Here is a 53,133-nt window from a genome sequence, read left to right on the forward strand (position 1 = left end):
GAGTGCGAGCTCGCGGTGGTGATCGGCCGCACCGCCAGGCGCGTGCGCCGCAGCGACGCGCCCGACTTCATCGCGGGCTACACCGTGGCCAACGACTACGCGATCCGCGACTACCTCGAGAACTGGTACCGCCCCAACCTGCGCGTGAAGAACCGCGACACCTGCACGCCCCTGGGCCCCTGGCTGGTCGACGCGGCCGACGTGCCCGACCCGATGAACCTCGCGCTGAGCACCACCGTGAACGGCCGCGTGACGCAAAGCGGGAACACGCGCGACATGGTGTTCGACGTGGCCACGCTGATCGAGTACTTCACGTCCTTCATGACCCTGCACCCGGGCGACCTGATCCTCACCGGCACGCCCGACGGCGTGGTCGACTGCCAGCCCGGCGACGTCGTGGTCACCGCGATCGAGGGCATCGGCGAACTGCACAACACCATCACCACACCCGCATGACCATCCAGCACCTCATCAACGGCAAAGCCGTGGACAGCGCCGCGCGCTTCGAAACCCTCAACCCCGCCACGCAAGCCGTGCTCGCCGAGGTCGCCGCCGGCGGCGAGGCCGAGGTGAACGCTGCGGTGCAGGCCGCCAAGGACGCCTTCCCCGCCTGGGCCGGCCGGCCCGCCACCGAGCGCGCGGCCATCGTGCGCCGGCTCGGCGAGCTGATTGCCAAACACGTGCCCGAGATCGCGCGCACCGAAACCGACGACACCGGCCAGACCATTTCGCAAACCGGCAAACAGCTGGTGCCGCGCGCGGCCGACAACTTCAGCTACTTCGCCGAGATGTGCGTGCGCGTGGACGGCCACACCTACCCCACGCCCACCCACCTCAACTACACGCTGTTCCACCCGGTGGGCGTGTGCGCGCTCATCAGCCCCTGGAACGTGCCCTTCATGACGGCCACCTGGAAGGTCGCGCCCTGCCTGGCCTTCGGCAACACCGCGGTGCTCAAGATGAGCGAACTCAGCCCGCTCACGGCCGCGCGCCTGGGCGAGCTCGCGCTCGAGGCCGGGGTGCCCGCGGGCGTGCTCAACATCGTGCACGGCTTCGGCAAGGACGCGGGCGAGCCGCTGTGCGCCCACCCCGACGTGCGCGCCATCAGCTTCACCGGCTCCACCGCCACCGGCAACCGCATCGTCAAGACCGCGGGCCTCAAGAAGTTCAGCATGGAGCTGGGCGGCAAGAGCCCCTTCGTCATCTTCGACGACGCCGACCTCGACCGCGCGCTCGACGCCGCGGTGTTCATGATCTTCAGCAACAACGGCGAGCGCTGCACCGCGGGCAGCCGCATCCTGGTGCAGCAGAGCATCTACGCCGACTTCGCGCAGAAGTTCGCCGAGCGCGCGAAGAAGATCGTGGTGGGCGACCCGCAGGACGAAAAAACCATCATCGGCCCCATGATCAGCCCGGCCCACCTGGCCAAGGTGCGCAGCTACATCGAGCTCGGCCCGAAGGAAGGCGCCACGCTGCTGTGTGGCGGACTGGACCGGCCGGGCTATGCGCCCGAGCTGCCCGTGCACGTGCGCCGGGGCAACTACGTGTGGCCCACGGTGTTCGCCGACGTGGACAACCGCATGAAGATCGCGCAGGACGAGATCTTCGGCCCCGTGGCCTGCCTGATCCCGTTCAAGGACGAGGCCCACGCGATCGCGCTCGCCAACGACATCGCCTACGGCCTGTCGAGCTATGTGTGGACCGAGAACATCGGCCGCGCGCACCGCGTGGCCGCGGCGATCGAGGCGGGCATGTGCTTCGTGAACTCGCAGAACGTGCGCGACCTGCGGCAACCTTTTGGCGGCACCAAGGCCTCGGGCACGGGCCGCGAAGGCGGCACCTGGAGCTACGAGGTCTTCCTCGAGCCCAAGAACGTGGCGGTGTCGCTGGGCTCGCACCACATTCCGCACTGGGGCGTCTGACCCCCGCACAGGAGACACCCATGGGCAAGCTCGCACTGGTCGCCAAGATCACCCACGTCCCGTCCATCGTGCTCAGCGAGTTCGATGGCCCGCGCAAGGGCTCGCGGCAAGACGCCATCGACGGCCTCAAGGCCATCGGCCAGCGCTGCCGCGATCTCGGCGTGGACACCCTCGTCGTGTTCGACACGCACTGGCTGGTGAACGCCAGCTACCACCTCAACTGCACGCGCCACTGGGAAGGCCGCTACACCAGCAACGAGCTGCCGCACTTCATCAGCAACATGCCCTACGCCATCCCGGGCAACCCCGAGCTCGGGCACCTGCTGGCGCGCGTGGCCAACCGCATGGGCGTGGACACGCTGGCGCACGAAGGCACCACGCTCGCGCCCGAGTACGGCACCCTGGTGCCCATGCGCTACATGAACCCCGACCAGCACTTCAAGGCGGTGTCGGTGTCGGCGCTGTGCATGGCGCACTACCTCAACGACAGCGCGCGCCTGGGCTGGGCGTTCCGCCGCGCGATCGAAGACGAGTACGACGGCACCGTGGCCCTCCTGGCCAGCGGCTCGCTGAGCCACCGCTTCGCGCAGAACGGCCTCGCGCCCGAATACGCGTTCAAGCTCTGGAGCCCCTTCCTCGAAACCCTGGACCGCGAGGTGGTGCGCCTGTGGCAGGCCGGCGAATGGCAGGCCTTCTGCGAGATGCTGCCCGAGTACGCGGTGAAGGGCCACGGCGAGGGCTTCATGCACGACACCGCCATGATGCTGGGCGCGCTCGGCTGGAGCGAGTACCGCGGCCAGGCCGAGGTGATCACGCCGTACTTCGGCGCCTCGGGCACGGGCCAGATCAACGTGGTGTTCCCGGTCACGCCCGTCACGGGCAGCGCCATTCCGGCCGCCCAGGCCTCGTCGGCCCAGGGCTTCCAGGCCGTCTCGCGGCTGTAGTCGGAGCGCGCCATGCCCCACCTCGTGCTCCTCTACAGCGGCAACCTCGACCGCCCCGCCGCACAGGGCGGCACCGACATGGGCGTGCTGTGCCGCGCGCTCTGCGACGCCCTGCTCACCGTGCGCGACGAACAGGACCGCCAGGTCTTTCCCACCGGCGGCACGCGCGTGCTGGCGTTCCCGGCCGCGCACTGGGCCATCGCCGACGGCGGTGCGGCCGGCGAGGCCGCGGGCCGCGGCGGCGACTACGCCTTCGTGTACCTGAACCTGCGCATGGCCCAGGGCCGCAGCGCCGCGGTGCACCAGCGCACCGGGCAGACCATCGAGGCCGTGGCCAAGGCGCACTTCGCGGCGCACCTGGCCGGGCGCGCCATCGGCATCACCGTGCAGGTGGACGAAGGCCACGAGGTCTTCGACGCCAAGAACAGCTCCATCCACCCCTTGTTCGCCCCGCGCAAGACCTGACATGCTCGACGACGCCACCATCGAACAACTCGCGGCCGAACTCGACCGCTCGGCGCAAACGCGCGAACCGCTGCGCCACTTCTCGCAGCGCTTTCCCACCATGACCATCGACGACGGCTACCGCGTGGGCCGCGCCTGGGTCGCGCTGCAGCGCGGCCGCGGCGATCCGGTGATCGGCCACAAGATCGGCCTCACGAGCCGCGCCATGCAGCTCTCGAGCCAGATCGACGAGCCCGACTTCGGCACGCTGCTGGGCTCGATGAAGCTCGTGGCGCGCGCGGGCGAAGAGCTCGAGATCCCCGTGAGCCGTTTCCTCGCGCCGCGCGTGGAGGTCGAACTCGCCTTCGTGCTCAAGGCCCCGTTGAGCGGCCGCGTGACCGTGGGCGAGGTGCTCGCCGCCACCGAATACGTGACGCCCGCCATCGAGATCATCGACGCTCGCATCGAGCAGTTCGACCGCGACACGAAAAAGCCGCGCAAGGTCTTCGACACCATCAGCGACAACGCGGCCAACGCCGCCATCGTGATCGGCGAGGGCGATGCGCGCTACCGCGTGAACCCGCTCACCACCGACCTGCCCTGGTGCGGCGCGGTGCTGCGCCAGAACGGCGTGGTCGAGGAAACCGGCCTGGCCGCGGGCGTGCAGGGCCACCCGGCCATCGGCATCGCCTGGCTGGCCGAAAAACTCGCCCCCTGGGGCGACCGCCTGCTGCCCGGGCAGATCGTGCTCGCAGGCTCGTTCACCCGCCCCGTGGCCGCCCGGGCCGGCGACCGCTTCGAGGCCGACTACGGCCCGCTCGGCGTGCTGCGTTTCCGATTCGTCTGACCTTCCTTCACCGCCCATGCAGACCCCCGTCAACCCCTTCAAGCAGGCCCTGGCCGCCGGCCAGTCGCAGATCGGCCTGTGGGCCGCGCTTGCCAGCCCCTACAGCACCGAACTCATCGCCGGCACCGGCTTCGACTGGCTGCTCATCGACGGCGAGCACGCCCCCAACGACGTGCGCAGCACGCTCGCGCAGCTGCAGGCCGTGGCCAGCTCACAGAACGCCTTTCGCGACGCGCGCTCGCACCCCGTGGTGCGGGTGCCCGTGGGCACCGGCGAGGTCGGCACCGCGCTCATCAAGCAGTACCTGGACATCGGCGCGCAGACGCTGCTCGTGCCCATGATCGACACCGCCGAGCAGGCCGCGCAGGTGGTGGCCGCCGCGCGCTACGCGCCGCTGGGCGTGCGCGGCATGGGCAGCGCGCTCGCGCGCGCTTCGCGCTGGCAGGCCCATGCGCGCTACGTGCACGAGGCCGACGAGCAGGTGTGCGTGCTGGTGCAGGCCGAGACCGCCACCGCCATGAAACACCTCGACGCGATCGCGGCCACGCCCGGCGTCGACGGCGTGTTCATCGGCCCCGCCGACCTGAGCGCGAGCATGGGCCACCGCGGCAACCCCGGCCATCCCGAGGTGCAGGCCGCCATCGCCGACGGCATCCGCCGCATCCGCGCCGCGGGCAAGGCCCCGGGCATACTGGCCACCACCGAGGCCGGCGCGCGCCAGTGGCTCGAGGCCGGCGCCCTGTTCGTGGCCGTGGGCGCCGACACCATGCTGCTCGCGGCCGGGGCCGCGCAGCTGCTCGGCCAATTCAAGGGCCGCGTGGCCCCCGGACCCAACGGCTATTGAAGCCCACACCAGGAGACGCCCGATGAACGCCGCCCTGCAAACCAGCACCGTGCTGCCGCCCGGCATGCACCCCGACGAGTGGGCCGCGCGCCTGGAGCTTGCGGCCTGCTATCGCGTGTTCGCCATGCTCGGCTGGACCGAGATGATCTACAACCACATCACGCTGCGCCTGCCCGACAGCGTGACGCGGGGCCAGAAGCAATTCCTCATCAACCCCTTCGGCCTGCACTACAGCGAGGTCACCGCGAGCAACCTGGTGAAGATCGACCTCGAGGGCCATGTGCTCGACGGCTCGGCCCACCGCGTGAACCCCGCGGGCTTCGTGGTGCACGCCGCCATCCACGACGGCATCGAGGGCGCGCACTGCGTGATGCACACGCACACCACCGCGGGCGTGTCGGTGGCCTGCCTGAAGGACGGCCTGCAACAGACCAACTTCTACACCGCGCAACTGCACGGCATGGTGGCGTACCACGACTTCGAGGGCATCACCATCCACGCCGACGAAGGCCCGCGCCTGCTGCAGAGCATCGGTGACAGGCCCGCGGTGATCCTGCGCAACCACGGCCTGCTGGCCTGGGGCAGCACGCTGCCGCAGACCTTCGCGATCCTGTGGACCTTGCAGCGCGCCTGCGAAATCCAGCTCGCCACCTTCAGCATGGGCGGGCCGCAGGCCGCGCTGCCCGTGCCCGAGGCGATCGCCGCGAAATGCACGCGCGACGCGCTGCAGTTCAACCCGAACCACGGCGCCGGCCGCGATGTGTTCGACGCCCTGGTGCGCCAGGTCGACCGCATCGACAGCAGCTACCGCTCATGAGCGCCGCCGCCATTCGGAACGTCGCCATCGTCGGCGCCGGCGCCATCGGCGGCTGGCTCGGCACGCGGCTCGGGCTCGCGGGCTGCCAGGTGAGCGCGCTCGCGCGCGGCGAAACGCTCGCCGCGCTGCGCAGCCACGGCCTGCGGCTGCAGCAGGGCGGCGAGCTGCTGCACTGCGCCGTCAACGCCTCGGACCGCGCGGCCGACCTCGGCGTGGCCGACCTGGTCATCGTCGCCGTGAAAGCGCCCGCGCTGCCCGGCATCGCGCCCGCCATCGGCCCGCTGATCGGCCGCCACACCGTGGTGCTCACCGCCATGAACGGCGTGCCCTGGTGGTTCTTCGAAGGCTTCGGCGGGGCGTTGAAAGGCACGCCGCTGCCGGTGGTGGACCCGGGGGGCGCCATGGCCGCCGCCGTGCCCGCGCGCCACCTGCTCGGCGGCGTGGTGCACGCGAGCTGCTCGCTCGACGCGCCCGGCCTGGTGCGCCACCACTTCGGCAACGGCCTCATCGTGGGTGAGCCCTCGGGCGCGCCGAGCGAACGCGCGCAGGCCGTGGTGGCCCTGCTGGCCAGCGCCGGCGTCAACGCCACGCTGTCGGCGCAGATCCAGAAAGACATCTGGTACAAGCTCTGGGGCAACATGACGGTCAACCCCGTGAGCGCGCTCACCGGCGCCACCACCGACCGCATCCTGGGCGATCCGCAGGTGCGCGGGTTCATCAGCGCCGTGATGCTCGAGGCCAAGGCCATCGGCGAGCGCATCGGCATCCCCATCGACCAGCAGCCCGAGGACCGCCACGCGGTCACGCTCAAGCTCGGCGCCTTCAAGACCTCGATGCTGCAGGACGTGGAGGCGCGCCGTCCGGTGGAACTCGACGCGCTGGTGGCCGTGGTGGCCGAGCTGGGCCGCCTCACGGGCGTGCCCACGCCCTTCACCGACGCGCTGTTGGGCCTGGCCCGGCTGCAGGCGCAGACGCTGGGGCTGTATCCGCAGGCGGTGCAGCAGGGTTAGTCCGCTGGTGCGTGCGGCGGCCGGCTTTCGAGAATCAGGCCATGCCCGCCATCTGGTCCTTCGATTCGCCCGCCGACGCGGCGCCCGGCCTGGGCGCGGCCGCGGTGTCGGCCCTGCTCGACTGCGCCAGCGCCCCGCCGAGCGCTGCCCGGTTGCTCGGCGCGGTGCGCGCGGTGGTGCCGGTGGAGTACCTCTCCCTGGTGGGCTTTCGGCGCGACACGCCCGAGCTGGTGGAAGGCAGTTCGCGCCACACCCACGAGCGCGACGTGGTCGCCGAGTGTTTCGCCATCTACCGCCGCAGCTACTGGCGCAGCGACGCGCTGGTGCGCTTGGCCGACCGCGTGGCCCGGCGGCCCGCGCGCGAGGTGGCGGTGCTGCATTGCCGCGCCGACGAACTGCCCGTGGCCGGCTGGCGCAACGAGATCTACCGGCGCGAGCGCCTGACCGACCGCTTCACCCTGCTGCACGCGCCCGCCCCGGGGGCGGTGCAGGCCATCCACCTGTACCGCGACGAGCGTCAGGGGCTGTTCCAGCCCGATGAGATCCAGCGCCTGCTCGGGCTGGCGCCCCTGCTGCGCCAGGCCCATCAGGCATCGCTGGCTGCCGGGGCGGTCGCGGCCGACCGGCAGGCCCAGGTGGCGCAGGCCCGGGACCGGCTGCAGCGCCTGGGGCCCGCGCTGTCGCCGCGCGAGGCCGAGGTGGTGGCCCGCATCGCCTGCGGGCTGGGTGCCGAGGGCATCGCCGCCGAGCTCGACGTGGCGCCGTCGACGGTGGTCACCCTGCGCAAGCGCGCCTACGCCAAGCTGGCGGAAGCCGGGCTGCCGGCCGACCGGCTGCGGCTGGCCCGCTGGCTGGCCTGATCCCCTGTCCATCCCCCCCGAAGGGGACGGGCCGCCCCGGCGCGCGGCCTAGCATGGCCGCCACACCCAAGCCGAGGAGACACCGCATGTGGCTGCGCAATTGCTGGTACGTGATCGCCTGGGACCACGAGATCCCGCCCGCCGACTCGCCGCAACTCTTCACCCGCACCGTGCTCGGCGAACCCGTGCTGGTCTACCGCACGCAGGCCGGTGAGCTCATTGCACTGGAAGACCGCTGCTGCCACCGCCACGCGCCGCTGTCGGTGGGCAAGCGCGAGGGCGACTGCGTGCGCTGCGGCTACCACGGCCTCAAGTTCGACCACCGCGGCCAGTGCGTGGAGGCGCCGGGCATCGAGATCGTGCCCGCCAAGGCGCGCGTGCGGCGCTACCCGCTGGTGCTCAAGAACCGCTGGGTCTTCGTGTGGATGGGCGATCCCGCGCTGGCCGACGACGCGCTGCTGCCCGACAACTTCAGCTGCGATTCGCCCGACTGGCAGCACAAGCCCGGCTACCTGCACTACGACACGCCCTACCTGCTCATTTGCGACAACCTGCTCGACTTTTCGCACCTGAGCTTCGTGCACGAAAAGACCCTGGGCGGCTCCACCCGCATCGCGCAGGCCCGCCCCACCATCGAACCCGTGCCCGGTCCCAACGCCGGCTGGCCGCAGATCGGCATCAAGGTGTCGCGCCACGTGCACGACGTGCCCGCGCCGCCGTTCTACCAGCGCTTCCGCCGCTTCGACACGAACCTTGACCGCTGGTTCGTCTACGACTTCCTGTTGCCCGGCACGCTGCTCATGCACTCGGGCGGGCGGCCCACCGGTACCGGGCCCGACCAGACCGGCCCGTCGGTGCGGCTGCATTCGTGCCAGACGCTCACGCCCGAGACCGCCACCACCACGCACTACTTCTTCCAGCAGTCGCACCCGGTGGGCGAGGGCGATGCCACGGTGACGCAGAGCATCTACGACAGCCTGGTGGCCGCGTTCAACGAAGACCGCGACATGATCACCGCGCAGCACCGCAACCTGCAGCACAACCCCACGCTGCCCATGATGCCGCTGGCCATGGACGCGGCGCTGATCCAGTTCCGCCGCCTGCTCGAGGCCCGCGTGCAGGCCGAGCAGCAGACGCCGAGTCCCTGGCCGCACGCCCCCGTGGCCGCCTGAGCCTTGCCCTTTCCCCCCACGACAACCACGGAGACTTCCCATGAACCGCAAGACCTTCACCCTGGCCACCCTGCTGGCCCTGAGCGGCGCCGCGAGCGCGCAAACGGTGCTCAACGTGTCCACCTGGCTGCCGCCCACGCACGGCGCCAGCATGGCGCAGGTGCAGTGGTGCGAGGCGGTGGAAAAAGAAACCCGCGGCAGTGTGAAGTGCAACCACCTGCCCAAGGCGGTGTCGGCCCCGCCCGGCACCTTCGACGCGGTGCGCGATGGCCTGGCCGACGTGTCCTTCACCGTCGACGGCTACACGCCCGGCCGCTTCGTGTTCACCCAGCTCGCCGAATTCCCGTTCCTGGGCGACAGCTCGACCGCCACCAGCGTGGCCTACCAGCGCATCTACGAGAAGTACTTCGCGCCGCTGGGCGAGCACCGCGGCGTGAAGACGCTGGCGGTGTTCACCCACGGGCCCGGCATCATCTTCACCGTCAAGCAGCCGGTCACCAGCGCGGCCGACGCCGCCAGGCTCAAGTTCCGCATCGGCGGCGGCAACATCAACGAACTCTCCAGGCTCATGGGCTGGAACACCACCCTGAAGCCGGCCACCGATTCGTTCGAGCTGCTGTCCACCGGCGTCATGGACGGCACCTTTTTCCCCGACGAATCGCTGCAGTCCATGAAGCTCTCGATGGTGAAGCACGCCACCACCTTTCCTGGTGGCCTCTACAACACCAGCTTCGTGTTCATGATGAACCCGGCCAGGTACAACGCGCTCAAGCCCGAGGAGCGCGCCGCGATCGACAAGGTGTCGGGCGAGGCCGCCACGCGCCTGTTCGCCGCTGGTTGGGACCGCACCGACGCGGCCTCGCGCGAGATCCAGAAGACCACCGGCGTGCAGCGCCAGATGGCCAGCGAGGCCTTCGTCAACGAGGTCAAGGCCAAGCAGGCTCAGCTCGAGGACAAGTGGGTGGCCGCGGCCGAAGCCCGCGGCCTCAAGAACGCGCGCGCCGTGCTGGCCGAGTTCCGCGCCGAGACGCAGAAGCTCAAGTGAGGCTCAGCCCGCCAGCGCCGGAAAGATCTTGGTAAGCCCCGCGGCCATCACCTCCACCGACAGCGCCGCGAGGATCAGGCCCATGAGCCGGGTCATCACGTTGATGCCGGTCTGGCCGAGGAAGCGCGCGATCGGCTCGGCCAGCGTGAAGCACACCGCGGTGGCCAGCGCGATCACCACGCCATAGCCCACCAGCATGGCGTGCTGGAAGAAGGTGCGCGCCTGGTCGGCGTAGATCACCACGGTGGACATGGTGGCCGGGCCGGTGAGCAGCGGGATGGTGAGCGGCACCACCGCGATGCTGGTGCGCGCCGAGGTTTCGCTCAGGTCCTGGTCGTTCACCTTGGCCTCGGCCGGCCGCGCGTTGAGCATGGACAGCGCCGAGGTCAGCAGCAGCATGCCGCCGCCCACCTGGAAGCTCGCGAGCGAGATCGAGAAGAACTCGAGGATCTGCAGGCCCACCAGCGCGCAGGTGGCGATGACCGCGAACGCGCTGAAGGCCGAGATCATCACCGTGCGCTGGCGCTGCTGGCGGCTGAAGCCCTGCGTGTAGTGGATGAAGAAGGGCACGATCGCCAGCGGGTTGACGATGGCGAGCAGGGTGATGAGGGGCTTGAAGTCCATGGCGGCGGCGGGTGAACGCGCCGCATTGTGCTTCGCTTCAGGCCGGCTGTGCCGGCTGCCTCAGCCGAAACATGCCATAGCCTTCCATGCGCAGCACCGCGTCGCCGTGCTGGTTGAACATCTCCCAGGTGGTGCGCACCAGGCCCACGTCGGGGCGCTTGGCCATCACGCGCTTTTCGGTGATGGTGTGGCGCAGCGAGAGCGTGTCGCCCGGGTAGACCGGCTTGAGCCACTTCAGGCTGTCCAGCCCCGGCGAGCCCAGGCTCGAGGTCTCGTGCAAAAAGTTCGTGACCATGAGCCGCATGGCCATGGCGCAGGTGTGCCAGCCGCTCGCGCAGAGCGCGCCGAACACCGAGTCCTTCGCGGCCTCGGGGTCGAGGTGGAAGGGCTGCGGGTCGAACTGGCTCGCAAAGGCCACGATCTCTTCGGCGGTGGGCGTGATGCTGCCGAGGTCGCGCACCTCGTCGACCGCGAGGTCTTCCCAGAAATACTTGGGGGTCTGCTTCATCACCGGCCTCCGGAGACGTCGATCAGCGCGCCCGTGGTGTAGCTGGCCGCATCCGAGAGCAGCCAGGCGATCAGGCCGGCCACCTCGTCGGCCTTGCCCGCGCGCTGCATGGGGATCATGGGCGCGAGCTCCTTCGGCCGCTCGGGCCGGCCGCCGCTGGCGTGGATCTCGGTCTCGATCAGGCCCGGCCGCACCGCGTTCACGCGCACGCCTTCGGTGGCGAGTTCGCGCGCCAGGCCGATGGTGAAGCTGTCGATCGCGCCCTTGCTCGCCGCGTAGTCCACGTACTCGGTGGCCGAGCCCAGGCGCGCGGCCACGCTCGAGAGGTTCACGATGGAGCCGCCGCTGCCGCCGTGCCTGGTGCTCATGCGCCGCACCGCCTCGCGCGCGCACAGAAAGCTGCCGATCACGTTGATGTCGAACATGCGCTTCCAGCGCGCCACGCTCATTTCGTCGAGCCGGGCGCGCTGGTCGACCACGCCCGCGTTGTTCACCAGACCGGTGAGGCGGCCGAACTTGGCGTCGACCTGCTCGAACATGCGCAGCACCTGCGCCTCGTCGGCCACGTCGGCCTGCACCGCCATGGCCCGCCCGCCCGCGGCGCGGATCGCGCGCACCACCTCGTCGGCCGCGAGCGAGTTCGCGGCGTAGTTGACCGCCACCGCCCAGCCCGCCTGCGCGGCCAGCTGGCAGGTCCGCGCGCCGATGCCGCGCGAGCCGCCCGTGACCAGCAACACCTTGTCCGTCATACCCTGTCTCCTGCAACGTTCACGCGCATGGCGTACAAGATCGCCTGCGCCGCCCACCCCCCTGGCGGGCGTTGCCGATGATTACAACAGCCAACGGAGACCGCCATGCGTCGCCAGGTCGACTACTTCTTCGCCACCATGAGCCCCTGGGCTTACCTGGGCCATGCGCGCTTCGTGCGCCTGGCCGCCAACGCCGGCGCCGAGGTGCGCGTGCGCCCCATGGACCTGGGCAAGATCTTCCCGCTCTCGGGCGGGCTGCCGCTGGCCAAGCGCGCGCCGCAGCGCCAGGCCTACCGGCTGGTGGAGCTGCGCCGCTTCAGCGAATGGCTGCAGCTGCCGCTCAACCTGCAACCGCGGTACTTTCCGGTGGCGGGCGACCCCTCGGCCCGCCTCATCAGCGTGGTGGCCGAGCGCGACGGCAGCGCGGCCGCGCTGCACCTGAGCGGCGCGGTGCTGGCCGCGGTGTGGGCGCACGAGCAGGACATCGCCGACCCGGCCACGCTGGCCGCGCTGCTGCAGCAGACCGGGCTGAGCGCCGAGCGCCTGGCCGAGTCGCAGACCGACGCGGCCCAGGCGCTGGCCGACGCCCACACCCAGGCCGCGATCGACGCCGGCGTGTTCGGTGCGCCGAGCTACGTGATCGAGGGCGAGCTGTTCTGGGGCCAGGACCGGCTCGACTTCGTGGAGCGCCGCTTGCTGGCCTGAGCCCTTTCCCTTTTTCGTTCAACGCACAGGAGCACAAGACCATGGGCAAGACCCTCACCCTCCAGGCCGCCGACGGCCACCGCTTCCCCGCCTACGTGGCCGAGCCCGCGGGCCAGCCCAAAGGCGGCATCGTGGTGCTGCAGGAGATCTTCGGCGTCAACGCGCACATCCGCGCCGTGGCCGACGGCTACGCCGCCGCGGGCTACTTCGTGGTGGCGCCCGCCACCTTCTCGCGCATCGGCAAGGGCGAGGTGGAGCTGGGCTACACCGAGGCCGACATGAAGGAGGGCATGGGCCTGAAGGCCGCTGTCGAGGCGCTGCCCGCACCCGGCGTGATCGCCGACATCCAGGCCGCGGTGGACCACGCGGCCCAGGCCGGCAAGGTCGGCATCGTGGGCTATTGCTGGGGCGGCCTGCTCACCTGGCGCGCGGCCGCGCTGGTCAAGGGCCTGAGCGCCGCGGTGCCGTATTACGGCGGCGGCGTGACCACGCCCGAGGAGGCCGCGCGCCAGCCGCAGGTGCCGGTGCTCGCGCACTTCGGCGAACAGGACCACTGGATCCCGCTCGACACGGTGGCGGCCTTCAAGCAGGCGCAGCCCGCGGTCGAGGTGCAGGTGTACGCGGCCAACCACGGCTTCAACTGCGACCACCGCGGCTCCTACGACAAGACCTCGGCCGATCTCGCTCGCGAGCGCACCCTCGCGTTCTTCGCCAAGCACGTGGGCTGAGCATGAAGCGGGCCGCGCTGGCGCTGCTGCTCGGGCTGGGCGCGATGGGCATGGCCGCGGCGCAGTACCGCGGCCCGCTGTTCGACGCCCACCTGCACTACAACACCGAGGCCTGCCCGCACGAGGCAACGCCCGTGCCGGCCTGCCCGCACCCGCTGGCCGACGTGCTCGATCGCATGCAGCGCAATGGCGTGCGTGCGGTGCTGGCGAACTCGCGGCCCAACGACGGCACGCTCGCGCTGGCCAAGGCGCAGGACGCCACGCGCGCGGCCGGCGTCACGGTGGTGCCCTTCGTGCGGCTCTACCGCAACCGCGACGACTACAACAACTGGTTCCGCGACCCGAGCATCGTGGCGATGGTGAACACCGAGCTCGCGCGCGGCACACCGGCCGGCCCCTACCGCGGCCTGGGTGAGTTCCACCTCTACGACAGCGCCAACGCCGACGGCCCGGTGGCCCGGGAGCTCATGGCGCTGGCCGATGAAAAAGGCCTCGCGGTGCTGGCGCACGTGGACGACGTGGCGGTGGAAAAGCTCATGGCGCACACGCCGTCGAAGGGCCGCCAGCTGCGCCTGATCTGGGCCCACACGGGCATCGGCGGCACGTCGGCGGCGCGGGTGGACGCGCTGTTCGCGCGCTTTCCCGGCCTGCACGGCGAGCTCTCGTACCGCCCGGGGCTGACCTGCGGCGAGGGCACGCTGTGCCCCGAGTGGCGCGCGCTGCTGCTCAAGTACCCCGACCGCTTCCTGATCGGCTCGGACACCTGGGTGAACCAGCGCTGGCAGGCCTACGACGGCCTGATGCAGGGCTACCGCGCCTGGCTGGGCACGCTGCCGCCCGAGGTGGCGAAGAAGATCGCCTGGGACAACGGCGCAGCGCTTTTCGGCCTGCCCGAGCCCGCGCCGCGCTGAGCCCGGGCCGCCCGGCTAGCGGCCCGACGACGAGCGCAGGTAGCGCTTGCGCCAGAAGTACACGCTGAGTCCCACCGCCACGAACACCATCGAGCCCATCGCCCACCAGAAGCCACCGCGCTCGTGGATGAAGGGGATGAACTCGAAGTTCATGCCGAAGATGCCCGCGATCAGGTTGAGCGGCAGGAACACGGCGGTGAGCGCCGTGAGCGTGCGCATGATGTCGTTGGTGCGGTTGCTCTGCGCCGAGAAGTGCATCTGCACCGCGGTCTCGGCGTTCTGTTCGAGCCGGCGCACGTGGTGCACCACGCGTTCGATGTGTTCGAGCACGTCGCGGCTGCGCACCTTGAGCAGTTCCAGCCCGCGCTGGCCGCCGATGGCCTCGCCGGCTTCCCAGTCTTCGAGCGCCTCGGTCCAGTCCTGGATGGCGCTGCGCTGGTCTTCGCAGATCTCGTCGAGCTGGTGCAGCGAGATGCGCGCGTCCAGCAGCGAGTTCCAGTTGGTGAAGCGCGTGCGCGGGCTCAGCAGCTCGGCCTGCCAGTGATCGAGCTGGCGCGTGAGCTCGCGCCGCAGGTCGAGGTAGCCGTCGACCATGTGGTTCACGATGCGCAGCATCTGGTCGGCGGGGCTCGTGGGCAGGCCCGCGCCCGCGTTGCGCGAGGGCAGGCCGGCGCTCGCGAGCAGGCGCGCCGCGTACTGGTCGAGCACGCCGCAGCCCGCGGGGTGCACGGTCACGAGCACGCGGTCGAACACCGCGAAGCCCACCGGACTGGTGTCGATGCGTCGCAGCACCGGCGGGCCGCCGCGGCGCACCGGCTCGGTGAGCACCGCGCCGGGCTGGGCCATGTCGGTTTCGGACTGGCCCGCGGCGAGGCGGCGAAACACCAGGATGTCGTACTGCGAGGTGTAGTCGTAGTGCGAGGGCAGCTGGTTGTTGAGCAGGTCGGACACGTGCAGGTCGACCAGCGTGGTCCCGCACATCACCTGCAGCGCGGCCTGCACGTGGCCGTGTTCGAGCTCGAACTCGCGCCGTCCGCAGGCCACCCAGACGAAGCCGCGCGGCGGCAGCACCAGGGGCAGGGTGTGCGTCTCGGTGACCGCGCCGGGCTGGACGTGGAAGACCCGCATGCGTGGGGCCGCGGTGTCAGCCGCGCAGCAGGCGCGCGGCGTCGCGCGCGAAGTAGGTGAGCACGCCGTCGGCGCCCGCGCGCTTGAAGGCCAGCAGGCTTTCCATCATCACGGCGTCGTGGTCGAGCCAGCCGTTCTGCGCCGCGGCCTTGAGCATCGCGTACTCGCCGCTCACCTGGTAGGCGAAGGTCGGCATGGCGAATTCGTCTTTCACGCGGCGCACGATGTCCAGGTAGGGCATGCCGGGCTTGACCATCACCATGTCGGCGCCTTCGGCGATGTCGATGGCGACTTCGCGCAGGGCCTCGTCGGTGTTGCCCGGGTCCATCTGGTAGACCTTCTTGTCGGCCTTGCCCAGGTTGGCGGCCGAGCCCACGGCATCGCGGAAGGGGCCGTAGAAGGCGCTCGCGTACTTGGCGCTGTAGGCCATGATGCGCGTGTGCACGTGGCCCGCGGCCTCGAGCGCGTTGCGGATGGCGCCGATGCGGCCGTCCATCATGTCGCTGGGCGCCACGATGTCCACGCCCGCCGCGGCCTGCGCGAGCGCCTGCTTCACGAGGATCGCGACCGTGGGGTCGTTGAGGATGTAGTTGTGCTCGTCGAGCACGCCGTCCTGGCCGTGGCTGGTGTAGGGGTCGAGCGCCACGTCGGTCATCACACCGAGCTGGGGGAAGCTGGCTTTCAGCGCGCGCACCACGCGCGGCACCAGGCCGTCGGGGTTCATGGCCTCCTGGCCATCGGGCGTCTTGAGCGCGGGGTCGATCACCGGGAACAGCGCCATCACGGGAATGCCCAGCTTCACGCAGTCCTCGGCCACGGGCAGCAGCAGGTCCAGGCTCAGGCGCTCCACGCCGGGCATGGAGGCCACGGCCTCGCGGCGGCCTTCGCCCTCGAGCACGAACACCGGGTAGATCAGGTCCGAGGGGTGCAGCCGGTGCTCGCGCACCAGATCGCGGGTGAAGGCATCGCGGCGCAGGCGGCGCGGGCGGGCGGCGGGGAAGGGGGCTGGTGTGTGCATGGGCCCATTGTGGCAAATGCGGCGGCGGGCAATGAGCCCGGGTTTGCGTGCGGCAATCCACGAAAACTAAAACTTCCCGCTACGTGCACCTGCCGTTGGCGGCATTTCAGGTGCAAATTTCGTTTCATCGACAAACCCGGTCCGCCCCGTCAGAACTTTTCTCTGCCCGGCGGCCCACATGGATTCACGGAACACAGCCTTGAAACGTCCTATGGCCACGCCCAAAAAAGACCAGCCAGGCGCCGCCGGAGCGGCGGGCTCGTTGCGCAGCAACGAGACCTGGTCGTTGTCGGAGCACGCGCCTGCCCTGCTGGCTTCGGCGGCGGAGCAGATCGGTGAAGCCCTGCAGGTGCTGCAGGGCGGCATCGACCAGTTGCAGGCCCAGAGCCGGCTGGGCCCGCAGGCCCAGTGGGCGCTGAGCGTGCCCATGCACCGCATCAAGCGCCTCACGGTGGTGATGCAGCAATTGCAGCGCTTCCACTCGGGCCGCATCCGCCAGTCGCACGAGAAGGTCGACCTGGCGCGCGTGGCCGAAGACTGCCTGCAGGACCGCCGCAAGGAGTTCGCGCTGCTCGGCGTCGAGATGCGCCGCAAGCTCAAGCCGGTCGACGTGCTGATCGACCCCACCGTGGCGCATGCCTTCCTCAGTGCATTGGTCGACTGGGCCCTGCCGCTGGGCCGTCGCATCGACGTGCGCGTGGACGTGAACCACTGGCCGCCGCACGCGCGCCTGCAGGTGCGCATCCACAACGACGGTGCGCCGCCCTCGTCGGCCGCGCCGGTGCTCGACAACCTCGACTGGGCGCTGGCGCGCCAGATCGGGGCCACGGCGGGCGGCATCGACCTGCAGCGCGAGGTGACGGCTGAAGGCATCACCGCGATCGCCCTGTTCCATCGCACCGCGCAGTCGGTCGACGGCATCTCGGCCATCGACCTCACCGCCGACGACCCCACCTCGGCCTTCAAGTCGCTGCAGGGCATCTACGCGCTGGTGATCTCGCCCGCGCTGCAGGTGCGCGCCGACGTGCGCGACGCGCTGCGCGAGATCGGCGTGGCCGCCGACAGCGTGGTGGACCTGCAGCAGGCCGCCGACGCGGTGCGCCACCGCATGCCCAGCATCGTGGTGATCGACGCCGACCTGCGCGGCCCCGCGTTCGACCGCTTCCGCAGCCAGTTGCTGCGCGAGGCCATGGACATGCCCTTCGTGGAGATTTCGGGCGACGACAGCGCGTTCGCGATGTCCGGCTTCAGCGAGACCTCGATGGCCAGCGTGGGCCGCGGCAGCATCCGCGAATCGCTGGGCACGGCGGTGATGTTCGAGCTCGCGAAGTCGATCTGACCCGCAACCGGTTTTGAGGCGCGGCCGGGACGGCCGCAACAGAGAAGGGCGCCACTGGCGCCCTTCTCGCTTCTCTGGGGGCAGGCGATCAGCCGGCGTCGAGGGATGCCACCAGCGCTTCGCCCCAGGCCCAGGGGCCGGTGAGCGTCACGGTCACGGCCAGCCAGTCGCCGTCGCGCTGCTCGTGCACGTCGGCGTCCCAGACGCCACCCTCGTCGAGCGGCCCGCGCGGGCCCGGGCTCAGGCGCTCGGCGCGCGCGAGCACCGCCTGCACCTCGGCCATCAGCGCGGCGCGCTCGGCCTCGCGCACGCTGGCCATGGCCTCCCAGGTGCCTGTGCCCTCGCCGTCGTCGCTGGCGTCGAAGATCAGGTAGTGCAGGGTCGGGGGGTGTGGCTTCATGGGGGTGGGGGTGTTCGTGGCAGGGGCATCACCATAATGCCGCGGCACATGTCCATGCCCAGGATCATCATCATCGCGGGCCCCAACGGCGCCGGCAAAACCACTTTCGCACGCGAGTATCTGCCGCAGGAAGCGGGGTGCACCACCTTCGTGAATGCCGACCTGATCGCGGCGGGCCTTTCGCCCTTTGCACCCGAACAGGCGGCGCTGCAGGCGGGCCGCCTGATGCTCGCGGCCATCGCGCGCCATGTGGCTTCCCTGACCCCCTTTGCCTTCGAGACCACCCTGTCAGGCCGGGCCTACGCGCAGCAGATACCCAGTTGGCAGCGCGCGGGCTTCGTCGTTGAGCTGCTGTACCTGGGGCTACCCAGCGCGGACATGGCGGTGGCGCGGGTGGTAGAGCGCGTGCGACAGGGCGGGCATGCCATTCCAGAGGCCACCATCCGACGACGGTTCGAGACCGGGCGCCGTCTGCTGGTGTCGCTGTACCAGCCGCTGGTGGATCGATGGGCCGTCTATGACAGCGCCGGGGAGGTCCCCGTGCTGCTGGAGTGGAGCGGCCGCGGCACACCGCAGTCCACCGAACCCACACCTGTGTATGGCCGTCGGCCGGACACCGGCCCCGCAGACTTCAGCGGCGCGACCGCCGCGCTGCGGCGCGCGGCCGCACGCGCCCGTGAGCTGGCCGAGCAGACCGGCACCGATCTGGTGGTGGTCCGCGCCGGGCGCCTGGTGCGGTTGACCCCCGGCCGCAAAGGCCGGGGTTGAAGCGGACCGGCCTCAGCCCGCCTTCACCTTCAGGCGCCAGGCGTGCAGCAGCGGCTCGGTGTAGCCGCTGGGCTGTTCCTTGCCCTTGAACACCAGGTCGAGCGCGGCCTGGTAGGCCTTGCTCGTCTTGGCGTTGCCGGCCAGCGGGCGGTAGAGCTTGTCGCCGGCGTTCTGCTTGTCCACCTTGGCGGCCATGCGCTCGAAGGTCTCGCGCACCTGCGCTTCGGTGACCACGCCGTGGTGCAGCCAGTTGGCGATGTGCTGGCTGCTGATGCGCAGCGTGGCGCGGTCTTCCATCAGGCCCACGTCGTTGATGTCGGGCACCTTGGAGCAGCCCACGCCCTGGTCGACCCAGCGCACCACGTAGCCCAGGATGCCCTGCACGTTGTTGTCGAGCTCGGCCTGTTTCTCGGCCGCGCTCCAGTTCGGGCTGGTGCTCACCGGCACGGTGAGCAGGCCGGTGAGCAGGTTGTCGCGTTCCTGGTCGGCGTTGGTCTTCTCGAGTTCCTTCTGCACGTCGCGCACCAGCACCTGGTGGTAGTGCATGGCGTGCAGCGTGGCGCCCGTGGGGCTGGGCACCCAGGCGGTGTTGGCGCCGGCCTTGGGGTGGGCGATCTTCTGCTTGAGCATCTCGGCCATCAGGTCGGGCATGGCCCACATGCCCTTGCCGATCTGCGCCTTGCCGCGCAGGCCGCACGACAGGCCCACCAGCACGTTGTTGCGCTCATAGGCCTGAATCCAGGCGCTGCTCTTCATGTCGCCCTTGCGCACCATGGGGCCGGCCAGCATGGCGGTGTGCATCTCGTCGCCCGTGCGGTCGAGGAAGCCGGTGTTGATGAAGGCCACGCGGTCTGCCGCGGCGGCGATGCAGGCCTTGAGGTTGACCGAGGTGCGGCGCTCCTCGTCCATGATGCCCAGCTTCACCGTGGCCTGCGGCAGGCCCAGCAGCTGCTCGACGCGGCCGAACAGCTCGGCCGCGAAAGCCACTTCGCGCGGGCCGTGCATCTTGGGCTTGACGATGTAGACCGAGCCCTTGCGCGAGTTGCGCAGCGGGTGCTTCTTGTCCTTCTTCAGGTCGTGGATCGCGATCGCGGTGGTGATGACCGCGTCCATGATGCCCTCGGGGATCTCCTGCGCGTCGGGGCCCCAGAGGATCGCGGGGTTGGTCATGAGGTGGCCCACGTTGCGCACGAACAGCAGCGAGCGGCCGTGCAGGCGCACCGCCTTCTTGCCGTTGGGGGCGGTGTACTCGCGGTCGCCATTGAGGCCGCGCGTCATCACCCGGCCGCCCTTCTCGAACGACTCGGTCAGCGTGCCCTTGAGGATGCCCAGCCAGTTGCGGTAGGCCAGCAGCTTGTCTTCGGCGTCCACCGCGGCCACCGAGTCCTCGAGGTCGAGGATGGTGGACAGCGCGGCCTCGACCACCAGGTCGCTCACGCCCGCCGGGTCGGTCTTGCCGATCGGGGTGTCGGGGCGGATCTGGATCTCCAGGTGCAGGCCGTTGTGCTGCAGCAGCACCGCGCTCGGGGCCTTGGCCTCGCCCTGGTAGCCGATGAATTGCGAAGCGTCTTCGAGTTTGCTGGTCTTGCCGTCGGCCAGCGTGACCACGAGCTCGCCGTCTTTCACGCGGTAGCCGCGCGAGCCCACGTGCGAGCCCTTCTTGAGCGGCGCGGTGCGGTCGAGCACATGGCGCGCGTACTCGATGACCTTGGCGCCCCGCTTGGGGTTGTAGCCGCCCTTGGGGCCGACCTTCTCGGTGCCTTTTTCTTCGGCGATCGCGTCGGTGCCGTAGAGCGCGTCGTAGAGCGATCCCCAGCGTGCATTGGCCGCATTGAGCGCGTAGCGCGCGTTCAGGATCGGCACCACCAGCTGCGGGCCGGCCTGCACCGCGAGCTCGTCGTCCACGTTCTTCGTGGTGGCCTTGACCTTGCCCGGGTCGGGCACGAGGTAGCCGATGGTTTCGAGGAACTTGCGGTAGGCCGCCATGTCGCGCACCGGGCCGGGGTTGGCGCTGTGCCAGGTGTCGAGCTCGGCCTGAAGGCGGTCGCGTTCGGACAGCAGCGCGGCGTTCTTGGGCGCCAGTGCGCGCACCAGCGTGTCGAAGCCCTGCCAGAACGCGGCGGGCGCGACGCCGGTGCCGGGCAGCACCTCGGCGTTGATGAAGTCGTGCAGCGCGGTGTCGACCTGCAGGCTGTGGATCGTGGTGCGGTTCGTCATGCAAAGGCTCCGGAGGCGATGAAGAAAAAGGGATCAGAAGAAATCGAGCACTGCGCGCAGGTTGGTCCCGATCGCGGTGGGCTGGGTGTCGAGCTGTTCGAAAGGCAGGTTGGCGCGGTTGACCCACAAGGTCTGGTAGCCGAACCAGGTGGCGCCAAGCACGTCCCAGGCGTTCGCGCTCACGAACAGGATCTGCGAGCGCGGCAGGCCCGTGGCCTGCTCGCCCAGCGCATACAGCTGCGGCGAGACCTTGTAGGCGCGTGCGTCCTCGGCGCTGATCACGGGGTCGAGCAGGCCATCGAGCCCGGCGCTGCGCAAGGCGATGCCCAGCATCTCGGGGTCGCCGTTCGAGAGGATGCCGGTGGTCACGCCCTGCAGCCGCAGCGCCTGGATCACCTCGCGGTTCTCGGGAAAGGCCGAGAGGTGGCGGTACTGGTTCATGAGGCTGGCCGCGGCCGGTTCGTAAGCGGCCCAGTCGTCCACGGCCTGCGGCACCAGGGCCTGGATGGCGTAGCGCAGCGCGCGCTCGGTGAGCTCCCAGAACGGGCGGTGGCGCGCGGGGTCGCCGCACATGGTCACCAGGCGCGAGTAGTCGATCTGGCGCTCGCGCCAGAGCACGGCGAGCCGCGCGCCGCGGCCGGGAAACAGCTGTTCCGCGCGCAGGCCCACGCTGTACACGTCGAACAGCGTGCCGTAGGCGTCGAAGAGCACGGCCTGGGGTTTGGGCATGGGGCGTACTCTATTGCTGACCTCGGAAATCATTGATGGCGCATCGCGCCATTTATCCATGACTTTTTTGGGTGTAATCTGCGCCACCCGACGCCATGGACAAACTCAAACAGCTCGAAACCTTCGTCTCCGTGGCCAGCCGCGGCAGCCTCACGGCGGCGGCGCGCGCCGAATCGGTGGCGCCGGCCATCATCGGCCGCCGGCTCGACGCGCTCGAGGCGCGGCTGGGGGTGAAGCTGCTGGTGCGCACCACGCGGCGCATCTCGCTCACGCACGAGGGCAGCGCCTTCCTCGAAGACTGCCAGCGGTTGCTGACCGACCTCGCCAACGCCGAAGCCAGCGTGAGCGCGGGCGGCGTGAAGGCCAGCGGCCACCTGCGCATCACCGCGCCCGCGGGCTTCGGCCGGCGCCACGTGGCGCCGCTGGTGCCGCGCTTTCGCGAACTGCATCCCGAGGTCACGGTCTCGCTCAACCTGTCCGACCGCGTGGTGGACGTGGCCGGTGAAGGCTACGACTGCGCGGTGCGCGTGGGCGACCTGCCCGACTCCTCGCTGGTGAGCCTGCGCCTGGCCGACAACCGCCGGCTCTGCGTGGCCGCGCCGGCCTACCTGCAGCGCCGCGGCACGCCCGCGCTGCCCGCCGAGCTGGCCCGGCACGACTGCCTCACGCTCTCCAGCGACGCCTCGCAGACCCGCGGCTGGGCGTTCTCATTGCCGGTGGAGGGCGGCGAAGCGGGCCAGCGCGAGGTGCACTACCTGCGCCCCTCGGGCCCGATGGACTGCAGCGACGGCCAGGTGCTGCACGAGTGGTGCCTGGCCGGCCTGGGCCTGGCCTGGCGCAGCACCTGGGAGGTGGAGGCCGACATCCGGGCCGGCCGCCTGGTGAGCGTGCTCGACGCCTTCGCAGCGCCGCCCAACGGCATCTACGCGCTGTTTCCGCAGCGCAAGCACCTGGCGCTGCGGGTGCGCCTGTGGATCGATTTCCTCAAGCACGAGTACGGCCGCAGCGACTACTGGCGCGGCTGAAGCGGCCGCGCGCGGGGTTCAGAACAGGCTGGCGAGCAGCCAGGCCGCGGTGCCCCACATCATCAGCGCCACCAGGCCGTCGAGCAGGCGCCACAGGTGCAGCGAGTTGAGCCGGCGGCCCATCCAGAAGGCCGCCGCGCCGAGCACGGTGAACCAGATCACCGAGCCGGTGGCCGCGCCCAGACCGAAGACCTCGCTCGCGGGGCCGTAGGCCAGCGAAGCGGTGCCGATCAGCACGGCGGTGTCGAGCCAGGCGTGCGGGTTGAGCCACGAGAACGCGAGTGCCGAGAGCACGGCCTGCTTGCGCGAGGTGGGCGGCGGCGCGAGCGGCTGGCCGTCGGCGCTGCGCGGCGCGGCGGAGCGGAAGCGCTGGAAGGCCTGCCAGCCGTACACGCCCAGGAACAGCACGCCCGCGCCGATCAGCGCACCCTGCAGCTTGTCCGACAGGCCGCCCAGCTGGGCCAGGCCGAGCACACCGAGCGCGATCAGCACGATGTCGGCCAGCGCGCAGACCGCCACCGTGAGCCACAGGTGCTGGCGCTGCAGGCCCATGCGCAGCACGTGCGCGTTCTGCGGGCCGATGGCCATGATCAGGGACAGGCTCAGCACCATGCCGGCGGAGAAAACGGGAAAGCTCAGGGTCATGATCGGCTCGCGCAGGGAAACGGGTCGGCGGGGAACAAGGGGTGACAGCGGGCCGCATGGTGCCGCAAACGGGGCTGGTGTTTAATCGAGTTGATTCGAACTCCATTCGCTCAATTCCTTTTTAAGCAAATGCTCGATCCCCGCCAACTCGAAGCCCTGGCCGCCGTGGTGGAGCACGGCGGCTTCGGCCCGGCCGCCCAGGCGCTCAAGCTCACGCTCGCGGCGGTCTCGTTGCGCATCAAGTCGCTCGAAGACCAGCTGGGCCAGCGCCTGCTGGTGCGCGGCAAGCGGGTGCGCGCCACGCCCGCGGGCCAGGCCCTGCTGGGCCACGTGAAGCAGGTGCGCCTGATGGAGGCCGACCTGCTGGCCGGTCTGCGCGGCGGCGAGGCGCGCGCGGGCGAGCGCTGGCAGAGCCTGTCGGTGGCGATCAACGCCGATTCGGTGTCGAGCTGGTTTCTGCCCGGCGTGGCGCCGCTGCTGGCGCGCCAGCGCCTCTTGCTCGAGATCGTCATCGACGACCAGGACCACACGCACGACGCCCTCAAGCGCGGCGACGTGATGGGCTGCGTGACCACGCGCGCCGACGCCATGCGCGGCTGCGTGGCCGAGCCGCTGGGCGTGATGCGCTACCACTGCGTGGCCTCGGCCGCGGTGGTGCAGCGCTGCCGCACGCCCCGCGGCGCGCTGTCGCCGCACAAGCTGCTGGCCCAGCCCGCGGTGATCTTCAACCGCAAGGACGCGCTGCAGGACGCGTTTCTCGAGCAGCACATCGGCCTGAAGCAGCCCGCCTACCCGCGCCACTACGTGCCCGCGGTGGAGTCGTTCGAGACCGCGATCGAGCTCGGCCTGGGCTGGGGCATGGTGCCCGAGCAGCACCTGCCCAAACACCCCACGCTGACCGAGCTGCTGCCCGGCGCCACGGTGGACGTGGCGCTGTACTGGCAGCACTGGGCGCACGAGCCGCCGTCGGCGCAGCGCCTGACGGCCGCCGTGAAGGCCGCGGCGCGCGAGCGGCTGGCACCCCTGGCCGCCGCCTAAAATCCCGCGATGCTCCAGATCCAACAAGACCTGCTCGCCGCGCTGGCCGCCGAGCTGGAAAAAATCAGCCCCGGCGCGGGCGCGAAGGCCGCGTTCGAATCGCCCAAGGTGGCCGCGCACGGCGACTTCGCCGTCACCGCGGCCATGCAGCTGGCCAAGCCGCTCAAGCTCAACCCGCGCGCCGTGGGCGAGCAGCTGCGCGCCGCGCTGCTCGCGCAGCCGCCCTACGAGCGCTGGGTCGAGGCGATCGATATCGCCGGCCCGGGCTTCATCAACATCCGCCTCAAGCCCGAGGCCAAGCAGCAGGTGGTGCGCGAGGTGCTGGGCGCGGGCGCGCACTACGGCCGCCAGCCCGACAACGGCCAGCGCCTGATGGTGGAGTTCGTGTCCGCCAACCCCACGGGCCCGCTGCACGTGGGCCACGGCCGCCAGGCCGCGCTCGGCGACGCCATCTGCAACCTCTACGAGACGCAGGGCTGGCGCGTGCACCGCGAGTTCTATTACAACGACGCGGGCGTGCAGATCAACACCCTGGCCACCTCCACGCAGCTGCGCGCCCAGGGCCTCAAGCCGGGTGACGCGGGCTGGCCCGAAGCGGCCTACAACGGCGACTACATCCAGGACATCGCCAACGACTTCCTCGCGAAGAAGACCGTGCAGGCCGACGACCGCGCCTTCACCGCCAGCGGCGACGCCAACGACCTCGACGGCATCCGCCAGTTCGCCGTGGCCTACCTGCGCCACGAACAGGACCTCGACCTGCAGGCCTTCGCGGTCAAGTTCGACCACTACTACCTCGAGTCCAGCCTGTACACCAGCGGGCGCGTCGAGGCCGCGGTGAACCGGTTGATCGCCAACGGCAAGACCTACGAGCAGGACGGCGCGCTGTGGCTGCGCAGCACCGACTACGGCGACGACAAGGACCGCGTGATGCGCAAGTCCGACGGCTCGTACACCTACTTCGTGCCCGACGTGGCCTACCACATCGCCAAGTGGGAGCGCGGCTTCACCAAGGTGGTGAACATCCAGGGCACCGACCACCACGGCACCATCGCGCGCGTGCGCGCCGGCCTGCAGGCCGCCGACGTGGGCATTCCCCAGGGCTACCCCGACTACGTGCTGCACACCATGGTGCGCGTGGTGCGCGGCGGCCAGGAGGTGAAGATCAGCAAGCGCGCCGGCAGCTACGTGACGCTGCGCGACCTGATCGAATGGACCAGCAAGGACGCGGTGCGCTTCTTCCTGCTCAGCCGCAAGCCCGACACCGAATACACCTTCGACGTCGACCTGGCCGTGCAGCAGAACAACGACAACCCTGTGTACTACGTGCAGTACGCGCACGCGCGCATCTGCTCGGTGCTCGCGGGTTGGGGCGGCGACGTCGCCACGCTGGTCGAGGCCGACCTGTCGCCGCTCGACAGCGCGCCCGCGCAGGCGCTGATGCGCCAGCTCGCCAAGTACCCCGAGATGCTCAGTGCCGCCGCGCGCGACTTCGCGCCGCACGACGTCACCTTCTACCTGCGCGAGCTTGCCGCGAGTTACCACAGTTACTACGACGCCGAGCGCATCCTGGTCGATGATGAGCGCGTCAAACGCGCGCGGCTGGCGCTGGTCGCGGCCACCGCACGCGTGCTGCACAATGGCCTGGCCGTGCTGGGCGTGAGCGCCCCGCAGAAGATGTAGTTGCCCGCGAGCCCCATGAAGAAATCCGCCTCCTCCAAATCCCGCAGCAGCAGCCTGGGTGGCACGCTGATCGGCCTGGCGATCGGCCTGCTCGTGGGCCTGGCCGCGGCGCTCGCGGTGGCCGTGTACGTCACGCGCGTGCCGGTGCCCTTCGTCGACCGCGGCCTCACGCGCAGCGCCGAAGACGACGCCAAGGAAGCCGAGCGCAACAAGGGCTGGAACCCCAACCGCAGCATCAGCGGCATGCCCGCGGCCAGCGGTGCGCCCACCCCGCCGCCGGTCACCACACCGGGCAGCGAAGGCGCGATCTCGGTGCCGCCCGCCGATGGCCGGCCCCTGCCGCCCAACACCAACGCCTCCAAGGACCCGCTGGGCGACCTCGTGAATTCGCGCCTTGCCCAGCAACCGGCGGCCGCACCCGCACCCGCGACTGCGCCGGCCGCTGCCGCCGCGCCCAAGGCCGGTGCCGCGGCCCCCGCTGCGGGCGGTGACGCCGGCGTGGGCGCCGACCCCTTCACCTACTTCGTGCAGGCCGGCGCCTTCCGCAGCCCGGACGACGCCGAGGCCCAGCGCGCGCGCCTGGCCATGCTGGGCATCTCGGCCAACATCGACGAGCGCGAGCAGAACGGGCGCACCGTGTACCGCGTGCGCGTGGGCCCGTTCGCGCAGAAGGCGCTGGCCGACCTCACGATCGAGCAGCTGCAGGTCAACAAGGTCGACGCCGCGCTGGTGCGCGTGCAACGCTGAGGCGGCGCGGGGCGCGCGGGAACTTTCCCCCGCCAGCCCTGCCCAAGCGCTCGTTCCCAACGACGGAGTTCTTCTTCCATGTACCGCCGCGATTTCACCCTTTCCCTGCTGGCCAGCGGGGCTGCGCTGCCCGCCTTCGCCCAGCGCGTCGCCCCGCGCGAGGGCACCGAGTACCAGCGCCTGCCCAAGCCGGCGCCGGTCGACACGCCCGCCGGCAAGATCGAGGTGGTGGAGTTCTTCGCCTACTCCTGCGTGCACTGCTTCAACTTCGAGCCGCTGCTCGAAGACTGGGAGAAGCGCCTGCCCGCCGACGTGGTGCTGCGCCGCACGCCCGTGGCCTTCTCGCCGGCCTTCGTGCCCATGCAGAAGCTGTACTACACGCTCGAATCCATGGGTCTGGTGGGCCGCCTGCACGCCGCGGTGTTCAAGGCCATCCACGTCGATCGCCTGCCCCTGACCACCGACGGCCCCATCACCGACTGGGTGGTGCGCCAGGGCGTGGACCGCGCCAAGTTCACCGAGGCCTTCAACAGCGGCGCCGTGATGACCAAGGCCTCGCGCGCTGCCGCCCTGCAGGACGCCTATGCCGTCGAAGGCACGCCCGCGCTGGGCGTGGCGGGCCGCTTCACCGTGCCCGGCCAGGGCCCCAACACGCTGGTGGTCGCCAACGCGCTGATCGCCAACGTGCGCAAAGGCTGAGGCCGGCGGCAAAAAAGTCTCGCGCCGGGTCGCCCTGGCCCGGCGATCGGCGCACCGGGGTGTTTAGAATGGCATGCAAGTTTCGTGCCCTCCATATGCCCCGCCGCCCACGCTCCCACCCCCTGTCCGCCGCCCTGCTCGCCGCAGGCCTGGCCGTTTGCGGCGTGGCCGCGCACGCCGAGCAGGCCGACCGGCTCAAGCCGCTCAACGCCGAGGCCGACAACCTGCGCTACGACGACGCGCGGCAGGTCAGCATCTTCACGGGCAACGTGGTGATCACCAAAGGCACCATCGTGATCCGCGGTGCGCAGGTCGAGGTGCGGCAGGACGCGCAGGGCAACCAGTTCGGCATCGTGCAGGGCAGCCCGGGCTACTTCAAGCAAAAGCGCGAAGGGGTCAACGAGTTCATCGAAGGCGAGGGCAAGCGCATCGAGTACGACAGCCGTGCCGACACCGTGCGCTTCATCGGCGACGCCGTGATGCGCCGCTACCTGGGCACGCAGCTCAACGACGAGACCCGGGGCAACGTGATCGTGTACGACAACCGCAACGAGGTCTTCACCGTCGACGGCAACCCCGGCGGCGGTAACACCACGGGCACGCTGGGTGGCCGCGTGCGCGCCACGCTCACGCCCATGCCGCGCCCCGGTGAGCCGGGCGCCGTGCCCACGCCGCCGGCCTCGAGCACACCGCTGCGGCCCTCGGGCTCGATGGGAGGGGCCCGTCCGTGAGGGGGGCTTCGCCGGTCTCCGATTTCGCCCCCACCGAGTTCATCCCCGGGGGCACCAGCCGCTTGCAGGCGCGCGGCCTCAAGAAGGCCTACGGCAGCCGCCTGGTGGTCAAGGACGTGTCGCTCTCGGTCGACAAGGGTGAGGTCGTGGGTCTGCTGGGCCCCAACGGCGCGGGCAAGACCACCTCGTTCTACATGCTCGTGGGCCTGCTGCGCGCCGATGGCGGGCAGATCCTGCTCGATGGCCAGCCCATCGAACGGCTGCCCATCCACCGCCGCGCGCGCCTGGGCCTGGGCTACCTGCCGCAGGAGGCCTCGATCTTCCGCAAGCTCACCGTGGCGCAGAACGTGCGCGCCGTGCTCGAGCTGCAGGAAGACGAACGCGGCCGCGCGCTGGGCAGCGCCGCGATCGAACAGCGCCTGGACGCGCTGCTGCGCGACCTGCACGTCGAGCACCTGCGCGATTCGCCCGCGCCCGCGCTCTCGGGCGGCGAGCGCCGCCGCGTCGAGATCGCGCGCGCCCTGGCCACCAGCCCGCGCTTCATCCTGCTCGACGAGCCCTTCGCGGGCATCGACCCGATCGCGGTGATCGAAATCCAGCGCATCATCGGTTTCCTCAAGTCGCGCGGCATCGGCGTGCTCATCACCGACCACAACGTGCGAGAGACCCTGGGCATCTGCGACCGGGCCTACATCATCAACGACGGCCACGTGCTCACCAGCGGCACGCCGTCGGAGATCGTCGAGAACGCGGACGTGCGCCGCGTGTACCTCGGCGAACACTTCAAGATGTGATGAAGCAGAGCCTGTCGCTGCGCGTCTCCCAGCACCTGGCGCTCACGCCCCAGCTGCAGCAGTCGATCCGCCTGCTGCAGCTGTCCACGCTGGAGATGGCGCAGGAGGTCGAGCAGATGCTCGACGAAAACCCCTTTCTGGAGCGCAGCGAGGACGGCAGCGAACGCGAGGCCTTCGGCGTCGACGGCGCGGCCGACGCGCCGGTGAGCGCGGGCGAGCAGATCGCCGACGCGGCTTTGGTGGCCACGGCCGGCACCGGCGATGCGGTGGCCGACAGCGCCGACGCGGGCGATGCCGACGCGCTCGAGGCGCGCCTGGACGGCGCGAGCCCGGTCGAAGAAAGCTGGGAGGGCGACGGCTCGGTGGAGATCGCGCCCGACGACAGCGAGTGGGGCGGTGACGCGCCCGCGCGCACCAGCGGCAGCGGCGACGACGACGAGACCGCGAGCGCGGCCGAGCTCGCGCGCTCGCAGGTCTCGCTGCAGGACCACCTGCACGAGCAGGCGCGCTGCATGCGCCTGGGCGACGAAGACCGCGCGGCCCTGGTCTTCCTGATCGAATCGCTCAACGACGACGGCTACCTCGACGACAGCCTCGAGGCCCTGGTGCCCGCGTTCCTGCAACTGCTGGGCCGTCCCTTGCCCGACGACCCCGAGGCCGCGCTCGAAGCGCGCGAGGCCGCCGAGCAGCAGTTGCGCACCGCGCTGCAGTGGCTGCAGCACATGGACCCGCCCGGCGTGGGCGCGCGCGACCTCGCGGAATGCCTGCGGCTACAGATCCTGGAGCTGCGCAACACGCCCGAGGCGCGCGCCGCGCTCGCGCTGTGCGGCCAGCCGCTCGAGCTCGTGGCCAAGCGCGACATCCGCAAGCTGTGCAGCGCCTGCCGGCTCGACGACGAGACCGTGCGCGCCGCGCTCGCGCTGATCGCGCGGCTCGAACCCAAGCCCGGCCGGCGCTTCGTCGACGTCGAGCGCAACATCGTCGTGCCGGACGTGATCGTCACGCGCGCGGGCCGCGGCTTCAAGGTCATCCTCAACCCCGACGTGATGCCGCGATTGCGCGTGCACGACGTCTACGCCAACGCCCTGCGGCAGAACCGCGGCGGGCGCGACAGCGGCGGCGAAGGCGGCCACGCGGCCATGCAGCAGCGGCTGCAGGAAGCGCGCTGGTTCATCAAGAACATCCAGCAGCGCTTCGACACCATCCTGCGCGTGTCCAGCGCCATCGTCGAACGCCAGCGCAACTTCTTCATGCACGGCGAGCTCGCCATGCGCCCGCTGGTGCTGCGCGAGATCGCCGACGAGCTCGGCCTGCACGAATCCACCATCAGCCGCGTGACCACCGCGAAGTACATGGCCACGCCCTTCGGCACCTACGAGCTCAAGTACTTCTTCGGCTCCTCGCTGGGCACCGAAACCGGCGGCAACGCCTCGAGCACCGCGGTGCGCGCGCTGCTCAAGCAGTTCATTGCCGCCGAAGAGGCCAGCAAGCCGCTGTCGGACAACCAGCTGTCCGACCTGCTCAAGGAGCAGGGCATCGAGTGCGCGCGCCGCACCGTGGCCAAGTACCGCGAGGCCATGCGCATCGCCCCCGCGAACCTGCGCAAATCCCTGTGAACCAGCTACAGCTCTTTCTGCCTTGCGCCGCCGGCGTCGAGGACTTCCTCGCCGCCGAGGTGCAGCGCATCACCGGTGTCGGGCAACTGCAGCGCTCGCGCGGCGGCGTCTCGCTCGAAGCCTCGTGGCGCGATGCGCTGCGCCTGAACCTGCACAGCCGGCTCGCGCAGCGCGTGCTGGTGCGCCTGTGGCACGGCCCCTACCGCGACGAGCGCGACCTCTACGACGCGGCCATGGACGTGGCCTGGGAGATCTGGTTCACGCCGCAGCAGACCATCAAGGTCGAGCTCACGGCCCAGCACAGCCCGCTGCAGAGCCTGAACTTCGCGGCGCTCAAGCTCAAGGACGCGGTCTGCGACCGCTTCCGCGACAAGCGCGGTGAACGCCCCAGCGTGGACACGCAGCGCCCCGACGTGCGCCTGTTCGGCCACCTCACGGCCGAGACCCTCACGCTCTACATCGACACCACGGGCGAGCCGCTGTTCAAGCGCGGCTGGCGCGAAGACAAGGGCGATGCGCCGCTGAAAGAGACCCTGGCCGCGGCCATGATCGCCGCCACCGGCTGGGACGCCAGCGCCGACCAGCCACTGGACGCCATCGCGCCGCTCTACGACCCCTGCTGTGGCAGCGGCACGGTGGTGATCGAGGCCGCCCAGATCGCGCTCCACATCGCACCCGGCCTGCGCCGGCGCTTCGCCTTCGAACGCCTGCTGCCCTTTCAGGCCCACGTGTGGCAGGCCCTCAAGGCCGACGCGGTGGCGCAGCAGCGCGAATGGCCCGCGGGCCACGCGCCCATCGTGTTCGGCAGCGACGTGTCCTTTCGCATGGTCGACTTCGCGCAGCGCAACGCCGAGCGCGCAGGCGTCGCCCATGCGGTCGAACTGCGCGGCGGCGACGCCTTGCAGCGCACGCCGCCCACCGCGCGCCCCGGCGTGCTGCTGCTCAACCCACCCTATGGCGAGCGCATCGCGGCCGCCGGCGTGGCCGGTGAGAACGCGGCCGCGCGCGCGCAGCGCATGGCGCCACGCGCGCCGCGCACCTTCACCGTGGGCGCGCCGCGGCCCGCCCCCGCAGGCCAGGGCCGCGAAAGCGCGCAGATGGCCGACGGCAGCGACGGCAGCGATTTCTTCAACCGCCTCGCCGCGCACTGGAAGACCCACTACGCGGGCTGGAGCGCCTGGTTGCTCACGCCCGATTTCAAGCTGCCCGGCAAGATGCGCTTCAAGGAGTCGCGCCGCGTGCCGCTGTGGAACGGCCCCATCGAATGCCGGCTGTTCCGCTTCGACCTCGTGGCGCGCGCGCAAGCCTGACATGGCCATCGACACCGCCCTGGTGCTCGACACCAACATCGCCCTCGATCTCTTCGTCTTCGACGACCCCGCGACCGCACCCCTGCGCGCGCGCATCGAGGCGCAGCCCGGCACCTGGCTGGCCACGGCCGCCATGCGTGAAGAACTCGTGCGCGTGCTCGCCTACCCGCAGATCGCGCGCCGCCTCCAAGCGCAGGCGCGGCCCTCGCAGGACGTGCTCGAGGCCTTCGACCGCTGCGCGCGCCTGGTGCCCGAGGCGCCCAAGTCGGCCTACACCTGCAAGGACGCCGACGACCAGAAGTTCATCGACCTCGCCTCGGCGCACCGCGCCACACTGGTGAGCAAGGACGACGCCGTGCTGTGCATGGCCAGGCGCCTGTCGCGCCTGGGCGCGACCGTGTGCCGCGAATGGAAGGAGCCCGTGCATGCGCCGTGAACCGGTGTTCGCCCTGGTGGCCCTGGCGGCCGCGCTCAGCGGCCCGCCCGCGCAGGCCGTGCCGCGCTGCGAGCTCAACGGCGAAAGCGTGAACCCCAACAACGGCCACACCACCGCGGGCAAGAGCGGCGTGATGCGCTGCACCGACGGCGACGGCATGGTGCGCCTGCGCGAACAGACGCTGCGCGACGGCCGCTTCGTGGGCCCGGTGGTGGTGGTGACGGCCGACGGCGAGCGGCGCGAGTTCAGCGTGAACGAACGCGGCAACCGGCATGGCGTGGCGCGCACCTTCGACGCGCGCGGCACGCTGCGCCAGGAAGAAAACCTCGACGACGGCAGCGCCGTGGGCGTGCAGAAGACCTTTGCCGAGGCCGGGTACCTGCAGACCCTGCGCTTCGTGGCCGATCGCCGCACGCTGCTGAGCATCGGCTACCTCGCCGACGGCACGCTCAGCGAGCTGCGTTGCGCGCCGGTGTCCTTGGTGCCGCAGGACCGCGAGGTCTGCGGCCATGCGGGCCGCGCGGCCGAGGTCACGCTGTACCGCGAACCGGGCAAGCCCTCCGGCAGCGTGAGCCACCTGCAGGGGCAGTTGCAGCGGCAGACCGTGCTCGATCGCGAAGGCCGGCTGGTGCGCGACGAAACCCTGCGCGAAGGCCGCCGCGTCAAGCGCGTCTACTACGCCTCGGGCAGGCCGCGCTCCGAAACCGATTTCATCGAACGCGACCCCAACGGCCCGGGCGGGCGCGAAGGCGTGGCGCGCGAATGGCACGAGAGCGGCCAGCTGACGCAGGAAACGCACTGGGCCGAGGGCTACGAGCAGCGCGTGCAGCAGTGGTACCTCAACGGCCAGCCCAAGCTGCGCCAGCAGACCCGCCGCGAGGGCCGCGACCAGGAGCGCACCACCGAGAGCTTCTGGGACAACGGCCGCCCCGCGGCCGTGAACACCGAGCGCAACGGCCGCCTCTGGGGCTGGCAGAAGTACTTCAGCGAAGACGGCGTGCTGCTGCGCGAAGACGAACACGGCGAGCGCGGCCTGCTGCTGCGGCGCAAGCGCTACAACGCACAGGGTGTGCTCGAGCGCGAAGAGCGCTTCCTCGAAGACGGCTCGCGCATCTGAGCGTCGCGCGCGCGACGCCTCGTGCGCTCAGGCCGGCAGCGAAAAGCTCTCGGCGCTCGCGCGCCGCCACCAGGTGGTGAACACCGCGTGCTCGCCCTCGGGGTCGTCGTCGAGCAGCGCGCCCGGCGCCGTGGTGGGCAGCAGGTTGGCGAGCAGGCGCACCTCGTTGTCGCTCACGCGCCGCACCAGGTGCTGGGCCGTGATCTCGCCCGGGTGGCGCAGGCCCGCAGCCTGTACCAGTTCCTGCAGCGCGCGCAGCGTGTTCTGGTGAAAGCGCCACACGCGCTCGGCCTTGTCGGGCACCACCAGCGCCTGCTGGCGCAGCGGGTCCTGGGTGGTCACGCCCGTGGGGCACTGGCCGGTGTGGCAGCTCTGCGCCTGGATGCAACCGAGCGCGAACATGAAGCCGCGCGCGCTGTTGCACCAGTCGGCGCCGATCGCGAGCGCGCGCGCGATGTCGAAGGCGCTCACCACCTTGCCCGCACAGCCCACGCGGATGCGCTCGCGCAGGTTCACGCCCACCAGCGTGTTGTGCACCAGGCGCAGGCCTTCCTGCAGCGGCGCGCCCACGTGGTCGATGAACTCCAGCGGCGCCGCACCGGTGCCGCCCTCGGCACCGTCGACCACGATGAAGTCCGGCGTGATGCCGGTCTTGAGCATGGCCTTGACGATCGCGAACCACTCCCAGGGGTGGCCGATGCACAGCTTGAAGCCCACGGGCTTGCCGCCCGAGAGCTGGCGAAGCCGCGCGATGAAGGCGAGCATATCCAGCGGCGTGCCGAAGGCGCTGTGCGCGGCGGGCGAGACGCAGTCCACGCCCTCGGGCACGCCGCGCGCGGCCGCGATTTCGGCCGTCACCTTGGCGCCGGGCAGCACGCCGCCGTGGCCGGGCTTGGCGCCCTGGCTCAGCTTGAGCTCGATCATCTTCACCTGCGGATCGAGTGCGTTGGCCACGAACTTCTCCTCGCTGAAGCGGCCGTCGTCGCTGCGGCAGCCGAAGTAGCCCGAGCCGATCTCCCAGATCAGGTCGCCACCGTGCAGGCGGTGCCATGCCGAGATCGAGCCCTCGCCGGTGTCGTGCGCGAAGCGGCCGCGCGCCGCGCCCGCGTTGAGCGCCTGGATCGCGTTGGCCGACAGCGCGCCGAAGCTCATGGCCGAGATGTTGAAGACGCTGGCCTCGTAGGGCTGGCTGCAATCGGGCCCGCCGATGGTGATGCGGAAGTCGTGCGTGGGCAGCACGGTGGGCGCGATCGAGTGGTTGATCCACTCGTGGCCGTTGGCCTTCATGTCGCGCTGCGAGCCGAAGGGGCGCTTGTCGGTCTCGCCCTTGGCGCGCGCGTAGACCAGGCTGCGCTGGCTGCGCGAGAAGGGCTGGGCCTCGGTGTCGCTTTCGATGAAGTACTGCCGGATCTCGGGCCGCACGTACTCGAGCATGAAGCGCAGGTGCCCGATCACCGGGTAGTTGCGCAGCACCGCCTTGCGCGTCTGGCGCAGGTCCCACACGCCCAGCGCGGTGAGCGCCCCGAACAGCAGGAACCAGCCGCCGCCGACGCCGAAGGCCACCCACGTGAACAGGCTCAGCAAGGCGATCACGGCGCACACGGCGAGCGCCGTGTAGCGGACGGGGTAGAGGGCATTGAGTCGTTCGAGCATCGTGGGGCCCTGGGTGGGGGATCGGCTTGGGCGCGAAATGGTGCCTGGGCATTATTTGCCAGTCGGGGGCCGGTCCGAACAATGGCTTGCACACCCCGCCGCGCGTGGCAGGCCGAGCGGTCCGGGTTCCTGCCCATCCGCCTGCGTGGAGCCGACCATGTTTCCCATCCTCATGGACGAACCGGATTCGATGAAGGTGCCGCCAGCCAGCTGGCAGTTGCTGCAGAACGCCTGGCGACCCGCGGCACCGCGGGCCGAACGGCGCGACGTGCGCGCGCGCCGCGAGCAGGCCCGCGAAGCGCCCGCGCCCACGCCGCTGGCCACGCTGGCCTTCGGCCTCACCGGTCAGCCGCCGCGCCCGCACTGACCGCCGCCGCCGGGGGCGGCGCACTACACTGGCGGCCTTTTGCCGCCGCCCGGCCCACCGTCCCCATGAGCCAAGACCCTGGCGCGCCGCTGCAAGGCGCCGACTTCGAAGAACTCGACACGCTGCTCGACGAGCTGCGCACGCGCGACGACGAGGTGCCCGAATGGGAGTTCCTCGAAGGGGCCATGGCCGCGCTGGTCTGCACGCGCCGGCCGGTGCCGGCCTCGGAATGGCTGCCCCTGCTGCTCGGCACGGGCGATCTGCCCACGCTGCCGCAGGCCGAGGGCACGCACTTTCCGAACACCGCGGCCTACGAGCGCTTCATGGCGCTGTGGGCGAGGCGTGAGGCCGAGGTGCGCCAGGCCCTGGCCACCGAGGTGCAAGGCCTCGACGACGAGCGCAGCTACCACCCCGAGGTGATGGACGTGCGCGGCGCGCTCGCTGCGCTGCCCGAGGCCGAGCGCCCGCCCGCCGACCAGCCCGTGCCGTCCTACGGCCAGGTGTGGGCGCTGGGCTTCCTGTTCGTGGTCGAGCAGTGGGACGACGACTGGGCCCTGCCGCGCGACCGCGAAACCGCGCAGTGGATCGAAGAAGCGCTCGACACCATCGACGTGCTCACCCAGGACGACACGGGCAAGCCCTCGGTGAACCTGCACGACGAGCAGGCCCCGCCCAGCGTGAGCGAAGCGCGCATCGACGAGTTCGCGGCGGCCCTGTGGGCGGTGTACGACCTGCACCGCATCTGGCGCAGCCTGGGGCCGCGCGTGCAGCCGCTGCGCCAGCAGGCCACGCCCGGCCGCAACGATCCGTGCTGGTGCGGCAGCGGCCAGAAATTCAAGAAGTGCCACGGCGCCTGAGCGCCGCGCGCCGCTTCAGCCCAGCAGCTCGAACGGGCCGCCCTTGTCGATCGCGCGGTGGTAGGCCGGGCGGTCGTGGATGCGCTGCAGCCAGTCCATCAGGCGCGGGCGGCTGTTGTCGAGGCCGCCGCGCGCGGCCGCGGCCTCGATCGGGAAGCTCATCTGCACGTCGGCCGCGCTGAAGGCCGGGCCCGCGAACCACGGTGAGCTGGCGAGCTCGGCCTCGAGGAAGTCGAGGTGGGTGCGCAGGTTGGGCGTGATGAAGCGCCCTTTCACCGTGGCCGAGATGGCCTTGGCCACGGGGCGCACGATCAGGGGCGCTTTCTCCACCTGATCGAACACCAGCTTGAGCAGCAGCGGCGGCATCAGCGAGCCCTCGGCGTAATGCATCCAGTAGCGGTAGCGCTGGAACTCGGGCGTGCCCGGTTCAGGGCGCAGCTGCGGGCCGTGGCGCTCCACCAGGGTTTCGATGATCGCGCCCGATTCGGCCAGCACCAGGGGGCCGTCGGTGACCACGGGCGACTTGCCGAGCGGGTGCACCTTCTTGAGCTCGGGCGGAGCGAGCATGGTCTTGGGGTCGCGCTCGTAGCGCACGATCTCATAGGGCAGGCCCAGCTCTTCGAGCAGCCAGAGCACGCGCTGCGAGCGCGAGTGGTTGAGGTGGTGGACGCGGATCATGGGTATGGCCTGCTCGGGTTGGGTGGTGTGCCCGCAGTATGCCGCGCCGGCCTCAGGCCAGGGCCTCGGGCAGGGCGTTCGCGAGCAGGTCCCACACCGCGCGGATGCGCGGGTTGCTGCGGATCTCGCGGTGCACCACGAGCCACACGGGCAGTGGCGGGATCGGCAGACCAGGCAGCACCTGCACCAGGCCGGGCCGCTGGCGCGCCGCGTAGCGCGCGATGAAGCCGATGCCCAGGCCCGCGGCCACCAGGGCCTCGCCGGCCATGAGGTCGTCGGTGCGCAGGGCGAAGTGCTCGCGCCCGACCGCCAGCCCCATCTGCGCGAAGCCGCGCAGGATGTCGGTCTGCCGGTCGTTGCCGATCAGCTCGTGTTGCAGCAGGTCGGCGGGCTGGCGCGGCGTGCCGCGCCGGCGCAGGTAGTCCTGGTGGGCGTAGGCGCCCAGGCCCACCTGGCCCACGCGGCGGCTCACGAGCGAGCCCTGGTCGGGCCGCACCATGCGGATCGCGATGTCGGCCTCGCGCTGCAGCAGGTTGCTCACCGCGTTGCTCACCACCAGTTCGACCTGGATGTCGGGCCACTGCAGCCGCAGGCCTTGCAGGATGGGCGGCAGCAGCACGCAGGCGACGGGCTGGCTGGCGCTGATGCGCACCGTGCCGGGCAGCACGCGCTGCGCGCCACTGGCCTGGCGCCCGAGCTGGTCGGCCGCCGCCGCCATGGCGCGCGCGGCGTCGGCCAGGCGGGTCGCGTCGGGCGTGGGCAGCAGGCCGCGGCCGGTGCGCTCGAACAGCGTCAGGCCCAGTTGCGCTTCGAGTTCGGCGATGTGCCGGCCCAGCGTGGGCTGGTGCATGTCCAGCGCGCGGGCGGCGCCCATCAGGCTGCCCTGGTCGAGCGCCGCCAGGAACGAGCGGATCAGTGTCCAGTTGAAGTTGGCCTCATTCATGGATGCATGGCTGATATCCCTATTCATGGAATTGTGAATGGGTGAGCGGCTCACCACAATCCGGCTCACCGCATCAACAGGAGCCTTTCATGGACCGCCGTTCCCTCTTGCGCATCGCTGGTGGTGGCGCCATCGCCGCCGCGCTCGCCCCGGTCGCGGGCTGCAGCAGTGCGCTGCCCCCGCAGGCCCTGGCCGCCTGGCGTGGCCCGGGCGACGAGCCCGATGTGCGGCGCTGGATCCTCGCCCACGCCATCCTGGCGCCGCATTCGCACAACCTGCAGAGCTGGCTGGTGGACCTCTCGGTGCCCGACCAGATCACGCTGCGCATCGACCGCGAACGCCTGCTGCCGCAGACCGACCCCCTGTCGCGCCAGATGATGATGAGCCAGGGGACCTTCATCGAACTGCTCGACCAGGCCGCGCGCGAAAAGGGCCTGCGCGCGGACATCGCCCTGTTTCCCGACGGCGTGTTCGGCCCTGCCGCGGTCGACGACCGGCCGATCGCCCGCATCCGGCTGATTCCCGATGCCGGCGTGCGCCGCGACCCGCTGTTCGCGCAGGTGTTCCTGCGCCGCACCAACCGCGAGGCCTACGCCCCCCAGGTGCCGAGCGCCGAGTCGCAGCGGGCCATCGGGCAGGCCAGTGCGGGGCAGGGGATGCGCGTGGGTTTCGTGACGAGCGATGAGCCGGCGCTCATCGCGCAGCACCGGCGCATCGCGCTCGAGGCCTGGCGCATCGAACTTACCACGCCGCGCACGCTGCTCGAGTCGTACCGGGTGCTGCGCATCGGCCCGAAGGAGATCGCGGCGCACCGCGACGGCATTTCGCTCAACGACCCGCTGGTGCGTGCGCTGACCCAGGTGGGCCTGTTCGACCGCAGCGTGGCGCCCGCGCCGGGCGACCGCACGATCACGCGCCAGATCGACGACTTCGGCGCCCGCCTGACGGCCACGCCGGCCTTCTACTGGCTGATCACCGAGGGCAACGACCGGATCACGCAGGTCAATGCCGGCCGCGCCTGGGTGCGCGCCCAGCTCGCGGCCACGGCCCAGGGCCTGTCCATGCAACCCATTTCGCAGGCCCTGCAGGAGTTCCCCGAGGTGCAGGCGCCTTACCGCGAGATCCACGACCTGCTGGGTGCGCCGGCGCCGCGCCACACGGTGCAGATGTGGGCCCGCCTGGGGCAGGGGCCGGCCATCGGGCCCGCCCCGCGGCGCGGCGTGGATGCCCACCTGCGCGCCGCCTGAAGCGGCCGCCGCAGCTCAGGCCGTGAGCTCGAACGCGGCGCTGGCCACGGCCACGCCGTTGACCAGCAGGTCCACCGCGTGGCGGCCCGGGTACAGGCGCCGCGTGGTGACCTCGCGCAGCGAATGCGATTTCTGCAGCGCGCGGACTTCGCCGGGCGCGAGCTCGAGCTTCCAGCCCTTGAACACCTTGGGCGCGCTCGCGCCGTTGGCCTTCACGTGGTGCACCGCGTAGTCGACCACCAGGGTCTGCGGCGCGCGCGCGTTGCTGCGCAGCGTGGCCTGGAGCGCCACCGCGCCGCCCACGGCCACGCGCGCCGGGGCGATGGCCAGCGTGGCCTCGCCCTGCAGCCCCTGCGACAGCCCCCAGGCCGCGAGCGTGGGCGCGTGGCCGGCCTTGATGAGGCCGCGGCTCGCATGGCGCAGCAGCGCCTCGCGCTGCGCGCCGGCGCGCGCGCGGTGCTCGCGCACCCACTCGGCCACCAGCCCGGGGTGGTCCTTGGCGATGTCGTTGAGGTGGTTGGCCACGCTGCGGCGCACGTAGGCGCTGGGGTCGTCCTGCAGCGCGCGCAGCAGCGGCAGCGTGGGTGAAGGGTCGATCACCAGGGCCTGCAGCCGCAGGCCCCAGGGCAGGCGCGGGCGGCTGCCCTCGCTCGCGAGCCGGCGCACGTGCGCGCTGGGGTCGCGCGTCCAGCGCTGCAGCACGGGCCACACGGCCTCGGGCTGCTGGTGGATGAAGGGCCGGATGGCGAACTCGCCCGTGAAGCGCTGGGTGATCGCGTGCAGGCACTGCAGCGCGCGCTCGGGCTGGGCCTGGCCCTGGCGCGCCACCCATTCACCGGTGCCCCAGAGCGCCCAGCCCGCGATGCCCTCGGGGTGCAGCGCGCCCTGCAGGCCCACGGGTTCGCCGTCGGCGTCGATGGCCAGCGGCGGCGCAAGCGCGGCCTCGATCAGCCCGCAGGCGCGGTCGAAGTCGTCGGGCAGCGTGGCCTGCAGCGCGTCGGCCCAGCGCAGCGCGCGGGCCTTGAACTCGAGCGCGTCCAGGCCCTCGCTCACCAGCGCCTCGAAGCGCGGTGCGTCGAAGCCGCGCCAGTGGCGGCGCAGGTGCAGCGCGGCGTGGCGCGCGGTGGCGGGGTTGATGAGGTTCTTGAACGGCTCGGCCATGGCGGCTCAGGGCAGGCGCTGCAGCAGGCCCGCGAGCGCGTGCGCCACCGTGGCGCGGCGCACCGCGGCGCGGTCGCCGTCGAAGCGCTGGCGCTCGGTGAACACGCCGGCCGGCGTGCACCAGCCGAACCACACCGTGCCCACCGGCTTCTCGGGCGAGCCGCCGGTGGGGCCGGCCACACCGGTGACGGCCACTGCGCAACGCGCGGCCGAGCGCTCGACCGCGCCGCGCGCCATGGCGCGCGCCACCGGCTCGCTCACCGCGCCGTGCGCGGCGATGAGTTCGGCCGGCACGCCGAGCAGCTCGGTCTTGGCCAGGTTCGAGTAGCTCACGAAGCCGCGCTCGAACCAGTCGCTGGAGCCGCTGAGATCGGTGCAGGCGCCCGCGATCAGGCCGCCGGTGCAGCTCTCGGCGGTGGCCATCATCCAGTTGCGCTCGCGCAGGCGCGCCGACAGGGCGTCGAGGGTGGCGGGCAGGGTGTCTTGCATGGGTGGGCCGCTCGGGTCAGAAGCGCCAGAGCGCGATCACGAGCAGCGTGCACAGCGCGGCCGCGAAGTCGTCGAGCAGGATGCCGAAGCCGCCGCGCGGGCCGAAGCCCTTGAAGGTCTGGTCGGCCCAGGCCATGGGCCCGACCTTGACCGCGTCGAACAGCCGGAACAGCGCGAAGGCCGCGAGCTGGGCCCAGAAGCCCGCGGGCGCGATCAGCCAGAGCACGAGCCAGAAGGCGACCACCTCGTCCCACACGATGTGGCCCGAGTCGGCCACGCCCAGGTGCTGTGCGGTGACGGTGCAGGCCCACCAGCCGATCAGCGTGGCGACCGCGAGCAGCAGGCCCCATGCGGGGTGCGGCACCACGGGTTCGAGCGCCAGCCAGGCCACCCAGGCCCACAGCGTGCCCGCGGTGCCGGGCGCCACGCGCGCCAGGCCCGCGCCCGCGCCGAGCGCGATGAAGTGGGCGGGGTGGGCGAAGAGGAAGCGCCAGGTGGGGCGGGCGAGCGGGGCGGCGGAGGGCATGCGTGGATGATAGGGGCGCACCCCCCGCCAGCGCTCAGTGCGGCGCGCCCTCGGCGGTGGGCAGGGCGGCCGTGGACCAGCGGCGCAGCGTGTCGGCCTGTTCCTGGATCGCCTTGACCATGCGCGTGAGCGCGTCCTGCGCGGCGCGCTTGGACGACAGCGAGAAATCGCTCTTGAACTCGTCGAACTCGGCGCGGCCCTCGCCCTGCACGCGCACCGTGGTGATGGTGCGCGTGCCCTTGCTGTCGCGGAACGCGAATTCGAGCGTGACGGTGAACACCGTGGGCGGCCAGGTGAACAGGCTGGGCGAGTACGAGGTGGTGGTGATCTCGGGCGTGACGACGACGGTGGCCGGATCGGTGCCCACGCGCGGGTCGCTCAGGCTGCTGGCAAGGCTGGCGCGCGTGAAGACCTCGCCGAGCGCGATGTACATGCCGGTCTGCAGGTCCTTGTAGGGCTTGTAGCTCACCTTGTCGCCACCGCCGCCGGGCGTGACCACCTCTTGCGCGAGCTGGGCGTCGCTCACCACCAGCACCACGGGGCGGTCGATCTTCTGGCCGCCGCCCTTGCCCATGAGCTGGGCGGGATCGGGCGTGAGCTGGATGGGGTGGGCGCAGCCGCCGAGCACGAACAGCACGGCCAGGGCGAAGAGGGCAAGCAGGCGGGAGGGCATGGGGGGTCCTTATTGCAGGGCGGCGATGAAGGCGGGGTCGGCCCAGAGCTTGCCGATCAGCTGTTGCACGAGCACGGGGTATTGCTGCACCGCGCGCGGGATGGCCACGGCGCCGACGAAGGAGGAATCCCAGGTGGCTTCGGCGCGTTTGACGGCCTCGTAGCGCGTCTGCCCGGCGCGCTTGACCACGAAGCTGGCCTCGATGTGGCCGCTGTTGGTGGAGAAGCCGCCGGCCGCGATGTCGTTGCTCAGCAGCTGGCCGCTGATCTCGAGCGGCGAGGCCGGATCGAGCTTGCCCGCGAGCTGCAGTTCCACGCGCAGGGCCTCGGCCAGGTAGGCCGCGTAGTCGTTGCCCACGGGCGAGGTCATGGGGCTGCCGCGCAGGCCGATGCTGTTGCCGCCCGTGGCGCCCGGCTTCACGCTGAAGCTGCCCAGCGCCGCCGGCCGGATGCCGCTGTTGCGCGCGCGCTCGATGCCGCTGGCGTCGGGCGAATAGGCGGGCGCATTGAGGGCGCAGCCGTGCAGCAGGGCGACCAGCAGCACGAGCACGAGGGACGCGAGTCGGGTCATGGGAAGGCGCATGGTGTGAGGCCTCGGAAGGTTGGGGGCGGGACGGCGCAGCCATCGTAGACGAGCGCACCCGTTGGCGAAGCCTCGGCCTGCGCGGGTGTTGCCCGCCATCGACACCGGCAGGCACCTGCGCGACAGCCGCCCCGCGGCGCGTCAGTCGGCCGCGAAGTGGTCGAAGCCGCGCGTGCGCAGCGGCACGGCCTGGCGCTGCGCATCGAGCACGCGCAGCCCCGGCGCCGCCGTGATGCGGCCGATGCGCGTCACCGCCACGCCGGTCTGTGCGCCCGCTGCGCGCACGGCGGCGTGCGCGGCCGGGTCGGCGGTGAACAGCAGCTCGTAGTCGTCGCCGCCCGCGAGCAGGCAGTCGAGCCGGTGCGGCCGGTCCAGCGCCTGCAGCGCGGGCGCCACGGGCAGCGCGTCGGCCTCGATCTCGGCGCCCACGCCGCTGGCTTCGAGGATGTGGCCGATGTCGCCCGCCAGGCCGTCGCTCACGTCGAGCGCGGCGTGCACGCCCGGGGTCGCGGCCAGGGCCTGGCCGAGCGCGAGGCGCGGCGTGGGGCGGTCCATGCGGTCGGCCACCGCGGCCAGTTCGCCGCGCGCCCAGGCTTCGCCGCGGCGCAGCGCGAGCGCCAGCCGCGCCTCGCCGGTGCGGCCGCTGAGCCAGAGCTCGTCGCCCGCGCGCGCGGCATTGCGGCGCAGCGCCTGGCCGGGGCGCCGTTCGCCGAACACGGTGATGCACAGGTTGAGCGGGCCGCGCGTGGTGTCGCCGCCCACCAGCGGGCAGGCGTGCGCGTCGGCCAGCGCGAACAGGCCGCGCGCGAAGGCCGCGAGCCAGGCCTCGTCGGCCGCGGGCAGCGCGAGCGCCAGCGTGAAGCCCAGCGGCCGCGCGCCCATGGCCGCGAGGTCCGACAGGTTCACCGCCAGCGCCTTGTGGCCCAGCGCCTCGGGCTCGGCGCCGGCGAAGAAGTGCCGGCCTTCGACCAGCATGTCGGTGCTGATGGCGAGCAGGTGGCCCGGCGTGGGCCGCAGCAGCGCGCAGTCGTCGCCCACGCCGAGCACCACCGCTTCGGGCGCCGGCGCGGGGCGCGTGAAGTGGCGCGCGATGAGTTCGAACTCGCCCATGCGCGGCCTCAGGCCGCGCTGGCGGCCGGGGGCACGCGCGGCGGCACCAGGAAGGACAGCGGCGCGGCGCGCAGCCGGCGGCGGATGGCCGCGCCGATCACCTGGCGGTTGGTGGTGCTGACCGCCTGCGCCTGCAGCGCGAGGCGGAACGCGAGGTAGAAGCTCACCGTGAGGTTGAGCGGGCCGATGAACAGCACCGAGGCCGCGGCCCACCAGAACTCGGGCATGCGCAGCACCTCCAGGCCGATGGCGAAGCCGGCCGCGGTGAGCTGGCCCGCCGACAGGGTGACGTGGCGCACGTCCAGCCCCAGGCCGAAGAACTGCGCGAAGGCCGGCACCAGGCCGAGCATGAAACCCAGCGAGATGTTGGCCGCCAGGCCCGACATGTTGGTGCGCAGCCAGGCGGCCCAGCGCGCCGCGCGCGCGCGGCCGAGCACGCGCGTGAAGCGCGGGTTGTGGGCGATCGCCGAGTCGAGGTTGTGCAGCACGAACCAGTTCTCCACCCAGCCCGCGACGATGCTGCTGGCGAACAGCAGCACGCCGGTGAAGGCCGCGAAGAACAGCGTGGGGCCGAGCAGGTGCAGGTCGTGCATCACGTGCATGGCCTTCTCGGGGCCGATGATGGCTTCGCCGCGGAAGAACTGCAGCAGCGCGCTGATCAGCAGCACGGTGGGAATGACCATGCCGATGTTGCCCAGGATGGCCGCGATCTGCGAGCGGAACAGGTGGGCGATCTCGTCGACGAAACGCCGCACCGCGCCCGTGGCCTTGATGTCCTTGAGCTTGGCGACCATGGCCGGCGCGGTGACCGCGGGCTGCTTGGTGGCCACGGTCCAGTGCAGCAGCATCACGAGCACGAAGCAGGCCGCGTAGTTGAAGCCGGCCGCGAAGCCGCCCCAGAAGGCCGACAGGCCCAGGCCGTAGAGCGCGAACTTGATCCAGGTGGTGAAGGCGATGATGAAGCCGCCGCCCGCGGCCTTGCCCAGCATTTCCTTGTACTCGGCGGCGTTGCGCGTGATGTAGTGCTCGCCGCTCTCGGCGCTGCGCTCGGCCACCTTGGCCGCCGTGAGGTGCGAGCTGCTCGCGATGAGCGCGCGCAGGCTGCGGTTTTCGATGCCGACCTGCGCGAGGTCGCCGAGCAGCGCGGCGTTGGCGCGGCCCGATTCGCTCGCGAGCAGGCAGTCGAGCAACTGCTTGATGCGCACGATGCGCTCGCGCAGCTGGCGCAGCCGGAACACGATGCCCACCGAAATGCCGTGCTCTTCGAGGTGGTGGTAGACCGAGTAGGCCGCGTGGCGGCAGGCATCGAGCTGCTCGCGCAGGCGCTCGGCGGCCTGCGCGGCCTCTTCGCTGCGCGGGCCGTGCACGCGCACCTCGCGGCGCAGCGCTTCGAAGGTCGAGGGCAGTTCGTGGAAAGGCCGCGCGGCGCGCGCCTCGTCGGACATGCGGATGCGGATCTCGGCCGCGAAGCCGGTGGCGCTGACCTGGCTCACGCAGCAGGTGAGGGCGTCCATCAGCGCGTCGTTCCACACCGGCTCGGCCTGCCCGGGCAGCGTGGCGCCCAGGCGCTGCAGCGTGGTGGTGTCCAGGGCCTTGATCCAGCGCACGTCGAAGCGCGAGGGCAGCAGCAGCGAGAACAGGTCGGCGAGGTCGCGCGTTTCGGGCGTGCCGGGCAGCAGCTTGCGGCGCAGCCGGTGGCCGAATTCGCTCAGGAAGGCGGTGCGCGGGGCGAAGCCGAAATCGGCCAGCAGGGGCGTGAGGTCGACCGTGGCGATGAAGGCGCGCAGCCAGCGGTGCCAACGCTCGCGCAGCGCCGGGTCGGCTTCCAGCGCCGAGACGAAGGCGCGCACGCGCTCGACGCTGGTCGCCACCTCGGCCGCGTCGCCGCGCACCCAGGCCAGGGCGTCCATGAGCCAGAGGTGGCGCTGGGCCAGCGGGGCCTCGGGCGCGAGGGTGTCGAGCAGCTGCTGCAGGTCCATGCGGGGCATCGGCCGGGCGCTCAGTGCAGCACGCGCGGCGGGGCGTCCATGCCGCCGTCGGCGCGCAGCGCGAACTCGGGCACCGGCGATTCGAAGCGCTCGCCGTCCTCGCCCACGCAGAAGAAGCTGCCGCGCATGCTGCCGGTGGGCGTGCGCAGCCGCGTGCCGCTGGTGTACTGGAACGACTCGCCGGGGCGCAGCAGCGGCTGGTGGCCCACCACGCCCAGGCCCTTCACCTCTTCGGTCTGGCCATGGGCGTCTTCGATGATCCAGTGGCGCGCGATCAGCTGGGCCGTGACCTCGCCGGCGTTGGTGATGGTGATGGTGTACGCGAAGGCGTAGAGGTCTTCCTCGGGCGCGGACTGCTCGCTGAGGTACTGGGGCTCCGCCTCGCAGGTGAAGAGGTGCTTGGGCATGGGCGGCATGTTACCTGCGGCCCGCCTTTCCGAGCCCGGCCTGAGACAATGCGCGCCGAGTCCGAACCCCGCTGCCCGAACCGCCCCGCCATGACCACCTTCCGCATCGCCCCGTCCATCCTCTCGGCCGACTTCGCCCGCCTGGGCGAGGAGGTCCGCCACGTCGTCGCCGCGGGCGCCGACTGGATCCACTTCGACGTGATGGACAACCATTACGTGCCCAACCTCACCTTCGGCCCCATGGTGTGCCAGGCGCTCAAGCCGCACGCGAAGAAGCCCGACGGCACGCCGGCCCCGATCGACGTGCACCTGATGGTGCAGCCCGTGGACGCGCTGGCCCAGGCCTTCGCCGACGCCGGCGCCGACCTCATCAGCTTCCACCCCGATGCGAGCACCCACGTGCACCGCAGCGTGCAGGCCATCAAGGCGCGCGGCCTCAAGGCCGGCCTCACCTTCAATCCCGGCGCGCCGCTCGACGTGCTCGACTGGCTGATCGACGACATCGACCTGATCCTGATCATGAGCGTGAACCCGGGCTTCGGCGGCCAGGGCTTCATCGACTCGGCGCTGCGCAAGATCGAGCAGGCGCGCAAGCGCATCGAGGCCAGCGGCAAGGACATCCGCCTCGAGGTCGACGGCGGCATCAAGCCCGACAACATCCGCCGCGTGGCCGACGCGGGCGCCGACACCTTCGTGGCCGGCAGCGCGATCTTCGGCAAGCCCGACTACAAGGCCGTGATCGACCAGATGCGCGCGGCGCTCGGATGATCGGGCGCATCCAGGCCCTCATGGTCGACCTCGACGGCACGATGGTCGACACGCTCGGTGACTTCGACGCCGCCCTCAACCGCACCCTGGCCGACCTCGCGCGCCCCCCGGTGGCACGCGCCGACATCGAGCGCATGGTGGGCAAGGGCTCGATGCACCTGATCCGCTCGGCACTGCAGCACGGCGGGCTCGACGCCGAGGCCGCGCAGTCGCTGCTCGATCGGGCCTGGGCCCGCTACCAGGCGCACTACCAGGCGGTCAACGGCCAGCACAGCGCGGTCTACCCGGGCGTGGCCGAAGGCCTGGCGGCGCTGGCCGCGCGCGGGCTGCCGCTGGCCTGCCTCACCAACAAGCCGCTGGCCTTCGCGCGCGAGCTGCTGGCGCGCAAGGGCCTGGCCGGGCACTTCCGGCACGTGTTCGGCGGCGACAGCTTCGCGCGCAGCAAGCCCGACCCGCTGCCGCTGATCGAGACCTGCCGCGCGCTGGGCACCGCGCCTGCGAACACGCTGATGGTGGGCGATTCGCTCAACGACGCGCAGGCCGCGCGCGCCGCCGGCTGCCCGGTGGTGCTGGTGCGCTACGGCTACAACCACGGCGAGCCGATCGCACACGCCCCGCACGACCGGCTCATCGATTCGCTGGCCGAGCTCGATGCGCTGATCGCCTGAACGCGCTCAGGGCTGCTTCTTGCCCACGCCCAGCAGCGCGTCCTTGAGCTGCCAGTCGGCCGGCTTGGGGCCGAGCCAGATGCGCAGCAGCGCATCGTAGAACTCGGGCTCCTTGAAGGGCTCGCCCTCGACCTGGCCGCGCACGGTGAGCACCGTGCCGGTGCCGGGCAGCCAGTCGACGGTGAAGGTGTCGCCCTTGTTGAGCTTCTTGTGGGCGGCAAAGATCTGGCTCATGCGCAGCACGCCCGGGATCAGCTTGGAAAACGCCGCGCGGTCCATGTTGTCCTCGATGCCGCGCGAGAACAGCTTGCCGAGCTCGGTGGCGTCGATGTCGCGCAGCATGGTGATGGTGATGCGCTTGGGCCCGGCCGTGCCCAGCACGCCCTCGGTCGTGGTGGCCTTGGCCGTCAGGTAGAGCCCGGCCGTGTAGACCTGGAACACCGCCTTGTAGCGAACACCCGCGCCGTTGAGCACCAGCGGACTGCCGCCCACCGTGGCGCGATCCTGCAGCGTCACGCCGGCGAGCTCCACGGGGGCGGCCAGCGCGGGCAGGCTGGCGAGCAGCGCGCCGCCAAGGACCAGCGCGCGCAGCGGGGAGAGGGGGTTGGGCACCATGATCGGATTCGCCTCCAGAAGTGAACGGTCGTTCGATTTCCTGCATTGTCCCGGCGCCTTGCGGGCTTGACCAGCGGGTAAGGCCCGAGGCGCGCGCGGTGGTGAACGGGCTTATCGGCCTGTCGCGGTGCTTTGTTATAGTGCGCCACCATGTTTCGTCCCTGCACGCTCACCCTCGGCTCGCAGCCGCGCCATTTCGGCGGGGGAGCCTGGCCCTGGCGCAAGCCAGCCTGAACGTGCACACCTCCCCCCGCGGGGACCGGCCGGGCGCCTGAGCGCCGCGCTTCTCCGCAACGCCCCCCGGCAGCGCGCCTGCCGGACCGACAGGAACCCCCGGCCCACCCGCTGCGCGCAGCGCCTCCGTGGCCCCGGACGGATGGAACGAACATGATCACCGAACTCGAATTCAAGAGCCTCACCCAGCAGGGCTACAACCGCATCCCGCTGATGCTCGAGGCCTTCGCCGACCTCGAAACCCCGCTCTCCCTGTACCTCAAGCTCGCGCACGGCCGCGGCGACGGCCGCCACAGCTTCCTGCTCGAATCGGTGGTGGGCGGCGAGCGCTTCGGCCGCTACAGCTTCATCGGCCTGCCCGCGCGCACCCTGCTGCGCGCCAGCGGCTTCGGTGCCGACGCGAAGACCGAGGTGGTGCGCGACGGCGAGGTGGTGGAGACGAACCGCGGCAACCCGCTCGACTTCATCGCCGCCTACCAGCAGCGCTTCAAGGTGGCGCTGCGGCCCGGCCTGCCGCGCTTTTGCGGCGGCCTGGCGGGCTATTTCGGCTACGACGCGGTGCGCCACATCGAGAAGAAGCTCGAGCACAGCTGCCCGCCCGACACCCTGGGCTGCCCCGACATCCTGCTGCTGCAGTGCGAGGAGCTCGCGGTCATCGACAACCTGTCGGGCAAGCTCTACCTCATCGTCTACGCCGACCCGGGCCAGCCCGAGGCCTACAGCAACGCCAAGAAGCGGCTGCGCGAGCTCAAGGAGTCGCTCAAGTATTCGGTGAGCGCGCCGCAGGTGAAGGCCACGCAGGCGCACCCGGCCGAGCGCGGCTTTGCCAAGGCCGACTACCTGGCCGCGGTGGAGCGCGCCAAGGAGCTCATCGCCGCGGGCGACTTCATGCAGGTGCAGGTGGGTCAGCGCATCCAGAAGCGCTACACCGAGTCGCCGCTGTCGCTGTACCGCGCGCTGCGCTCGCTCAACCCCTCGCCCTACATGTACTACTACCACTTCGGCGACTTCCACGTGGTGGGGGCGAGCCCGGAGATCCTGGTGCGCCAGGAGCACACCGACGAGGGGCAGAAGGTGACGATACGGCCGCTCGCGGGCACGCGCCCGCGCGGCGCCACGCCCGAGAAAGACAAGGCCACCGAGGTCGAACTCGTCAACGACCCCAAGGAGCGCGCCGAGCACGTGATGCTGATCGACCTCGCGCGCAACGACATCGGCCGCATCGCGAAGACCGGCAGCGTGAAGGTGACCGAGGCCTTCGTGGTCGAGCGCTACAGCCACGTGATGCACATCGTGAGCAACGTCGAGGGCATCCTCAACGACGGCATGACCAACATGGACGTGCTCAAGGCCACCTTCCCCGCGGGCACGCTCACGGGCGCGCCCAAGGTGCACGCCATGGAGCTCATCGACCGGCTCGAGCCGGTCAAGCGCGGCATCTACGGCGGCGCCTGCGGCTACCTGAGCTACGCGGGCGACATGGACGTGGCGATCGCCATCCGCACCGCGATCGTGAAGGACCAGACGCTGTACGTGCAGGCCGCGGCCGGCGTGGTCGCCGACTCGGTGCCCGAGATGGAGTGGCGCGAAACGGAGCACAAGGCGCGCGCGCTGCTGCGCGCGGCCGAACTGGTCGAGGAGGGTCTGGAATGAGCGCGATCAAGGTCCTGATGGTGGACAACTACGACTCGTTCACCTTCAACATCGTGCAGTACCTGGGCGAGCTCGGCGCCGAGGTGACCGTGCTGCGCAACGACGAGGTCACGGTCGATGAACTGCAGGCCCGGCTCGACGCCGGCCGCATGGATCGGCTGGTGATCTCGCCCGGCCCGTGCTCGCCGGCCGAGGCCGGCATCTCGGTGCCGGCCATCCGCCACTTCGCGGGCAAGCTGCCCATCCTCGGCGTGTGCCTGGGCCACCAGAGCATCGGCGCGGCCTTCGGCGGCACCATCGTGCGCGCGCAGCAGCTCATGCACGGCAAGACCAGCGAGATCACCACCACGCAGCGCGGCGTGTTCGCGGGCCTGCCCGAGCGCTTCACCGTGAACCGCTACCACTCGCTCGCGATCCGCCGCGCCGACTGCCCGGCCGAGCTCGAGGTGACGGCCTGGACCGACGACGGCGAGATCATGGGCGTGAAGCACAAGAGCCTGGCCATCGAAGGCGTGCAGTTCCACCCCGAGAGCATCCTCACCGAACACGGCCACGCCATGCTGCGCAACTTCCTGGAGCAGGTCGCATGAACACCGTCGACCTGCGCAGCGACACCGTCACCCAGCCCACCGCCGCCATGCGCGAGGCCATGATGGCCGCGCCGCTGGGCGACGACGTGTTCGGCGACGACCCCTCGGTGAACGCGCTGCAGGAGCAGATCGCTGCGCTCACCGGCAAGGAGGCCGCGCTGTTCATGAGCAGCGGCACCCAGAGCAACCTCTGCGGCATGATGGCCCACTGCGGTCGCGGCGACGAATACATCGTGGGCCAGAACGCCCACACCTACCGCTACGAAGGCGGCGGCGCTGCGGTGCTGGGCAGCATCCAGCCGCAGCCGCTCGCGCAGGACGCGCAAGGCCTCATGAAGCCCGCCGATGTCGAGGCCGCGATCAAGCCCGACGACCCGCACTTCGCGCGCACGCGGCTGCTCTGCCTGGAGAACACCTGGAACGGGCACGTGATGCCCGAGGCCTACCTGCGCGAGATGACCGCGCTTGCGCGCCGACACGGCCTGACGGTGCACCTGGACGGCGCGCGCGTGTTCAACGCGGCCGTGCACAACGCAGGCCCGGGCGGTGACCCGTTCGCGGCGCTGCGCGCCATCACCGACCTGTTCGACAGCGTGTCCGTGTGTTTCAGCAAGGGCCTGGGCGCGCCCGTGGGCTCGGCGCTGTGCGGCCCGCGCGAATTCATCGAGCGCGCGCGCCGCTGGCGCAAGATGGTGGGTGGCGGCCTGCGCCAGGCCGGCCTGCTCGCGGCCGCGGCCTCGCACGCGCTCGACCACCACGTGCACCGTCTGGCCGACGACCACGCGCTCGCGCAGCGCCTGGCGCACGGCCTGGCGGGCATCGACGGCCTGAGCGTGCGCTCGGCGCAGACCAACATCGTGTTCGTCGACGTGGCCGGCGGCCGCGGCCCCGACCTGCTCGCGCACCTGCAGCGCGACGGCGTGCTCGCCACCGGCCTGATCGGTGTGCGCTTCGTGACCCACCTGGGCGTGGACGCGCCCGGCATCGACCGCGCCATCGCGAGCGCGCGCGCGTTCTTCGACCAGGCCGAGCCCCAAGGCGCCGCGCAGGCGCGCGGCCCCGCCGTCTACTGAGCCGGAGCGCGCCATGCCCGAACTGCCGCAACTGCTCCTGTTCATCGCGGCCGGCTGGCTGCTCAACCTCACGCCCGGGCCCGATGTGCTCTACATCGTGAGCCACGGCCTGCGCAGCGGTGCGCGCGCGGGCACTGCGGCCGCGCTGGGCATCGTGGCCGGCTGCTTCGTGCACGTGTTCGCCGCCGCCGCGGGCCTGAGCGCGCTGCTCGCCACCTCGGCCACCGCGTTCACCCTGGTGAAGTGGGTCGGCGCCGCCTACCTGCTGTGGATGGGTGTGAAGTTGCTGTTCTCGCGCGGTGGACGGCTCGACCTGGGCGCTGCCGCTGCGCCCGAGGCCACCGCGCGCCTCGACCTCTGGGCCATCTGGCGCCGCGGCTTCCTCACCAACGTGCTCAATCCCAAGGTGGCGCTGTTCTTCCTGGCCTTCGTGCCGCAGTTCATCCGGCCCGACGCCGCACACCCCGCGCTCGCCTTTCTGTGGCTCGGCGTGCTGTTCAACCTGAATTCGTTGCCGATCAACCTCGGCTACGCCTGGCTCGCGGCCTGGGCCGCGCGGCGCGTGCACGCGTTGCAGCGCGCCATGGGTTGGATGGACCGCGCCGCCGGTCTGATGTTCATCGGCTTCGGCCTGCGCCTGGCGCTCGCCGATCACCCCACGAAACCTTGAGGAGACTTCGCATGGTCCAACGCATCCACCACATCACGCCGCAGGAGGCCCTGCAGCGCACCATCGAGCACCGCGAGATCTTCCACGACGAGATGCTGCACCTCATGCGCCTCATCATGGGCGGCGAGATGTCGCCCGTGATGATGGCCGCGCTCATCACCGGCCTGCGCGTGAAGAAGGAAACCATCGGCGAGATCACTGCGGCCGCGCAGGTGATGCGCGAGTTCTCGACCAAGGTGCACGTGGCCGACAAAACCCACCTGGTCGACATCGTGGGCACGGGCGGCGACGGCTCGCACACCTTCAACATCTCGACCTGCAGCATGTTCGTGGCCGCGGCCGCGGGCGCGCGCGTGAGCAAGCACGGCGGGCGCAGCGTGTCGAGCAAGAGCGGCAGCGCCGACGTGCTCGAAAGCCTGGGCGTGAACATCAACCTGACGCCCGAGCAGATCGCGCGCTGCATCGAGCAGGTGGGCGTGGGCTTCATGTTCGCGCCGAATCACCACCCGGCCATGAAGAACGTCGCGCCGGTGCGGCGCGAGCTGGGCATCAAGACCATCTTCAACATCCTGGGGCCGCTCACCAACCCGGCCTCGGCGCCCAACATCCTC

The 53,133-nt window shown here is 71.1% G+C and carries 58 protein-coding genes (2 of these 58 running past the window's edge); 37 read left to right on the top strand and 21 right to left on the bottom strand.

The window, feature by feature from the left end:
• From G9Q37_RS18480 to G9Q37_RS18530, 11 genes are all read left to right on the top strand, one after another.
• Positions 1–456, top strand: the 3' portion of a protein-coding gene (locus G9Q37_RS18480; RefSeq protein WP_166229563.1) for a fumarylacetoacetate hydrolase family protein. 312 nt of this gene lie to the left of the window's left edge; the window shows 456 of its 768 coding nt (coding positions 313–768); its start codon lies beyond the left edge, outside the window; it ends in the stop codon at positions 454–456.
• Positions 453–1,922, top strand: a complete 1,470-nt coding sequence (hpaE, locus tag G9Q37_RS18485; protein WP_166229565.1) for a 5-carboxymethyl-2-hydroxymuconate semialdehyde dehydrogenase — start codon at positions 453–455, stop codon at positions 1,920–1,922. Before G9Q37_RS18480 ends, hpaE begins: the two co-directional genes overlap by 4 nt.
• 20 nt (positions 1,923–1,942) lie before the next feature.
• The gene (hpaD, locus tag G9Q37_RS18490) at positions 1,943–2,866 is read left to right on the top strand and encodes a 3,4-dihydroxyphenylacetate 2,3-dioxygenase (RefSeq protein ID WP_166229567.1); all 924 of its coding nucleotides are present in this window, start codon (positions 1,943–1,945) and stop codon (positions 2,864–2,866) included.
• 12 nt (positions 2,867–2,878) lie between these two features.
• Positions 2,879–3,331 (top strand): 5-carboxymethyl-2-hydroxymuconate isomerase, encoded by a 453-nt coding sequence (locus G9Q37_RS18495; RefSeq protein ID WP_166229568.1) that lies wholly within the window; start codon positions 2,879–2,881, stop codon positions 3,329–3,331.
• Between the two features lies 1 nt (position 3,332).
• Positions 3,333–4,157: a 2-oxo-hept-4-ene-1,7-dioate hydratase gene (hpaH, locus tag G9Q37_RS18500; RefSeq protein WP_166229570.1), complete on the top strand. Its 825-nt coding sequence runs from the start codon at positions 3,333–3,335 to the stop codon at positions 4,155–4,157.
• Positions 4,158–4,173: 16 nt separating this feature from the next.
• A complete protein-coding gene (locus tag G9Q37_RS18505; protein WP_166229572.1) occupies positions 4,174–5,001 on the top strand; it encodes an aldolase/citrate lyase family protein in 828 nt (275 codons plus the stop codon).
• Positions 5,002–5,023: 22 nt separating this feature from the next.
• The gene (locus G9Q37_RS18510; RefSeq protein WP_166229574.1) at positions 5,024–5,818 is read left to right on the top strand and encodes a class II aldolase/adducin family protein; all 795 of its coding nucleotides are present in this window, start codon (positions 5,024–5,026) and stop codon (positions 5,816–5,818) included.
• A complete protein-coding gene (locus G9Q37_RS18515; protein WP_166229576.1) occupies positions 5,815–6,828 on the top strand; it encodes a 2-dehydropantoate 2-reductase in 1,014 nt (337 codons plus the stop codon). The genes G9Q37_RS18510 and G9Q37_RS18515 overlap by 4 nt, the downstream gene beginning before the upstream one ends.
• Before the next feature lie 41 nt (positions 6,829–6,869).
• Complete coding sequence (locus G9Q37_RS18520; protein WP_166229578.1) at positions 6,870–7,688, top strand: helix-turn-helix transcriptional regulator; 819 nt, start codon at positions 6,870–6,872, stop codon at positions 7,686–7,688.
• 86 nt (positions 7,689–7,774) lie between these two features.
• Positions 7,775–8,860 carry an aromatic ring-hydroxylating oxygenase subunit alpha gene (locus G9Q37_RS18525; RefSeq protein ID WP_166229580.1) on the top strand — a complete coding sequence of 362 codons (1,086 nt, stop codon included), beginning with the start codon at positions 7,775–7,777 and terminating at the stop codon, positions 8,858–8,860.
• Between the two features lie 40 nt (positions 8,861–8,900).
• A complete protein-coding gene (locus G9Q37_RS18530) occupies positions 8,901–9,905 on the top strand; it encodes a TRAP transporter substrate-binding protein (protein WP_166229582.1) in 1,005 nt (334 codons plus the stop codon).
• A gap of 3 nt (positions 9,906–9,908) precedes the next feature.
• On the opposite strand, the gene G9Q37_RS18535 is transcribed toward G9Q37_RS18530, so the two are convergent.
• The 3 genes from G9Q37_RS18535 to G9Q37_RS18545 are packed head-to-tail and all read right to left on the bottom strand — an operon-like array spanning position 9,909 to position 11,786.
• Complete coding sequence (locus G9Q37_RS18535) at positions 9,909–10,529, bottom strand: MarC family protein (RefSeq protein WP_166229584.1); 621 nt, start codon at positions 10,527–10,529, stop codon at positions 9,909–9,911.
• 37 nt (positions 10,530–10,566) lie between these two features.
• The gene (locus tag G9Q37_RS18540; protein ID WP_166229586.1) at positions 10,567–11,037 is read right to left on the bottom strand and encodes a MaoC family dehydratase; all 471 of its coding nucleotides are present in this window, start codon (positions 11,035–11,037) and stop codon (positions 10,567–10,569) included.
• Positions 11,037–11,786 carry an SDR family oxidoreductase gene (locus G9Q37_RS18545; protein WP_166229588.1) on the bottom strand — a complete coding sequence of 250 codons (750 nt, stop codon included), beginning with the start codon at positions 11,784–11,786 and terminating at the stop codon, positions 11,037–11,039. The genes G9Q37_RS18540 and G9Q37_RS18545 overlap by 1 nt, the downstream gene beginning before the upstream one ends.
• A 105-nt stretch (positions 11,787–11,891) precedes the next feature.
• Between G9Q37_RS18545 and G9Q37_RS18550 the strand changes: the two genes are divergently transcribed.
• Genes G9Q37_RS18550 through G9Q37_RS18560 form a run of 3 tightly spaced genes read left to right on the top strand, consistent with a single transcriptional unit; the run spans position 11,892 to position 14,130 of the window.
• A complete protein-coding gene (locus G9Q37_RS18550; protein ID WP_166229590.1) occupies positions 11,892–12,491 on the top strand; it encodes a 2-hydroxychromene-2-carboxylate isomerase in 600 nt (199 codons plus the stop codon).
• 41 nt (positions 12,492–12,532) lie between these two features.
• Positions 12,533–13,219 (top strand): dienelactone hydrolase family protein, encoded by a 687-nt coding sequence (locus G9Q37_RS18555; protein WP_166229592.1) that lies wholly within the window; start codon positions 12,533–12,535, stop codon positions 13,217–13,219.
• Between the two features lie 2 nt (positions 13,220–13,221).
• The gene (locus tag G9Q37_RS18560; protein WP_166229594.1) at positions 13,222–14,130 is read left to right on the top strand and encodes an amidohydrolase family protein; all 909 of its coding nucleotides are present in this window, start codon (positions 13,222–13,224) and stop codon (positions 14,128–14,130) included.
• Positions 14,131–14,145: 15 nt separating this feature from the next.
• On the opposite strand, the gene G9Q37_RS18565 is transcribed toward G9Q37_RS18560, so the two are convergent.
• Together G9Q37_RS18565 and hemB are read right to left on the bottom strand one after the other, a co-directional pair.
• Positions 14,146–15,258: a magnesium transporter CorA family protein gene (locus G9Q37_RS18565; RefSeq protein WP_166229596.1), complete on the bottom strand. Its 1,113-nt coding sequence runs from the start codon at positions 15,256–15,258 to the stop codon at positions 14,146–14,148.
• Between the two features lie 16 nt (positions 15,259–15,274).
• Positions 15,275–16,276 carry a porphobilinogen synthase gene (hemB, locus tag G9Q37_RS18570; RefSeq protein ID WP_166229598.1) on the bottom strand — a complete coding sequence of 334 codons (1,002 nt, stop codon included), beginning with the start codon at positions 16,274–16,276 and terminating at the stop codon, positions 15,275–15,277.
• A 211-nt stretch (positions 16,277–16,487) separates the two neighbouring features.
• On the opposite strand from hemB, the gene G9Q37_RS18575 reads away from it, so the two are divergent.
• Positions 16,488–17,615 (top strand): hypothetical protein, encoded by a 1,128-nt coding sequence (locus G9Q37_RS18575; protein ID WP_166229600.1) that lies wholly within the window; start codon positions 16,488–16,490, stop codon positions 17,613–17,615.
• Between the two features lie 88 nt (positions 17,616–17,703).
• Here the strand turns inward: G9Q37_RS18575 and G9Q37_RS18580 are convergent, their stop codons facing one another.
• Positions 17,704–18,015 carry a hypothetical protein gene (locus G9Q37_RS18580; protein WP_166229602.1) on the bottom strand — a complete coding sequence of 104 codons (312 nt, stop codon included), beginning with the start codon at positions 18,013–18,015 and terminating at the stop codon, positions 17,704–17,706.
• 54 nt (positions 18,016–18,069) lie between these two features.
• Here G9Q37_RS18580 and G9Q37_RS18585 point away from each other — a divergent pair, with 54 nt between their 5' ends.
• Positions 18,070–18,783 carry an ATPase gene (locus G9Q37_RS18585; protein ID WP_338074438.1) on the top strand — a complete coding sequence of 238 codons (714 nt, stop codon included), beginning with the start codon at positions 18,070–18,072 and terminating at the stop codon, positions 18,781–18,783.
• Positions 18,784–18,795: 12 nt separating this feature from the next.
• On the opposite strand, the gene G9Q37_RS18590 is transcribed toward G9Q37_RS18585, so the two are convergent.
• The gene (locus G9Q37_RS18590; RefSeq protein WP_166229604.1) at positions 18,796–21,000 is read right to left on the bottom strand and encodes a malate synthase G; all 2,205 of its coding nucleotides are present in this window, start codon (positions 20,998–21,000) and stop codon (positions 18,796–18,798) included.
• A 33-nt stretch (positions 21,001–21,033) separates the two neighbouring features.
• A complete protein-coding gene (locus G9Q37_RS18595; protein ID WP_166229606.1) occupies positions 21,034–21,729 on the bottom strand; it encodes a haloacid dehalogenase type II in 696 nt (231 codons plus the stop codon).
• A gap of 95 nt (positions 21,730–21,824) precedes the next feature.
• Between G9Q37_RS18595 and G9Q37_RS18600 the strand changes: the two genes are divergently transcribed.
• The gene (locus tag G9Q37_RS18600; protein WP_166229608.1) at positions 21,825–22,754 is read left to right on the top strand and encodes a LysR family transcriptional regulator; all 930 of its coding nucleotides are present in this window, start codon (positions 21,825–21,827) and stop codon (positions 22,752–22,754) included.
• 18 nt (positions 22,755–22,772) lie between these two features.
• Here G9Q37_RS18600 and G9Q37_RS18605 read toward each other — a convergent pair whose 3' ends face one another.
• Positions 22,773–23,399 carry a LysE/ArgO family amino acid transporter gene (locus tag G9Q37_RS18605; RefSeq protein ID WP_166229610.1) on the bottom strand — a complete coding sequence of 209 codons (627 nt, stop codon included), beginning with the start codon at positions 23,397–23,399 and terminating at the stop codon, positions 22,773–22,775.
• Positions 23,400–23,528: 129 nt separating this feature from the next.
• On the opposite strand from G9Q37_RS18605, the gene G9Q37_RS18610 reads away from it, so the two are divergent.
• The 10 genes from G9Q37_RS18610 (at position 23,529) to G9Q37_RS18655 (ending at position 33,570) form a co-directional block, all read left to right on the top strand.
• Positions 23,529–24,437 (top strand): HTH-type transcriptional regulator ArgP, encoded by a 909-nt coding sequence (locus tag G9Q37_RS18610; protein ID WP_166229612.1) that lies wholly within the window; start codon positions 23,529–23,531, stop codon positions 24,435–24,437.
• 9 nt (positions 24,438–24,446) lie between these two features.
• A complete protein-coding gene (gene argS, locus G9Q37_RS18615) occupies positions 24,447–26,120 on the top strand; it encodes an arginine--tRNA ligase (protein ID WP_166229613.1) in 1,674 nt (557 codons plus the stop codon).
• 15 nt (positions 26,121–26,135) lie between these two features.
• A complete protein-coding gene (locus tag G9Q37_RS18620) occupies positions 26,136–26,867 on the top strand; it encodes an SPOR domain-containing protein (protein ID WP_166229615.1) in 732 nt (243 codons plus the stop codon).
• Positions 26,868–26,945: 78 nt separating this feature from the next.
• Entirely contained in the window at positions 26,946–27,566 is a 621-nt protein-coding gene (locus G9Q37_RS18625) for a thiol:disulfide interchange protein DsbA/DsbL (RefSeq protein WP_166229617.1), read from the top strand.
• A gap of 95 nt (positions 27,567–27,661) precedes the next feature.
• Complete coding sequence (lptA, locus tag G9Q37_RS18630) at positions 27,662–28,297, top strand: lipopolysaccharide transport periplasmic protein LptA (protein WP_166229619.1); 636 nt, start codon at positions 27,662–27,664, stop codon at positions 28,295–28,297.
• The gene (gene lptB / locus G9Q37_RS18635) at positions 28,294–29,091 is read left to right on the top strand and encodes an LPS export ABC transporter ATP-binding protein (protein WP_420810298.1); all 798 of its coding nucleotides are present in this window, start codon (positions 28,294–28,296) and stop codon (positions 29,089–29,091) included. The genes lptA and lptB overlap by 4 nt, the downstream gene beginning before the upstream one ends.
• Positions 29,091–30,707: an RNA polymerase factor sigma-54 gene (locus G9Q37_RS18640; protein WP_166229621.1), complete on the top strand. Its 1,617-nt coding sequence runs from the start codon at positions 29,091–29,093 to the stop codon at positions 30,705–30,707. The genes lptB and G9Q37_RS18640 overlap by 1 nt, the downstream gene beginning before the upstream one ends.
• A complete protein-coding gene (locus G9Q37_RS18645; protein WP_166229623.1) occupies positions 30,704–32,017 on the top strand; it encodes a THUMP domain-containing class I SAM-dependent RNA methyltransferase in 1,314 nt (437 codons plus the stop codon). Before G9Q37_RS18640 ends, G9Q37_RS18645 begins: the two co-directional genes overlap by 4 nt.
• 1 nt (position 32,018) lies before the next feature.
• Positions 32,019–32,453, top strand: a complete 435-nt coding sequence (locus G9Q37_RS18650) for a PIN domain-containing protein (RefSeq protein WP_166229625.1) — start codon at positions 32,019–32,021, stop codon at positions 32,451–32,453.
• Positions 32,443–33,570: a toxin-antitoxin system YwqK family antitoxin gene (locus G9Q37_RS18655; protein WP_166229627.1), complete on the top strand. Its 1,128-nt coding sequence runs from the start codon at positions 32,443–32,445 to the stop codon at positions 33,568–33,570. The genes G9Q37_RS18650 and G9Q37_RS18655 overlap by 11 nt, the downstream gene beginning before the upstream one ends.
• Before the next feature lie 27 nt (positions 33,571–33,597).
• Here the strand turns inward: G9Q37_RS18655 and G9Q37_RS18660 are convergent, their stop codons facing one another.
• Entirely contained in the window at positions 33,598–35,223 is a 1,626-nt protein-coding gene (locus G9Q37_RS18660; protein WP_166229629.1) for an FMN-binding glutamate synthase family protein, read from the bottom strand.
• Positions 35,224–35,380: 157 nt separating this feature from the next.
• Between G9Q37_RS18660 and G9Q37_RS18665 the strand changes: the two genes are divergently transcribed.
• Entirely contained in the window at positions 35,381–35,590 is a 210-nt protein-coding gene (locus G9Q37_RS18665) for a hypothetical protein (protein ID WP_166229631.1), read from the top strand.
• A 65-nt stretch (positions 35,591–35,655) separates the two neighbouring features.
• On the top strand, positions 35,656–36,447 hold the full coding sequence (locus G9Q37_RS18670; RefSeq protein WP_166229633.1) for a UPF0149 family protein: 792 nt from the start codon (positions 35,656–35,658) through the stop codon (positions 36,445–36,447).
• A gap of 15 nt (positions 36,448–36,462) precedes the next feature.
• Here the strand turns inward: G9Q37_RS18670 and G9Q37_RS18675 are convergent, their stop codons facing one another.
• Positions 36,463–37,125: a glutathione S-transferase family protein gene (locus G9Q37_RS18675; protein WP_166229635.1), complete on the bottom strand. Its 663-nt coding sequence runs from the start codon at positions 37,123–37,125 to the stop codon at positions 36,463–36,465.
• A 52-nt stretch (positions 37,126–37,177) separates the two neighbouring features.
• Positions 37,178–38,068, bottom strand: a complete 891-nt coding sequence (locus G9Q37_RS18680; protein WP_166229637.1) for a LysR family transcriptional regulator — start codon at positions 38,066–38,068, stop codon at positions 37,178–37,180.
• An 89-nt stretch (positions 38,069–38,157) separates the two neighbouring features.
• Here G9Q37_RS18680 and G9Q37_RS18685 point away from each other — a divergent pair, with 89 nt between their 5' ends.
• Positions 38,158–39,315 (top strand): Acg family FMN-binding oxidoreductase, encoded by a 1,158-nt coding sequence (locus G9Q37_RS18685; RefSeq protein WP_166229639.1) that lies wholly within the window; start codon positions 38,158–38,160, stop codon positions 39,313–39,315.
• A gap of 15 nt (positions 39,316–39,330) precedes the next feature.
• Here G9Q37_RS18685 and G9Q37_RS18690 read toward each other — a convergent pair whose 3' ends face one another.
• The 8 genes from G9Q37_RS18690 to apaG all read right to left on the bottom strand — a co-directional run bounded on the left by G9Q37_RS18690 (position 39,331) and on the right by apaG (position 46,251).
• Positions 39,331–40,476: a DNA alkylation repair protein gene (locus tag G9Q37_RS18690; RefSeq protein WP_166229641.1), complete on the bottom strand. Its 1,146-nt coding sequence runs from the start codon at positions 40,474–40,476 to the stop codon at positions 39,331–39,333.
• Between the two features lie 6 nt (positions 40,477–40,482).
• Positions 40,483–40,965 carry a CinA family protein gene (locus G9Q37_RS18695; RefSeq protein ID WP_166229643.1) on the bottom strand — a complete coding sequence of 161 codons (483 nt, stop codon included), beginning with the start codon at positions 40,963–40,965 and terminating at the stop codon, positions 40,483–40,485.
• A gap of 16 nt (positions 40,966–40,981) precedes the next feature.
• Complete coding sequence (locus tag G9Q37_RS18700) at positions 40,982–41,491, bottom strand: phosphatidylglycerophosphatase A family protein (RefSeq protein WP_166229645.1); 510 nt, start codon at positions 41,489–41,491, stop codon at positions 40,982–40,984.
• A 34-nt stretch (positions 41,492–41,525) separates the two neighbouring features.
• A complete protein-coding gene (locus G9Q37_RS18705; protein WP_166229647.1) occupies positions 41,526–42,164 on the bottom strand; it encodes a hypothetical protein in 639 nt (212 codons plus the stop codon).
• Positions 42,165–42,173: 9 nt separating this feature from the next.
• Positions 42,174–42,734: a hypothetical protein gene (locus tag G9Q37_RS18710; RefSeq protein ID WP_166229649.1), complete on the bottom strand. Its 561-nt coding sequence runs from the start codon at positions 42,732–42,734 to the stop codon at positions 42,174–42,176.
• Positions 42,735–42,887: 153 nt separating this feature from the next.
• Complete coding sequence (gene thiL, locus G9Q37_RS18715; protein ID WP_166229651.1) at positions 42,888–43,856, bottom strand: thiamine-phosphate kinase; 969 nt, start codon at positions 43,854–43,856, stop codon at positions 42,888–42,890.
• An 8-nt stretch (positions 43,857–43,864) separates the two neighbouring features.
• Positions 43,865–45,835 (bottom strand): site-specific recombinase, encoded by a 1,971-nt coding sequence (locus G9Q37_RS18720; RefSeq protein WP_420810321.1) that lies wholly within the window; start codon positions 45,833–45,835, stop codon positions 43,865–43,867.
• Positions 45,836–45,855: 20 nt separating this feature from the next.
• Complete coding sequence (gene apaG, locus G9Q37_RS18725) at positions 45,856–46,251, bottom strand: Co2+/Mg2+ efflux protein ApaG (RefSeq protein WP_166229655.1); 396 nt, start codon at positions 46,249–46,251, stop codon at positions 45,856–45,858.
• A 90-nt stretch (positions 46,252–46,341) separates the two neighbouring features.
• Here apaG and rpe point away from each other — a divergent pair, with 90 nt between their 5' ends.
• Positions 46,342–47,019 (top strand): ribulose-phosphate 3-epimerase, encoded by a 678-nt coding sequence (rpe, locus tag G9Q37_RS18730; protein ID WP_166229657.1) that lies wholly within the window; start codon positions 46,342–46,344, stop codon positions 47,017–47,019.
• A complete protein-coding gene (gene gph, locus G9Q37_RS18735) occupies positions 47,016–47,687 on the top strand; it encodes a phosphoglycolate phosphatase (RefSeq protein WP_166229659.1) in 672 nt (223 codons plus the stop codon). Before rpe ends, gph begins: the two co-directional genes overlap by 4 nt.
• Before the next feature lie 6 nt (positions 47,688–47,693).
• Here the strand turns inward: gph and G9Q37_RS18740 are convergent, their stop codons facing one another.
• A complete protein-coding gene (locus tag G9Q37_RS18740) occupies positions 47,694–48,302 on the bottom strand; it encodes a chalcone isomerase family protein (protein WP_166229661.1) in 609 nt (202 codons plus the stop codon).
• Between the two features lie 387 nt (positions 48,303–48,689).
• Between G9Q37_RS18740 and trpE the strand changes: the two genes are divergently transcribed.
• The 5 genes in view from trpE to trpD are tightly spaced (at most 13 nt apart) and all read left to right on the top strand, a layout consistent with a single transcriptional unit that may run on beyond the window.
• On the top strand, positions 48,690–50,189 hold the full coding sequence (trpE, locus tag G9Q37_RS18745; RefSeq protein WP_166229663.1) for an anthranilate synthase component I: 1,500 nt from the start codon (positions 48,690–48,692) through the stop codon (positions 50,187–50,189).
• Positions 50,186–50,779 carry an anthranilate synthase component II gene (locus tag G9Q37_RS18750; protein ID WP_205710676.1) on the top strand — a complete coding sequence of 198 codons (594 nt, stop codon included), beginning with the start codon at positions 50,186–50,188 and terminating at the stop codon, positions 50,777–50,779. Before trpE ends, G9Q37_RS18750 begins: the two co-directional genes overlap by 4 nt.
• Positions 50,776–51,852, top strand: a complete 1,077-nt coding sequence (ltaE, locus tag G9Q37_RS18755; RefSeq protein WP_166229665.1) for a low-specificity L-threonine aldolase — start codon at positions 50,776–50,778, stop codon at positions 51,850–51,852. The genes G9Q37_RS18750 and ltaE overlap by 4 nt, the downstream gene beginning before the upstream one ends.
• A gap of 13 nt (positions 51,853–51,865) precedes the next feature.
• Positions 51,866–52,522, top strand: a complete 657-nt coding sequence (locus G9Q37_RS18760) for a LysE family translocator (protein ID WP_166229667.1) — start codon at positions 51,866–51,868, stop codon at positions 52,520–52,522.
• An 11-nt stretch (positions 52,523–52,533) separates the two neighbouring features.
• Positions 52,534–53,133 carry the 5' portion of an anthranilate phosphoribosyltransferase gene (trpD, locus tag G9Q37_RS18765; RefSeq protein WP_166229669.1) on the top strand. 450 nt of this gene lie beyond the right edge of the window, so only the first 600 of its 1,050 coding nucleotides appear in the window; it begins with the start codon at positions 52,534–52,536; the stop codon falls past the right edge of the window.

It is taken from the genome of Hydrogenophaga crocea (genome assembly GCF_011388215.1).
GTDB classification, from domain to species: domain Bacteria; phylum Pseudomonadota; class Gammaproteobacteria; order Burkholderiales; family Burkholderiaceae_C; genus Hydrogenophaga; species Hydrogenophaga crocea.

Excerpts from the sequence above, each read along its gene's own strand:
- thiL (WP_166229651.1), bottom strand. The coding sequence starts at position 43,856 with ATGGGCGAGTTCGAACTCATCGCGCGCCACTTCACGCGCCCCGCGCCG.
- G9Q37_RS18685 (WP_166229639.1), top strand. The coding sequence starts at position 38,158 with ATGGACCGCCGTTCCCTCTTGCGCATCGCTGGTGGTGGCGCCATCGCC.
- G9Q37_RS18505 (WP_166229572.1), top strand. The coding sequence starts at position 4,174 with ATGCAGACCCCCGTCAACCCCTTCAAGCAGGCCCTGGCCGCCGGCCAG.
- G9Q37_RS18650 (WP_166229625.1), top strand. The coding sequence starts at position 32,019 with ATGGCCATCGACACCGCCCTGGTGCTCGACACCAACATCGCCCTCGAT.
- G9Q37_RS18620 (WP_166229615.1), top strand. The coding sequence starts at position 26,136 with ATGAAGAAATCCGCCTCCTCCAAATCCCGCAGCAGCAGCCTGGGTGGC.
- G9Q37_RS18580 (WP_166229602.1), bottom strand. The coding sequence starts at position 18,015 with ATGAAGCCACACCCCCCGACCCTGCACTACCTGATCTTCGACGCCAGC.
- G9Q37_RS18670 (WP_166229633.1), top strand. The coding sequence starts at position 35,656 with ATGAGCCAAGACCCTGGCGCGCCGCTGCAAGGCGCCGACTTCGAAGAA.
- G9Q37_RS18675 (WP_166229635.1), bottom strand. The coding sequence starts at position 37,125 with ATGATCCGCGTCCACCACCTCAACCACTCGCGCTCGCAGCGCGTGCTC.
- gph (WP_166229659.1), top strand. The coding sequence starts at position 47,016 with ATGATCGGGCGCATCCAGGCCCTCATGGTCGACCTCGACGGCACGATG.
- G9Q37_RS18740 (WP_166229661.1), bottom strand. The coding sequence starts at position 48,302 with ATGGTGCCCAACCCCCTCTCCCCGCTGCGCGCGCTGGTCCTTGGCGGC.
- trpE (WP_166229663.1), top strand. The coding sequence starts at position 48,690 with ATGATCACCGAACTCGAATTCAAGAGCCTCACCCAGCAGGGCTACAAC.
- G9Q37_RS18600 (WP_166229608.1), top strand. The coding sequence starts at position 21,825 with ATGGACAAACTCAAACAGCTCGAAACCTTCGTCTCCGTGGCCAGCCGC.
- G9Q37_RS18530 (WP_166229582.1), top strand. The coding sequence starts at position 8,901 with ATGAACCGCAAGACCTTCACCCTGGCCACCCTGCTGGCCCTGAGCGGC.
- G9Q37_RS18550 (WP_166229590.1), top strand. The coding sequence starts at position 11,892 with ATGCGTCGCCAGGTCGACTACTTCTTCGCCACCATGAGCCCCTGGGCT.
- G9Q37_RS18515 (WP_166229576.1), top strand. The coding sequence starts at position 5,815 with ATGAGCGCCGCCGCCATTCGGAACGTCGCCATCGTCGGCGCCGGCGCC.
- G9Q37_RS18575 (WP_166229600.1), top strand. The coding sequence starts at position 16,488 with ATGGCCACGCCCAAAAAAGACCAGCCAGGCGCCGCCGGAGCGGCGGGC.
- G9Q37_RS18640 (WP_166229621.1), top strand. The coding sequence starts at position 29,091 with ATGAAGCAGAGCCTGTCGCTGCGCGTCTCCCAGCACCTGGCGCTCACG.
- hpaH (WP_166229570.1), top strand. The coding sequence starts at position 3,333 with ATGCTCGACGACGCCACCATCGAACAACTCGCGGCCGAACTCGACCGC.
- G9Q37_RS18525 (WP_166229580.1), top strand. The coding sequence starts at position 7,775 with ATGTGGCTGCGCAATTGCTGGTACGTGATCGCCTGGGACCACGAGATC.
- hpaE (WP_166229565.1), top strand. The coding sequence starts at position 453 with ATGACCATCCAGCACCTCATCAACGGCAAAGCCGTGGACAGCGCCGCG.
- G9Q37_RS18680 (WP_166229637.1), bottom strand. The coding sequence starts at position 38,068 with ATGAATGAGGCCAACTTCAACTGGACACTGATCCGCTCGTTCCTGGCG.
- G9Q37_RS18585 (WP_338074438.1), top strand. The coding sequence starts at position 18,070 with ATGCCCAGGATCATCATCATCGCGGGCCCCAACGGCGCCGGCAAAACC.
- rpe (WP_166229657.1), top strand. The coding sequence starts at position 46,342 with ATGACCACCTTCCGCATCGCCCCGTCCATCCTCTCGGCCGACTTCGCC.
- G9Q37_RS18655 (WP_166229627.1), top strand. The coding sequence starts at position 32,443 with ATGCGCCGTGAACCGGTGTTCGCCCTGGTGGCCCTGGCGGCCGCGCTC.
- G9Q37_RS18705 (WP_166229647.1), bottom strand. The coding sequence starts at position 42,164 with ATGCCCTCCCGCCTGCTTGCCCTCTTCGCCCTGGCCGTGCTGTTCGTG.
- G9Q37_RS18510 (WP_166229574.1), top strand. The coding sequence starts at position 5,024 with ATGAACGCCGCCCTGCAAACCAGCACCGTGCTGCCGCCCGGCATGCAC.
- G9Q37_RS18610 (WP_166229612.1), top strand. The coding sequence starts at position 23,529 with ATGCTCGATCCCCGCCAACTCGAAGCCCTGGCCGCCGTGGTGGAGCAC.
- G9Q37_RS18695 (WP_166229643.1), bottom strand. The coding sequence starts at position 40,965 with ATGCAAGACACCCTGCCCGCCACCCTCGACGCCCTGTCGGCGCGCCTG.
- hpaD (WP_166229567.1), top strand. The coding sequence starts at position 1,943 with ATGGGCAAGCTCGCACTGGTCGCCAAGATCACCCACGTCCCGTCCATC.
- argS (WP_166229613.1), top strand. The coding sequence starts at position 24,447 with ATGCTCCAGATCCAACAAGACCTGCTCGCCGCGCTGGCCGCCGAGCTG.
- G9Q37_RS18720 (WP_420810321.1), bottom strand. The coding sequence starts at position 45,835 with ATGGACCTGCAGCAGCTGCTCGACACCCTCGCGCCCGAGGCCCCGCTG.
- G9Q37_RS18560 (WP_166229594.1), top strand. The coding sequence starts at position 13,222 with ATGAAGCGGGCCGCGCTGGCGCTGCTGCTCGGGCTGGGCGCGATGGGC.
- G9Q37_RS18690 (WP_166229641.1), bottom strand. The coding sequence starts at position 40,476 with ATGGCCGAGCCGTTCAAGAACCTCATCAACCCCGCCACCGCGCGCCAC.
- G9Q37_RS18565 (WP_166229596.1), bottom strand. The coding sequence starts at position 15,258 with ATGCGGGTCTTCCACGTCCAGCCCGGCGCGGTCACCGAGACGCACACC.
- G9Q37_RS18710 (WP_166229649.1), bottom strand. The coding sequence starts at position 42,734 with ATGACCCGACTCGCGTCCCTCGTGCTCGTGCTGCTGGTCGCCCTGCTG.
- G9Q37_RS18760 (WP_166229667.1), top strand. The coding sequence starts at position 51,866 with ATGCCCGAACTGCCGCAACTGCTCCTGTTCATCGCGGCCGGCTGGCTG.
- G9Q37_RS18590 (WP_166229604.1), bottom strand. The coding sequence starts at position 21,000 with ATGACGAACCGCACCACGATCCACAGCCTGCAGGTCGACACCGCGCTG.
- G9Q37_RS18545 (WP_166229588.1), bottom strand. The coding sequence starts at position 11,786 with ATGACGGACAAGGTGTTGCTGGTCACGGGCGGCTCGCGCGGCATCGGC.
- G9Q37_RS18660 (WP_166229629.1), bottom strand. The coding sequence starts at position 35,223 with ATGCTCGAACGACTCAATGCCCTCTACCCCGTCCGCTACACGGCGCTC.
- G9Q37_RS18750 (WP_205710676.1), top strand. The coding sequence starts at position 50,186 with ATGAGCGCGATCAAGGTCCTGATGGTGGACAACTACGACTCGTTCACC.
- hemB (WP_166229598.1), bottom strand. The coding sequence starts at position 16,276 with ATGCACACACCAGCCCCCTTCCCCGCCGCCCGCCCGCGCCGCCTGCGC.
- ltaE (WP_166229665.1), top strand. The coding sequence starts at position 50,776 with ATGAACACCGTCGACCTGCGCAGCGACACCGTCACCCAGCCCACCGCC.
- G9Q37_RS18605 (WP_166229610.1), bottom strand. The coding sequence starts at position 23,399 with ATGACCCTGAGCTTTCCCGTTTTCTCCGCCGGCATGGTGCTGAGCCTG.
- apaG (WP_166229655.1), bottom strand. The coding sequence starts at position 46,251 with ATGCCCAAGCACCTCTTCACCTGCGAGGCGGAGCCCCAGTACCTCAGC.
- lptA (WP_166229619.1), top strand. The coding sequence starts at position 27,662 with ATGCCCCGCCGCCCACGCTCCCACCCCCTGTCCGCCGCCCTGCTCGCC.
- G9Q37_RS18625 (WP_166229617.1), top strand. The coding sequence starts at position 26,946 with ATGTACCGCCGCGATTTCACCCTTTCCCTGCTGGCCAGCGGGGCTGCG.
- G9Q37_RS18595 (WP_166229606.1), bottom strand. The coding sequence starts at position 21,729 with ATGCCCAAACCCCAGGCCGTGCTCTTCGACGCCTACGGCACGCTGTTC.
- G9Q37_RS18555 (WP_166229592.1), top strand. The coding sequence starts at position 12,533 with ATGGGCAAGACCCTCACCCTCCAGGCCGCCGACGGCCACCGCTTCCCC.
- G9Q37_RS18540 (WP_166229586.1), bottom strand. The coding sequence starts at position 11,037 with ATGAAGCAGACCCCCAAGTATTTCTGGGAAGACCTCGCGGTCGACGAG.
- G9Q37_RS18495 (WP_166229568.1), top strand. The coding sequence starts at position 2,879 with ATGCCCCACCTCGTGCTCCTCTACAGCGGCAACCTCGACCGCCCCGCC.
- G9Q37_RS18535 (WP_166229584.1), bottom strand. The coding sequence starts at position 10,529 with ATGGACTTCAAGCCCCTCATCACCCTGCTCGCCATCGTCAACCCGCTG.
- G9Q37_RS18520 (WP_166229578.1), top strand. The coding sequence starts at position 6,870 with ATGCCCGCCATCTGGTCCTTCGATTCGCCCGCCGACGCGGCGCCCGGC.
- G9Q37_RS18700 (WP_166229645.1), bottom strand. The coding sequence starts at position 41,491 with ATGCCCTCCGCCGCCCCGCTCGCCCGCCCCACCTGGCGCTTCCTCTTC.
- G9Q37_RS18665 (WP_166229631.1), top strand. The coding sequence starts at position 35,381 with ATGTTTCCCATCCTCATGGACGAACCGGATTCGATGAAGGTGCCGCCA.